The organism is Blautia sp. Sow4_E7, assembly GCF_052116245.1.
GTDB lineage: Bacteria > Bacillota > Clostridia > Lachnospirales > Lachnospiraceae > Blautia_A.
In genome coordinates, this window is sequence record NZ_JBQKLL010000024.1 from 1 (window position 1) to 50,867 (window position 50,867).

A 50,867-nucleotide genomic window follows, 5' to 3' on the forward strand; every position below is an offset into this window, starting at 1 on the left:
CTTTGTGGATTACGCTAACGAATAATGCTCATCTTTTAGTAGTAAAACGTCTTATTTCTCAGCATTCTTTAAAATGATTAACATTTTGGAATGCTGAGTATAAGGCTTCAATTTCTTTTGTCATACGGTCTTTTTCGACATGATTCGACATCATAATGTCTTTATCATGAAGAAGACTGTGGGCACATTCATGAATTGCAGTTTTCATGGTCTGGCTCTCGCTCATGCCTTTATTGATAACAATTTCTTTTGTCGCATTGTTGTAATATCCTTTTGCTCCATTCGTAATCTCATCGAATCGAATCGGTACTGTGGATACTCTGGTGATTGCTTCCATGAATATTTCATAATTCTCAACACTGGCTGTCAGCTCCTCTGGCACAAGAAAGGGCAGTGGTTCTCCCTCTGTTTGCTCATAAGCAAATACGGTAGTTGGTCTGAATCTTGGGATAACAACCTCCACCTCTTCCAGTTCCGGTTGTCCATCTTCACCGATCACCGGTTGCTGATACTGGTCCTTTCGTTCTCTTGTCTGTTTAGTTTTCACGGGTGCCGGAGCAATGATCGTGATTCCTTTTTCCCCTCGTTTTACCTGCCTGCCAAGAGACTGCCATCGTTTATATGAATTACAGAGTGTGGCATCTGGTCTCTGCATAGCAATGAGAAGTGTGTTGTTTACGGAGTAATTGTGGAACTTTGTCATGACCTTCAGAAATTCCTTGTAACGTTCCTGATCACCTTCTAAGAAATTCTGCACACCCATCTCTAATGACTGCATGATGCTATTCATATCTTTTCCCTGAACCGGCAGGGCAGTTGTTTGAACACGGTCATTTTTGACCGGGTTGGATTCTGTTGAATATCCTGTCTGTTCCTCAGCTACTTTTTTTCCAATCTGCAGCTGATCGATATCGCTTGTAAAATGATTCTGGGAAGTAGGAATTGTATCTTTCTCATGAAACGAATAATACTCATTTCCTCTACCGGTTATGATGTGATCCACCATTTGAATTCCCAAAAGTTCTCCAACCTGATGCATGCGATCTGTCACTAGAACATCGTCTTTTGAAGGAACCAGATTCCCTGACGGATGATTATGGATCATCATAAAGGAATGTGCATTGGATAAAATCGCTGACTTCATCATTTCCCTTGGATGAACCAATGACTCACTCAAAGCTCCCATGCTTACGATGTTCATATTGATTGGTTTCATATCGCTTTGCAGATTCACTACACAAACAAGTTCCCGGTCCATTTGACTTAGGAACTCGCTCATGACATGGATCGCTGCTTTTGGAGAATCCATCTTTTCGGTGCTGATCAACGGTCTTTCCTGTATCATTCGGATTGCAACTTGTGGCAGCACATTTTCCCTCTTTTCATCGTGAATCCTTGGTGTATTATTCTCTGCCATCCGTATCACCTCCAAGTGGCACTTCTATGATGAATTCTTCAGATTCCATTTCATTGATCTTTTCTTTTAAATCATCAAAAGTAATTGTATCTTTTCTTTCCTGCATTGTTTTCCTCCAAAAAAAGAACCTCCGTCTGGACAAACCCAAACGGAGGCACAAGTATTAGAGTGACATATCGTTACTCTTATGTTTCTTAGGTGTTTTCACAGCATTTCCAAGATTCTGATCCTTATTGGAAACATCCTTTTCTTGCTGTTTTGCTTTTGCCTTCTGGCGAGCATCAAAGGTGTCTGCTTTTTCGAATACTTTGTCTTTGGAATCATAATGATATACCTCATCCGTAAGACGTTCCGATGGGCGTACCTGTGTCGCATTGATTTCCGTCACCATACTGCGAAGCTCAAGGAATGACATCTTTCCATCATCCGGGACAACCAAAGTTTCATGCACAGATGATGGGAGAATAAAATAATCTCCACCTAATCCTTCTGCAATTTTATCCATTTGATCCGGATAGAAGAGAGCTGCTGCACCATTAATACCCTGCACGTTGGTGATTACAGTCATGACAGAGTCTTCAACCATTGGCATATCCTGTATCAGAGCATCCATTGTCTCCTGATCCATACCAGCTTCTTTCATATCATCCATCATGATACGTTTCATGACCTCGCCCATAGAAGCAACCGTAGCTGGAAAGAGAATCGGAGAGCTTTTCATCGCATCTTCATGAAGCTGTTCCTGTGTAATACCATACATATTCATCAGGTGATTGTTGACTATGGTAGAAGCAATGCCTGCGTCGTCGTCCATGCTGACAGCGATATGATATGTAATCGCTAAATCCTCACGAAGCATATGTGGGACATTCTGCAACATTTCCTGATTTTTCTCTGCATTGCTTACTCGGATGAAAAGCTTATGCTTTGTAGTATCATAATCCGTGATGCGTAAGGAATCCACCTCAAAGCCTTCTGGCTGCATCTGAACCATAGCTGCAGCCTGTGTTACCGCCTCAACCAGGGAAATGTGATCGGAATCGTAAGCCTCATAGAGTGCTTCCAGATTGATGGTAGGCACTGCCACCTGATTTTCTTTCCGTACTGTAAGTCCTGTATACTGCTCATTCAGCTTTTTATGCTGTACGAGCTCCACTGTTGCGTCTTTAAAATCACTAGGAAGAAATTCCTTGATCATATCCTGAATTGATTCTGTAAAAGATTTAAAATCCATAATACTACCTCGTTCTTTCTTTTATTTCTTTGTTTTTGAGTTACTATTCTTTGGGAATTCTAAAGAGAAATTTGCCCTTCCATCCTTGAACTCCACCAACAAATCTGCTTCGAAATACATATCCTTTTTTCTGGAATACAAGTCCTTCATATGGGCTCTTCCATGTGCTAGAAGCGCCACTGCTGTTGCAGTATCTATGGTCTTTTTCATCGTTTCTAGATACCGATTTTCCTTCCAGAGAGAAAATCTGCATTCCCGGTTGGAGCAATAGAAGTTCTTCTTTCCCTCAAACACAGGATTGCCACAGATTGGACAGTTTCCAATGCTCTTGTGATTGGAAAATCGGGTTGTCTCTTCCGGTGGAAGTTCTTCCAGACCATTTAAGATCACGGATAACAAATTGCAGATTCCCCGAAGAAACATCTCTGGATCCATCTGTCCTTTTTCCATTTGCAAAAGCTGGTTTTCCCACTCTGCAGTCATACTGGCAGATTGTAAGCACTCCGGCATCACACTGATCAACGCCTTGCCATCCTCTGTGACAGTGAGCATTTTTCCTTTTCTTACGATGTATTTATCAGAGACAAGTTTTTCGATGATTCCGGCACGGGTCGCAGGAGTACCAAGTCCTTTTTTCTCGGTATCTTCATCGAATTCTCTGTTCCCAGCTGTTTCCATCGCATGAAGCAAAAGATCCTCATTAAATGCTTTTGGTGGAGAAGTAAAATGCTCTGTTTTCTCTGCAGTGACCTTGTAATAGGTTTTACCCTCTGTAACATTCGGAAATTCTTCTTTACCGACAGCATCCATATCCTGTATGGCAAGACGATCTTTGTTTTTAAAACATTCTTCATACAGCTTCCAGCCATGCTGTTTGATTTTTTTACCACCGGCTGAAAAATGCTCGCCTTCACAAATCACATTGGCATGAATCTCCGTAAAGATATGCTCTGCATCCGTAGCTGCTAAAAGCCGGATCGCTACCATGAATAAAATCATTTCCTCAGATTCTTTCAAATCACGAATCACATTGCCATCCAGCTCCATCGTTGGAATAATGGCATGATGATCCGATACTTTGGCATTATTCATGACTTTCTTCATATCTGGTTTTGTTGGTTCCTCAAATGGACCAAGAACCTGATATACTTCATGAATTCTACGAACCACACTTTTTCCTGTGCTTTCCATATCCTCTGTCAAATACTGGCTGTCTGTTCTTGGATAAGTAATCAGCTTTGCTTCATACAGGGATTGTGCTGCATCCAGTGTCTGCTTTGCTGTCATACCATAGATACGGTTTGCATCTCTCTGAAGAGAAGTAAGATCATACAGTCTTGGTGGTTTGACACGTTTTTCTTTCTCCGATAGGGATACGACTGATGCATCTTTCCCGTCACATTTACAAAGCAACTGATCCGATTCTCGTTCATCAAAGATTTTTTCTCTGACTGCTTTCATACCATCACAGTCCAGTTCCACGTTGAAATACTTTTGTTTTTTAAAGTTTTTAATCTGATTGTCTCTCTCAACCAGCATGGCTAAAGTCGGTGTCTGCACACGCCCCACAGTAAGCCTCTTATAATATTTTGAAGTGAAAGCTCTTGTTGCGTTCATACCGATCAGCCAGTCTGCTTGAGATCTGCATACAGCAGCATTCGCCAAATTACGATATTCTTCGCCATCTTTCAGATGTTCAAATCCATCCAGAATAGCAGAATCTTCCAGAGAACTGATCCACAGACGCTTTACCGGCAGTTTGCTTCTGGACAAGTCATAGACATGCTTGAAGATAAGTTCTCCTTCACGACCTGCATCGCAGGCATTTACCACATAGTCCATTCCCGGCTGATTCAATAGCTGTTTTAAAATATAAAACTGGTCCTTTTTGTCTTTAGATACTTCCACCTTCCAGGAAGTTGGAATAATGGGAAGATCCTCAAAGTTCCAGTTTTTGTAGCGTTCATCGTATCGTTCCGGATAAGCATATCCGGCAAGATGACCTAAGCACCAACTCACAATACAGTCATCCCCTTCCAGATAACCCTCTTTTCGTTCATTCGCACCGATCACCTGTGCAATACTTCTCGCCACACTCGGTTTTTCTGCAATTACTAAATACATGTCTTACCTCCAAAAAGACCGGCTACAGAATCTGCAACCGGTCCAAAATATCTATATCAATGCCACTGTCTATCCCCTCAGTGGCACAATTTTAATTATCGAAATCTTCGGATTCCTGATCCTCTTCAAATGAATCGGATTCACCAATCATCTCGATACCTTCGTCATCACCCTCATCCTCATCTTTTTTTGGCTTGATGAATTTTATATATCCATAAGCACCTACACCAAGGATTGCTGCTGCGAAGATTGCTACAAGTGCTCCCAGATTAGAAGCAGTCCCTTCTTTTTCCGGACTCTCTGTCACAGGTTGTTCCGTCTGCTCTGAATGTGTATTCTCATCAATCACAACCTCTGGTGTTACATCCACGATAGTAGATGCAGAAGTATCTTCCTCTAAGAATTCCTTCAGATCATTTTCATCAATCTGAGACAACATATACACGTTATCCACATTTGCAGATCGGTCAATGATCACATAGAAGGTATTATTATTCTTCGTTGTGATAGTAAGAAATTCCTTATTCTTACTGTTTGTGATATCATCCTGAACCTGAGCATTTCCCGGAACGGAGAATGGCTCCTCCGTATTGATCTGGTTTTCTTCCACAACAGTATCTTTATCCGTTTTCTCTGTTTCCACAGTTTCTGTTTTGCTTGCTTCTGCAGATTCATCCACATAAGCAAAAGCAGTAGTACCTGTTGCGAAAATCATGCTTGCCGATAAAAAAAGAACAGCCAGCATTTTATTCATCCTCTTGATCTTCACCATAATTGTTATCCTCTCTTTCTCTCATCTCATCGGATGATTCTTCTACGGGGATGTTTTCCTCAGAATCTCCATCTACCTGAAAACGAACGCTTCCATCCTGAATACCATTGAGCAGGTCAAAGAGTTCCTTGCTGCTTAGTTTCATACCACGAATACTTTTGATCATCTCATTATTTTCTTCCTGCTTTAGTGCAGATTGAACGCCTTTGAGATATTGCTGCAGCTCTGCAATCTTTCGCTCTGTTTTATCAATCTCTTCAAGATATCGCTTGATTCGCCTGTTCAATTTGTTCACCTTCCTTCAAAGCTCCGGAACGCCTTAAGGCAGACGTCCGAAGCATAAAAAATGTTGCTGCCAGTAGGAAGAATTGATGTTGGCATACTGGATAGGATTTCCACAATGGATCATCATTCCATTTCCAACATAAATTCCTACATGACTGGCTCCTGATGTGTTATAAGTTTTCTCAAAGAAGATCAGATCTCCCGGTTTCGCCTGATTTGGCGGTACATAAGTACAGATTCCACGAAGCCCTTCTGCAGTCCTGCGACCATAGTTCCATCCATTGCCGCAGTGATTAATCACCCAGGACACAAATCCAGAGCAATCAAAACTTGTAGATGGGGATGCCCCGCCCCAGACATATGGATAACCAAGATATTTCTCTGCTTCACGGATCATGTTCGCAAATCTTTGATCCGACAATGCCTCCGGTGGAATGTCATAGCTCATGCCGCCACTGCCGCCTGAAATCGTCCGAAGGTCAAATAGATAATCTCTGTTTCCGTAGGTGGTATTTAATGCGTTATAGAGAATCAGTTCTTCTTCATCCAGATTCGCTCTGGCAATGGCATCAAATCCTTTATTAGTCAGAGTCACTGAAAGAATCTTCTTCGTTGTGGTATTTGTAACTGTGACTTCCCGGCTTCCATTATCATCCGCAAGGAATGCTTCCCATGTCTGATGTCCATGGGCAGATGCTGCAGCATGCGAATCATAATAAACATCAAAATCCACTCCATATCTTGCAAAAGCACCGGTATCCTCCACAGTGTATTCCACACCGTTCATGACGATCCGAGTTCCCATTGGTACGGTAGGATTCGTTGCATCTACTGCAATGGTATGATTGGCTCTTGGCATGACTCCACTGGCAGTTGGACCACCAGACCATCTGCCACAGCAGATGGAGCAGTTACAATATCCGCTGGTCACAACTTGTCCCAGAGATTCACCAACCCGTACCGTTCTGGTCTCTGTGACTGTCTCTGTTTTGCCTTCCACATCCATGCCATACTGCGCTTCAAACAATTCCTGAATCACATCCTCTACATCCGCATATTTGAATTCACCATATTTCACGGTAAGAAACGAAATCAGATGATAAGGATTATGGGAGATCTCATCAATGTTGTAGCGATACTCGTCATAGTCAGGATATCTGGATTCGATGTTATTGACTTGCCGGTTCAGTGCATTCTCCAATGCTTTGTAAGCATTTTCGGCAGAGTGGATATCATCATCTGTACTTGGATAAGTTGTCATGCCAATCAATGAGCCAGCTCCTTGAATAGACGCTGAACAGCTGGTAAGGGAAGTAGAGATGAGCATAAATAAAAGAGCAAACACACCTATTCCAATAAAGATCGCCTTGTTCTTACGGAATATTTCTGCGGTTGCTCTTTTCGCTTTTTCTGTGAAAGACTCTGTAACAGCAGTAGCAGCACCACTGACAGTATCCATCCCTTTTTCCCCTTTTTTGGCTGCAATATAAGAATCCTTATATCTTTTTCTTTGCCAGAATCGATTCCACACTTTTTTCTTTGCCGTTTCTTTTGCAGATTCCCTGACTGACTTCTCCATCTCTTCAAACGTTAAACGTCCACTTGTTGGAGATTCTGTTTCACGATACCCTTTCTTTGCCAGTCTGCCAGAGGTTCGATTCATTCTGATCTGTGCACTGCGAAGGCTTCTGGTAGCTTCTTCCACAGCAATTTCACTCGCATGGGCACCTTCTAATCCCACATTGTCATCCTCTGCATGATGCAGTTTTTCATGTACATATGCACCGACTGCAGCACCACCAATTCCAGCAGCTTTCTTTCCGAAACTTGTTCCGGCACCGGCAATCATGCCACCTTCATCGTCAAACGATAACTTCGAAACTTTCTTTTGTTCCTCAGTGAGCCTTTTTCTCTGTCTTTTCTTTTGAATCGCTTCTTTGCTTTCGAGGCTTTCTTCCTTGGGAATACCTTCGTGAGCATGAAGCTTTTTTCGATAAGAAGAATTATTACGGGAAGTCTTTTTTTCTATCACTGATTCTTCTTCCGTGAAAGGTTCTTCTGACGGAGCAGCTCTGGACGGGGGCTCCCGGATCAGATCTTTCGTATTTTGATATTTTTTATTTCGTTTTGACGTACCTTCATGCAGGTTTTCTTCTGTTAGCCCGTCTCTGGACATCTTCTGAACGATTTTATCTTTCCCCGTATATTCCTGTCCTGCCATTTATCCTTTCACCTCCTCTCCAAAACAGGCAAATTAAAAGCAGCTCTCTCCACTGCAGAATGAACTTCTGAGAAGATGCCGCTCCCATACTTCCAATGTTTTCTCATTTTTCTTTGCGATATGTTCCATTTCCGCAAGTTCTTCCTTGCTGATGAGCAACTCTTTTTCCTTCATTCGGTCATACAGCTCATAGATTGAAGCAAGACTGGTATGCAAATCCTCAATCAGCTGCAGATAAGCTCTCTGGCATTCCAGAAGATTTTCTTCTGCCAGCATCGTGCGAATTCCCTTATGAAGGCTTTCTCGATCTACCATCAGTGGTTCATGTTCATAATAATCAAAATACTTTTTCATCACTTAATCGTCCTCTCTGATCAATTTCCCAACTACAACCATCCGCCCGTTTTTATGACTGTACTCACAAGTAGACAGGGTAAGTAACTGATCCCCATATTCAGCCATGACTCCTGTGTTGTAATAGGACTTCTTTATACAAATATCAACAAAGTTTTTATATTCCAGAGGCGTTTCTGCCTTAGTAAATGCGTAATACGCAAAATCGTTCCCTGTATAGACAGGAACAGCAAAGCAAGCCATCACCTCATAAATTTCATCACCATGAAAAGTGCTGTAAATAATCCTTTTATGCTTCTGATAGAAGGATTCGCTCTTATACTTATCAAGATCTGCAAACATTGCACCACTTTTCATGTGATGACCGTAAATAATCAGGTTGTCAAAATCCTTCGGATCACAAATTTCAGAAATAAAAGGAGTTCCACTTATGTCATATTCCTGATTGAAATTCTTTCTTAAGTAGTAATTCTTTTCTTCCGGATGATACATGACGGGATAATCAATGTGTGTATCTTCAATTCGAATCCACCCTTCACAGTCCGGATTCTTTTCATGTAGTTCTAGAAGACCCGGATTGATATTTGGCTCATCCTCTGAGTTATCTTTTGAATTCTCCGGATATTCCTGATCAAATACTTCCCTGATTTCTTCAAATGCTTTATCGCTTTTATGATCTTCTAATTTCGTCCCTGCCAGTATGTAGATACTGACAGAGATACAGAAGAGTGAGAGTAGCAACATGATTCCTGAAAAAAGCTTTCTCATGATTTTTGGGAAGCCTCCCATTCTTTTCGGGCTTCCACTTCCTCCGGCTTAGTTGTCATCAGACTGTATAACTTCAAAGATTTATCAAACTTATCCTTGAATGGAATGATGGTGCTTCCATAGAACAGAAGCCCCTCACCTTCACCGGAATTCGTCACATAAGATAACTGGTACGGAGAAATATTCAGCTGCTTTGCAAGGATCTGTCTGTCACCGGCAGCCTGATTGAGCATCAGGATAAAATCACTGTTTTCAAAGATATTTTCAATCTCACGGCTGGCAAGAAGATCTTTGATATTCTGTGTGATACCGGTTGGGATTCCTCCCCATTTACGGAATCGCTTCCAGATTTCAACCGAATACGCTGCAGTCTGTTCCTCCTTCAGAAGCAGATGGAACTCATCAATGTAATACCGGGTGGATTTATGAGAGCCACGGTTGATGGTTACTCGGTTCCAAACCTGATCCTGAACAATCAGCATTCCAAGTTTTTTGAGCTGTTTTCCAAGATCCTTGATATCAAAACAAACAATTCGGTTATTAAGCTCCACATTGGTCTGATGATTAAATACACGAAGCGAACCGTTGACATAGATTTCCAAAGCTGTCGCAATACGCTGTGCCTGTGGCTCTTCCTGTTTTCTCAAGCATTCATACAGATCTCCAAGAATCGGCATGTTCTCTGGTTTTGGATCTGCAAAGTAGTTTTGATACACCAACGGCAGACATCGGTCAATGACTGATTTTTCTTCTGCCTCGATACCATCTCGACTACCCATGATTAATTCACACAGAGAGAGTACAAAGTCTGACTTCACTCCAAGAGGATTATCATCATCGGAATAATCCATATTGATATCCATCGGGTTGATATAATCCTTACTGGTTGGTGAAATATGGATAACCTGTCCCCCAAGAGCATGTACAAGAGGGTAGTACTCACCTTCCGGATCTCCTATGATGATGTCATCGTTTGTTACGAAGAACGCATTGGTGATTTCTCTTTTTGCTGCAAAAGATTTTCCGGAACCCGGTGTACCAAGAATCAATCCGTTCGGGTTCTTTAATTTCTTTCGGTCTACCATGATCATATTGCTGCTAAGAGCATTCAATCCGTAGTAAAGGGATTCGCCCGGCATGAACAACTCCTGTGTGGTAAATGGCACAAAAATAGCAGTGCTTGTTGTGGTCAGTGCTCGTTTAATCGGCACATGATTGACCCCTAACGGTACACTGCTCATTAACCCCTCTTCCTGTAAATAATCCAGTTTACGGAGTACACAATTATATTTCTGTGCAATACCTGCAGTCTGCAAAATTGCATTATCCAGATTTTGCTTTGTCTTTGCGGTATTTAAAAAGAGAACTGTCACCAAGAACATTCTCTCATTTCTGGATTGCAGATCGTCCAAAAGTCGTTTGGCTTCTCCACCATAAGTATTCAGATCGGAGGGAATGATATCCATGTCATAACCAGCTCTGACTGCTTTTTTCTGTTCCTCAATCTTCATTCGGTTAATATCTGTCACCTTAGATTTTACAAGCTTGATTGCTTTCATCTGATCCACAGACTGTACATGAAGATTGACACTTAAATCCTTATCAATATCCAGAAATTCTACCAGCATTTTATCTGTAAGTTCCGGTGCCAAAATCTGCAGATATGACACACTTCCCAGAGTGTCACCCATACGGAAGGTGCTTCCATCCTTAAACACAAAGCTTGTTGGTGCAATAAAATCTTTGGTTCCAAGACCACTTTTTAACAGCTGACTGTATTCAAAGTTGAATCCCGTCTGATCCGGATTAAAGGTTTCATAGAGGATCTGCAATCGCTCCACACCATTCAATGGATAAGCCGGAACACCCAGAATCTTAAAGTTATTGAGAATATCAGACTCAATACGTTCCAGTTTCGGTTTTGCAAGCTTGATGCTGTCAGCTTCTACAGAAAAAGTAATGTATTTTGTCTTTACCAGACCATTATTTCCTTTTGCCAACTGATTCTTAAGCATCTGTGCATATTCCATTCGCACATCATCAAAAGCATCATTCTGAGGACGGATGCGAATCACACGTTCAAATTCTTTCATATTGCTCTTATGATTGATAAAGCTGAGCTGAAAATGAATGCTGCTGTCAAAGTAATTTAAGAAATCACACCAGTTTTCAAAGATTGCATTCTTGTCTTCGTTCTGTGCCAGCTGATAGTTGATATCATAAAAACGGATTGTCTTTGAATAGGTTTTGCCCTGCACCCGGCAGATACCATCTTTTGCCATTTCCTTATATCGGATCGTCTTATGGGCAGAAATCTTTTTTTCATTCTTCTTATCCGCAGATGACTTCTTTTTCTTCTTGTCCTTCTTGGAATCCTGAATGGCAGGTGCTTTTTTCTTAGACACGCTTTTTGCCTCCTTTCTCATTGCTATTACCATGGTCATCATTTTCTAATTCTGACTCATAGTAGTTTTCAGTTTCATATTTGCGGACAGATGGTCGTAAGAACTTCACCCTGATAATATTCATCAGGATTTCTTCCAGTGGCTGTCCGTCTTTTTCATACATGGCAAACATAAATGCCGGAAGCATTAACAGCACCATAACCGTTGCTGCGTTTGACATGCCAATGACATTTCTGGTCAGAAAATAGAATGGAATTCCTATTGCAGCTCCGATCCCGATACAGATCAGCTGTCTTCTGGTCAGATTAAATGCCAGTTTATTTTTTACTTTTGTCAAATCCTTGGGAACACTGACATAAGCCATAAGCTATCGTCTCCTTTCTAAAGATTAATGGCTTCCAAAGATCTGTTTACTCAAAGATCCAGTCTTAAATAAACTGAAACAGAGTACAACTGTGTAAGCCATAATTCCAAATAATGAGGAACTTAAGTTATCTGAATACTGAATGCCAGCTACCAGTACCGCATAAATAGCCACGCAGATCATCATCAGAAATGCCTGGAATGCCAGAGCCATGAGCCCTCTGAAATAGTTTGTTCCGACCTGTCCCCACTCCCTGTTGGACATCGTGGCGAACGGAATCGGTGCAACCGAAGTGTAGATGTATATTTCAATCATTCTTCCGTACAGGATGACTGTTATCAGTACCGACATGATCTTCATACATAAGCTAACGATCAGGGTTTCCAGTGCCAAGATGACCAGTTCCCCTATCTCCATTGCTTCCAGAGTCGTATCCAGATTCGTAATCGCTGATGTAATATCAATTGCTGTATTTCCGGTAATTACACCAGTAGCTGAATTGACCACATGCTGTCCCACATCAAATACTGCCATAGTAATGGTAAATGTATTGCTCACAAGATAAACTGCGATCCACATTTTTACAAAGTACTTGAAGAACATCCATGTATCGATGTCATGCATATTGTTACGCTCTGTGATCATCGTGATCAGTTCATAACAAAGTACGAAAGTAATGATAATTCCTGCTATAGGCATGATGACCGAATTCGACAGATTTTGTATCATGCTGAAAATGCTGCCATTCCACCCCTGTGGAGTCTGTCCAACCTGGGCAGCGATCTCACTGGTCTTTTGATTGACATCCGTAAACATCCTGTCCAGATTGGAATGAATCATCCCCGTTAGAAGTTCACGCATCCACTCTTCAATTGCATCAAAAATGCCATCGAACATGGATTACTCCCTCCTTTTAACCAAACAATCCGCTAAGCAGTGGAATCAGCTGTGTACCGATAAGGATTACTCCGCCACCGGACATGAGCTGCTTGATTCCCTGTGATTTTGCACCCGATAGCGATAGGTAATCCTTTGAAGTTATCTCCGGATTTTCCCCCGCTCCACACCGTGCATGCGACTTTCACCGCACACGGCGCTCCATCGAATTCAGCCGTCCAGGGCTTTTAAACACAACTTACACACTTCGTTACAGCATTAAATTCAAAGAATAATAGGTGGCATTTCTGCCATAGTACGAAGTTTGTTAAGCTTTTCTATTTGTTTATTGTCAAGATTTAAGGATTTCAGGTACTTCTCAATCGTAGGTTCTGAAGAAGCATGGATAAGGATATGAACCGCTTTGCTGACAAGAATAAGATTTGCGTATTCATCCGAACCGCCATTGCTAACCGGCACTTTATGGTGGCAGTGAATATCGTGGGAATTCATCGGAATTCCTGTCACTGCACATTTACCATACTGTGCCGCATACAAAGAAATACGGTTATCCGCATATTCAATGGTTCTGCCTTTTACAGGATTTCTCATCAGCCATAACATTGTCGCTGTGTCGATTGCAAGATTCTTATGAATCTGTTCCCGACCTTTGACCGTATATTTATTGATGGATTTCCTTTTATGCTGGGCATTCTTTGACTGGACATATCCCAGTGGAACCACCGGCCGTCCATGAAGGAACCTCATCTGTCTGCTTGCTCCATACTTTTCTTTAATGAACCCATTTCTGAGCTGTCCCTTTTTGGATAAGTCGCCTTTCAGTCTGTTTCTGAGCTGTTTGTTGATACTGAAGGCAAGTCTGCTGAAGTCATGGGATACTTCTGTAGAAATATAATAGTATTCATGAAGTCCGGCAACTACAGAGTTATATTTCTGAAGCTGCATGAACTGAGCATTATCATCTGACGAATGAGCCAGTTTCTTTACTTCTTCCGATACTTTTTCATGAGCCTTTTTGTATGCTTTATCGCTCATATGAGACCGAACCACATATTTCTTACCCTTTTTACGGACTTTCAGTTTGAACCCGAGAAAATCAGAATACTGTCTTTTGAGATTAACTACTTTGGATTTGTCAGGGCTGATTTCCAGCCCCAGCCTGTCCTTTAGCCATAACTCTGTTGCCTTGTATGCTCTGACAGCATCCTCATGTGTTGCGCAGAAAATTTTAAAATCATCTGCATACCGAACTGCATGCATCTCTTTTAATCTGCTCCGGCGCAGAGCCCTGTAGGCGTGGCTCTTAATCTCTGTTCCCTGCGCATTGCTCCTTGTTTTGAATTTTGTTTTTGTTGGCATCTGCTCCCACTGGGAAGCAATCCACCAATCCAGTTCATTCAATACGATGTTTGCCAGCAATGGCGACAAAATACCGCCTTGCGGGGTACCCCGTGTGGGATATGTTTTCTCCCCATTTGGCAGAACAACAGGTGCTTTCAGCATCTCTTTTATAATGCATAACAGCTTTTTGTCCCGGATTCCCAATGCCCATATCTGACGAATCAGCTTTGTATGGCTGATATTATCAAAGAAGCCTTTAATATCGAGGTCAACCACATGGTACAGATGCTGTACCTGTATCAGCCTCATGCATTGCGCAATAGCAGTCTCAGCGGAACGGTTCGGGCGGAACCCGTTGGAGTTCTCACTGAATTTTGCTTCACATATCGGCTCCATGACCTGCAAAATACATTGCTGTACGATCCGATCTACGATAGTTGGAATTCCCAGAGGTCTGGTCTTTCCATTGGGCTTTGGTATCTCCACTCGCCTTACGGGTCGTGGATGATAATTACTGAATTGTTTCCGTATGAGACGGACGTATTCTTCCTCGCTTAACTTTGCAAGGTCGGCTATCGTCCTTTTATCCACTCCCGAAGTATCACTTCCTGTATTCTTCTTTATCGTTCTGTATGCAAGCTTGATATTTTCTTCACTCTCGATGATTTCCATCAGATGGTTGAAGGTTTTATCTTTCTTACTTTCTGCATACAGCCTGTCAAAAGTACCTTCCATGTCGTAATACTCTGAGTTGCGGATTTTTCTCTGTTTACTTTTCCTTTCTTGCTGCCCCGAAGTCAACACAGGCATCCTCTCCCTTCGGTTTGGATTTTCTTTGTCATACTCGAAGCTGTGTTTGTTGTGTTTTCATTTTCTTTGCTGAATTCGACTTGTGGCTATCCCTCCACCGCTTACTTATTCACGGCTTCACAGGTACTGTGCCACTACTCTCACTGGAATAAAGAATGGTTATTGCCCTCTCGCGAAGGTATTCCCATCCACCACATCATTGGCTTGCAACCGCCTCCGTATCCCCAGCTTTCCACGTTCCGATATTCCTATCATTGGACATCTTTAGGTTCTTCCTCTAAGCCTGTATCTGGTCATGCATAACCGCACCGCCTGTAACGATGCATGGACTTTCATAACAACCAATTTTACTCGCCCACAGATACCACCATGAAAGGTGTACCGCCTTTCGACAGCATCAACGTTTAGACTCGTACATTCGGAATTTCGTCAGTATTTTCATACATTCTCACCATGGATATCCGACCCCCGGCATATAGGCAACACCATCCACCTCTGGACAGCTTTCGTGTCTGGTCTGAAAACCAGTCTTACGGTTGCTCTCTGCCGACTTCACCGAGCTCTATAAACTTTTGGAGAGAGCCGTTGCATGCTCCCCGCCATTCGGAGTATCAGGGTGGCGCTTCGGGACGTTACCCCCTCATTTCACCCATCGGAATATCAGTTCTCCAAAGTTTCGGGCTACAATTGCCCTTCGACTTTGTGCGCAAGCTTTTCACTTACGAACGTGTCGCACGATTGTCATTGCCATATCCTTCCATCAAATTGATTACACCCCATACACCAAGTCCGGCTCCGATGGCTACAACAAGGGTCTGTAAGATATTGATCGCTGAACTAAAAAACGCCATATGTGATATTGAAACTGTAGATTTTCAGGCTCTATCTACAGAATCTCTCCTTTCCAAATTTAGTGTTTTTGAGCCATATATTGTGTGGTCTCCCCTTAGCAGGGAGCTCGGATCCATCCCTTCATCATTGCACCTCCTGCCAAAGGCATAAAAAATACCGCTTCTCAAAAGCGGATCATTTACTCGTCTATTTCATCTTCTGCAGCAATGGCTGCGACGTCTGCCTCCGAAACATTACATTCATACATTTCAAAGACCATATCTTTTTTCAGAATCAATTTATGTTCCAGATACTTCTGGATGTCAAATTCATTCTTCTTATCGTAATCGGATAATTCCTTATATCGTTTGTGTTTGGTAATATCGAACTTATCACTTAAGAACGGGCGCACACCCCGAAGCTGCAAAATACATTTGTTTCCATCCATGACCGCAAGCTCATCCTTGCTCATCAGCTCCTTGCCTGTCTTTTGATAGTTCAGTCCATAAGAACGATTACTTCCTCTTGTATCAGAAGTGTTATATAGATCAATGGTTTCCTTTCCAAGGATCTCCGAGATTTCTTTTAAAGTAGAACTTTCCTTGCCGCCAAGGAACAGCATGGTATCACAGTTTCCTTCAATTGTTTCTGCAGCATCCTTATAGATGGTCTTTAACTGTGATCTGGACTGCAGAATAATAGAAGCAGAAATTTCTCGGCTTCGGATGGTTGCGATCAATTTGTCGAATTTTGGAATTTGACCAATGTTGGCAAACTCATCAGCCAGAATTCTCACATGATACGGCAACCGACCTCCATGCTCATCATCCGCTTTATCACATAACAGGTTAAATAACTGTGTGTACATGATGGCTACCACAAAGTTGAAAGTATCATCAGTATCTGAGATGATCACAAACATTGCAGTTCTCTGATCTCCCAGCATATCAAGCTCCATTTCATCGTATTCCATCAGATCTCTCAATTCCTGAATGTCAAATGGAGCAAGCCTTGCCCCACAGCTGATCAGGATAGACTTTGCTGTTTTTCCAGCTGCCAGCTTATATTTGCGGTACTGGCGCACTGCAAAGTGTTCCGGATTTTCAGCTTCCAGTTCCTCAAACAATTCATCCACCGCATTTTTAAATTCTTCATCTTCCTCCCTTGTCTCACTGGCATTGATAAATTCAAGCAGAGTAGAGAAGTTCTGTTCTTCTGGTGGGGCTTCATACCAGATATAGCCGATCAGGGCACTGTAAAGGAGTTTTTCTGCTTTCACCCAGAAATCTTCGGTAGATTTTTCTCCTTCTCCTTTGGTATTTGCAATGATCGTATTCACCAGTTTCAGGATATCTTTCTCGCTGCGAATATAATGAAACGGATTATAATGCATGCTTTTTTTGAAATTGATCGTATTTAGTACTTTGATGCGATATCCTTCATTCGCAAGCATCTTGCCACACTCCACCAGAATTGTACCCTTCGGATCTGTGACCACATAAGATACGTTCTTGGGCATCTGCATTAGATTTGGTTTTACATAGAACCTTGTCTTACCAGAACCGGAACCACCAATAATGATGACATTCTTGTTTCTTGCATATTTCGGATGTTTTGGTCTGGAATTCATGGTAAGTCTCTCTGTCTGGGTCAGTAGGACATTATTTTCAAACACCGGGTCTATGAATGGTTCGATGTCTTTTGAGGTGCCCCATCTGGCAGAGCCATATTCTTCTCCCTGACGAAATTTCTTTGCATTCTTTCCTTTGAAATAAACAACTGCCCAGATAAGTGCTGCTCCAATAATACCTGCAAGCAGATCATACAAATGAAAACTTGGCAGAACATTCGTAAAAGCAAGCTTATAATTCATCATCATGACACCAAATCTTTGAACTGCAGTGCCTCCCACACAATGTCTGTACAGCCAGGCACCTTTATCCACAAAATAGAAGAGGATGATGTAGGGTATCCACATAATTATCTTCTTTCTACTCATCGATCCTGACCCCTATCCTTATTTTTCTGTTTCACTTTTTGACGATGCTTTACCTTACGCTGCACTGTCTTTGCAAGTTTTTTCTTCACAGAAGGCTTTTTAACTTTCTGCTTCATGGATACACCGGCATATTCTTTAAAAGCTGCAGTCATTACATCCACATCTTTTGCTTTAAAAAACACCATAAATCTAGGTGGATCTGTACTGACATCTTTTTTCAGGCTGTAATCAATACCGTACTTTCGGGCAATTCTTTCAAATGATTTGATGTTATCATCTGTAATCGGAATATTGGTAAGCTGAACTCCCTGATTCATGAGCTGTTTCATAGTCTGCTTGCCTCTGGGCTTTTTTGCTTCCAGTTTTTTCTCTGCTTTATCTCTAGCCTTTACTTTGATTTCTTCATTTTTCGACACGTTTTTCTTCTGGATCTTTAGATTCTTTCGTTTTTCCATGTCATTCAAATACTTTCGCATAGCTGCCTTTAACGTATTGGCAGTGATGCGCCCAGCTTGAATGCAAAGATTCAATGTTTTATCATTTACTTCATCCTGCACTATGAACTCCCCCTTTCAATCAGAGGCAAGATACCTCTTTTTTCTTTTAGTTCTTCATATAAGAACAATCTGCCTTTTTGTGTCCATTCCGTCTGCATACGCACCAGACAGGTTCCATCCCCTCTCGGAATCGTAATGGTTCTACTGTGCACGTATCCTTGTCCCTGATAGTTAGCATATAATATCCACTGATCATTCACTTTATATTGGATTTTCATATCATGGAGAAGGCGGTTAAATTGAATGGCGCTCATCCCATAATCCTTGGCAATCTGCGTGGTCAGAACCAGAGACGGAGATTGAAGAATCTGTTCCAGATAATTCGCCTTTGGAGTCAGTTCTTCTAACATCATCTGTTGCTCCATTACCTGATTCTGCATTAACAAACATTGATCTCTAAGTTCCTCCACGGACTTATTTGCAATTTGCAATGCTCTTGCCATAACCTGTTCCGGTGAATTCCACGCTTTTTCCACTTCCAAAAAATATTTGCGAATCACTTTTCCTACAGGTGTTCTAGCCAGCATGCAGATTTCTTTCGCCATGTCGATGGACAACTCATGATCTACGATTTCTCTGCAGATTTTTCGATTACCCTCGAATTGAACCCGGTCAATTTTGACCGCCTTGAAATCCATGCCCTCTTCAAAACCATAACTACACATCCTTGGAAACCAATGACGATACTCTGTATGAACACCCAATCTTTCGTGAAGTTGCCTTGCTGATACAGTCATTTCATTTGTTTCCGTATGGACCTGAATCATACTATTCATTGCTGGTTCACCTGCCTTTCTTCTGTCTGATCTCCATCAGTAATTTTGCAATACAATAACCAATACAGGGAGAATGTCTGCCATAAGGACAGTTCTTACAATTACCTGTATCTTCTGAAAGTTCTGTTCTATCCGGCAGAAGATAGTGGCATGCATTTAATTTGCAGCCTTTCTTTCTGCTGATCCAATAGTGACAATATACGCAGGACCATGGTTTTTCTGGGTGATATTTTCTTCCCGTAATAGCAGCCTTTGGATCTACGATATCGTTTCTATCGTTTTTCATGCAATCTCTCTCTTAGAACAACTTCCTCTGTTCTTTCATCTCCGATGCCCCAGAAATCATCGTCATCACTTCCAACCTTAGCGGCACACCATAATGCAAAGCTGCAAACAACAGCAACGATACCACCAGTAATCGCAATTGCTTTCCACATATTGTTTTCTCCTTCCGAAATAGAAAATGGATGCCTGCAATCTCGGTCTTGAAATCACAAACACCCATTACTATATCTATTTATAAATGTTTCTTAGTTGCGTTTTTTCTTTCTTTTCAGTGCGTATACAGCACCAAGTCCACCAAATCCCAGAGCCAGAAGCCCATACCATAAGGCAATGTTTCTGTCATCACCTGTTTTTGGAGTAGAAGGTGTCTCAGATGGTCTGGAAGGTTTCGCCTCATCCACCATTGTTACATGCTGTACTTCGGCAGTATCCTTCATTTCAAACTGTACATCATTTGCTACCAGATATCCTTCCGGAGCAGTTTCCTCACGGAGCGTATATTTACCGATTGGAAGCATCTCGATGTAGTGTGGATTGTTTGTGGATGTCCAGCTTTCCACTACCTTTCCTTCGGAATCAAGGATAGTAAGTTTGGCACCCGGAAGTTCTTTTCCGGCAATGTCCTGCTTAGAGATCTCCACCTTTGTCACATCATCCTTCATTTCCACTTTCTGGACCTCTGCGGTATTCTCTATCGTAAACTCGATACTTTCTGCAGTAACATAGCCATCTGCAGGCTGTGTTTCGATGAGTGTATAGTACTTTCCGACCACAAGCTCTTTGATCACATGGGCGTCTTCTGTGGAAATCCATTCGTCCACAAGTTTTCCGTCTTTATCTACAACCTTTAACTTGCACCCAGGAATCTCTTTCCCTGTTGTAATGTCGGATTTTGTAAGTTCTACTGTGGTAGCTTCATCTTCAAATGTGAAGTTTTCTTCTACAACAGCCTGATCTGCACCGACATACTCGAAAGTGAATTCCTGTACTTCTTCGGCATTGACAAATCCATCCGGAGCATGAAGCTCTTTCACATAATAAGAAGCATCGATTGGAAGATCTGCGATAAAGTTTATCTCTCCATTTGCATCTGTCGCTTTCAGTTCGATGATCTCATCTGCTTCGATCAGCACTTTGCCAGAAGCAGATACGATATCCTCTTTTGCGAACAATCCGAAGATACCACCTTCTAATACACGGTCCGTATTTTTCTCCTTTTTCAAGATATGGATGCTTACCGTCTGTCTGTGGTTCTGCCAGTCTTCATCGTAAATGACAACAGGGGTATTCTGGTCACGGTAAGTCAGGTCCACAACCACCGGCTCTTTGTCCAGCACATAACCGTGGGCAGTCGCAACTTCCTTCACATAGTAGATGCCAAGTGGAAGATTATCTAATGTTGCAACACCGGTCTCATCTGTAGTGATCGTTGCCACCAATTCATCTGCTTTGTAGTAATCATCGCTGACACCATCTGCAGCTTTGATGTCTTCCTTGGCATATACTTCAAAAGTGACATCGGTAAGGCTTCCTGTCACATAATTAAAAATGTGCTCTACAAAACCTTTCATCTTATCAATCAAAGTAACACTATCAAGGAATTCACCCTTTTTATTTACAATGAGTTTTGCCACCGGCACTTCATCAGTCATCTGTACTTTCTGAATTTCTGCAGTATCCTCGATTGTAAACTGAATCTCATTTGCTACCAGATATCCATATGGTGCAAATTCTTCACGGAGAGTATACGTTTCACCTACATGAAGTTTTTTGATCACATGTGGAGCATCTTTATCCGATGTCCAACTGTCTACAACATTGCCTTCACTGTCAGTAACCGTGAGATATGCTCCGGAAAGCTCCACACCTGTAGTAGCATCGGCTTTTGTAATCTCAACAGTAGTAGGCTCATTTTTCTTAATGGATTTCAGTTCCACTGTCTGTACTTCCTGTCCCTGATAAGAAGCATCAAAGGCAAGTACTTCATCAGAAGAAACATATCCAAGTGGAGCTTTTAACTCTTTCACATAATATTGTCCAAGCGGAAGATCTAATGTACAAACTGCCTGTCCATCTTCACCGGTAGTCATTTCCTGAAGGAGAGAGTCTGCAGTTACGAGTATATTGCCGGATCTGTCCTTGATATCCTCAGCATTATAAATTCCAAATACTGCACCTTCGACAACATCACCGGTTTCTGCATCCTGCTTTTCAACAGTAATCGACACTTTCTGACGTTCGTTGGTATAGGTCATTTCATCAAAAATGACTGGGGTATTCTGATCCGCATAAACAAATTCAGAATCCTGAATCGTAGTGTTTAATACAAAACCATCGGTTGCCTTGGTTTCTTTCACATAGTATTTTCCAAGCGGAAGATTCTTAACCACAGCTTTCCCTTCTTCATTGGTAGCTACATTTGCCACCAATGCATCCTTTGCAAAATAGAGTAATCTGTTTCCGTTTTCATCCACTTGGTGATCTGCAGTGTAGATATCCTCAGCTGCATATACTTCAAATTCAGCACCTTCAAGCCCTTTCATCTCATAATGGAACTCTCCATCGTAAGATGTGAGCATTTCTCCCTGTTTGTAAATGGTCAGCTGTCCTTTTACCGGATGGTTCTCATATTCTACTGTGATGATGGCATCACCACTGACAGAATCCATGAGAAATGCTGTATTCGTATCAACTGCAACCGTTACAAAATTGGTGTTTAAAGTATAGCCCTCTGGGGCAGTCACTTCCTCAATTCGATAATTTCCGGGTCTTAAGCTGTTTGGAAGAATAAGATATCCGTCCTTATCCGTAAAGTAAGATTTATGAACCTTTGTTACAGGGTAGGTTGTTACCTGTTCCACATATGCATTCTTTGTCAGATCAAACACTTTGAATTCTGTCTTAGGAAGAAGCACCGTCTTTTTCGTCTCATCATCTTTCTTTACGATCTTAAGCTTTGCTTTGAATTCGTTATCCAAGAGAACTCTCCATACCTGTGGGGTATTTGGTTTGTGCTCAGATACAACCACCTCAAAATCATCCACCGGATCAAAATTGTGAAGAGAAGTCGTTTCTTTTACAATGTATGTTCCGTATGGAAGCGGAATAGAACAAGCATATCCCTTCTCATCCGTAAACATCTCTGTCTTTCCATCTGCAGTGATCACGACTGGTCTGGCAGAAGTAAAATCATAGCTTCCATCAGCATTTACCTTAAGAGAACTCTTTAAGTATGCAGAGAATCCAACTCCCTTTAAGAGATCCGCATCGGTCTTACCGTTGTTGGCAGCTTTGATCAGCTGGAATGGCTGTTTCATCACATCTTCTTTTGAAGTTGTATGACGCTCAATAACCGGAACATTTGCACCTTCATAGCTGCAGTCAATATCATGTTCTGCAGTATCGATCAGATATCCGGTCGGAGGTGTCAGCTCCTTCACATAGTATTTTCCAAGATAAAGATCAGAAACAGAAGCTTCTCCGTTCTTATCTGTTTTCAAGGAAGTAATCAGTGTACCGGCTTTATGAATCACACCGGTAGTTCCATCCGGATGAACAATGTCCTCACGGGCATATAATCCATAGACTGCATTCTCTAATGTGGCATCTCCCTGTGGAACAGCTCCTGTTTCAGAATCCTGTTTTGTCAGTTTGATGGTTGCTCTTACTCGATGATCGGTTACATTCTTTGTGGTTGTCTTTCCGATATTCAGTGCCACATTATAGGATTTTGTATCGATCACATATCCAGCAGGAACTGAGATTTCTTTCAGATAAACCACTTCCTGCGTCTTTTCAATCGTAACTTTAGAAGAACCGTTTTTATCTGTTGCAGGCATCTGTGTGATCAGCTTTGTACAGGCTTCATCACTGTAGATACCATAAACTGCACCGGCAAGAGCATTGGATGTCTCACTGTCTTTCTTTGTAAGTGAAACATAACACTCTTTTGTCCAAGTAACTTTGAAATCCACATATTTCTCATTCCCAACACCTTCTCCAAACACAAGTGCAAGATCCTGTGTACCGGAACCGGTGGAAATCTTATATGCGGAATATTCTTTGTCAATGGAACCTTTCATAGTTGCAGAGAAGGTTGCTTTCACATCCTCTGCCTGTGTAAGAGGTGCCTGCAGATAAAACTGTGTTCCTCCACTAATCTCTACACTGGCACCTGCAGCACTTGTCTTTCCGGTAGATACATTTACCAGCTTCACACCTGCAGGAAGCTTGAATGTAATGGTTTGTAATGTGTCTGCCTTAAAAGTAATGGTCTTTGTTCTCTGAACATTTCCTTCCACGTAGGCTTTGACATTATCATCAGAAAAGCTCATGTCTACATCCGGGATGTCCGGCATGCTTACGCAGTAGTTGTAAAGTTCTTTTGCAAGACTCCTTCCGGTTGCATTTGTTCCGGAATCCCAATCAGAAGAACCATTGGCATATGCTGCCGCAATATGGGTAATGATAAACCTTTTACCAGTCGAGAAATCTGGATGCTTCTCATCGAAGAATCCATTCTCATCGCTTGCCTTTGTTCCGTAGTAACAAACCTTTGCAAGTGTTTTTCCATCACTCAGCTTTGTAATAGAATAGGTTCCATCATCCGGGCCTGTCTTACTTGGCTGCACACAATATGCAGTAGCCTTGATTCCACCCCATGTCACATAGTAAGGAGCAGTAATGTAAGAACCCAATCCATAGTCTGCATAGTGATACCAGCTGCCTCTTGTAATGGATACACTCTGGCTTCCTGTTGCTGCAAAAAGCATTGGCATCTCAAAAGTAACGGTTTCACCTACCTCTAATTCTGCAAGATTTACATCCTGTTCCACAGCTTCCTCTAATACTTCTGAAAGAGAAGTGCCTGTTTCCGGATCTACAGTTTCCTGATTTTCGGTAGATTCGATTTCTGCATCAAAAGCTTCGTCCGTAATCTGTTCTACATCATCAGGGACAACACTACTTTCCGAGTCTGAGTCATCGTCTTCCGTTGTTTCTTCTGTAGTTCCACCACCCGAATCATTTTCCGTAGTTGTCTGAGAAGAAGCTTCAGCTACTGTTTCAGAACTTGCTTTTTTCTCTTCCTTAACAGTGATAGTTCTGCTGATCTGATATGTCGGATGATCTGTCTTCTGAGGTTCTACATAATAGACAGCTTCGTATGAATCCTCATGATCCGTAGTAAAACTTTCGCCCTCATCATTCATCGCTTTCTGGAATTTTACTTTGACTTTATCGTTGCCAGGAATCTCAATGCCTGAGAAGTCCACCTCAATATCAAATGTGCTTCCTACACTGACTTCGTGATCATGAGTGACAACCACTTCATCTGCATCAAGCATGTCTGCAACATCCTTATATAGCGGAACTGTTCCGTCGGACGGTACTTCTGCTGCAAAGCTTGTTACCGGCTGCATCATTGTAGACAGTACCGTAAGAGTTGCCAGAAATCCTGACATAATTCTTTTTGCGTTTCCTTTTCTCATTTCTTAAATCCTCATCTTTCATAAACTTGATTATCAGCTACAAAAGAAAAGTTCCTATGTCTTTTTCATTTCCTTTTTCCTCACTTTCCTAAATTTGTACTGTGGGATAGATTGATAACAGCACATAAATGTGGCGGTATCTGTTCCGAAGAGCAAACACCGCCACATGGCATCTGCTGTCATCCTTCAAAATCGAATTCAGACAACATTTTTATTGATTTAAGTTTTGAGCATTTTCCTGTTTTCTTTCCCAGACCCGTTCCTGTTACAGTCTCTTGACTCCGTAACGTTTTCTCTGAAAAGATACGCAGCTTTTCGCTCTATGCGTATTCAGATCAGGTATCATTCTGGGCAGGCTATGAAGTTGTCAAGGTACGAGAGGTTTTACCCCCTTATACCTATCCAAATTTCATAAGCCGCTTATACAACACGGATTGGAAATTATTTTTTATTTCTTTTTCTTTTTACATCACTTGGATTGATATTCAAATAATTACGGATAACCACCAGAGCCCTCTGGATCAGACCACTGGCTGCCTGTTGGGAAATTTCAAGATTCTCTGCAATTTCAGCCTGTGAGATGCCCTCACAGTAATAGGCAGTTACTGCATACATCTGACGTTCATTTAGAAGCTCTGCAAATTCTCGAAGCATCTCGTGCCAAAGGATCTCATCCGTCATTTCAGGCATACTAAGAGCCTTGTGGCTAAAGAAATCATGATTCTCTGCATCAATGGAAATCACGTTATGATTCGACAAAATTCTTTTTCGACTTGCTTCCACACGATCCATTCCGATCATCAGAGGCAGGATATACCAGTTCTCATTTTCGAAAAATTCTTCTCCGAAAATATTTTCTTTTTCATCCAATAAGCCATAATCATATCCTTTGCAAGAATGTAAACAGAAAATCGTTTTATGTTTATCCTCTTCAAATAAAACATAACCATTATCAAACACACTGATTTCAACACCGGTATCTACCATTTCCTTTACGACAATCTTAGCTCCAGAATTCAATAGTTCTGTCTTCCCTAAAACTGAACCATTCTTATCTGCTACAGGAACTCGTTTCTTTAATTCTTTTAATGTCATCATATGGACCACCTTTCTGCCTTTCGGCTACGGGTGATCCAGTCTGCTTATTTGGAATATAAAAATTGGTAGCAGAAACAGTCCCGAACCAACCCGTTTTTTTTAAACGGGAGTGCGAGACTCCTCAGCTACCTGTAAGAAAGATCATAAATCCCTCTATACCTATCCAAATCCTCAAGGACCCTTATACAACATGCTTTTGGGAAAAAATAAAAAACCCGACAAAACAAATGCTTTTGACACAACAGAATCGAATACGATTCCATAAATCAAATACAAATGTTTTGCCGGGCTCTTAGTGATTCCAGTCAGGTTCAGCTCCTTGACAAACTCTTGATATCCGGTGCAGTCTTGATGGTTCCAGCCAAATTCACCGCCATTCCGGGTATCTCATTTTTATTCATCATTTTTTGTTTTCTTTCCAGAAGTGTTCATCAACTTTCTGGAATATATAGCCATCCTTTCTCTCAGCTTTTCATCCCGGATGACCAAAGGACGAACAGATACAATATCATCTTTCACTAAAACTTCTAATGTGCTTTTACATTTTTTGCAATCCACTTCCGAATCGCTTTGAGCACTCTTTTCTAAAAATGCTCCACAAACAGAGCAGTGAACATGCCACTTAACATTACCTGATCCCATAGGCTTCCTCCTTAAGCAATAACATTGATCTAACATTTATTACTCAACGGATCCAAGGGAAATAAAAATCCGCCTTATGAGCATCATGACTGTTCATTCCGTAAGCGCCAAAGCTGCGCGAACAATCATGATATACATATCCAAACTGGCTTTGACAATCTGGGTTTCCATCTCTGTTTCCTATCGGCTACCACTCACCGCTGGTTTCCCGGAGACTTCCACTTTATTCGTTAACAAGGTTGTTCTAATGCTTCAAAGACATTTCCAGATAACTCTGTAATCTCTGAAACAGGTATTTCTGTATCCCCAATCCTAAGATAGATCTGAGGATCAAAGAATTCCACCATTCCTTCTATGCTACAGTGTTTTCCTTTTCCGGGGAATTCTGAACTCTCTACAAAATAAACTGCCTGAACTTTCATTCCTTTGGAAAGGATCCTCAATTTGCTATCCAGCTCATTTTTCTTTTCCTCAGACAACTCCTTTTTTGGTTCATATAGTATTTCTTTTTTTCTGACCGTTTCTTCAAATCCCCGGAGTGCAGCAAAGGGTGCAAACTGTTTTGCCCTGTGACCAACTTCCATCTTCCTTCGGTTTGAAACTGGTCTTGGCATATAAATTAATTCTGCATACGCACTCGCCAACATGATAGAAACACCTCCTTATGCTCGATGTCCGCCAATCTGATTATTGCGTTCTCGATAAGTAGAACACTCAAGCAGATTCGCTCCCCTCATAATTGCATTTTTGCCATATCTCTTTTTTACGTCTAAGATTGCCCGCTGTAAGCTCTTTTCCTTTTCAATCGCAATCGGATCTGTGAATATATCGTACTGCAGATAGCCTTCCGGTGTGACCCGGTTCGCACATATTTCTATTCTACGGATCCCGGTATGCCGATCTGCAATCTGACGATACAGTTTTTCCACCTCATCCATGATAGAATTAGAGCTATTTGTTGGCGATGTCAACTTCACAGTCCCGTGAGAAGAGGGTTTTTCATATCTGTGATCATATGCGATCCACAGCGTGACAGAACTTGTGATCAGACCTTTTGCTACCAGATCCAACACCAGAACGTCTGTCATTTCCCTCACAACAACCGCTGCTTCCTCATAAGAATAATTCCTCATAAGCACCTGACCGTTTGATAAACTGTGTTCTTCTGTATGATAATTCTTAATATCATGCATACCACAGGCTTCAAATCCCCAGGCATGGTCGATCAGCAGTTCAGCATCAATCCCAAACATCTTATAGAGCCAGTCCTCTGATGTAACAGATGCATAAGCAATATCGCCCATCGTATGGATTCCATATCCAGCAAGTTTTCTCTCGGTTCTGGAACCGATTCTCCAGAAATCTCTGAGTGGACGATGATCCCAAAGTTTTTGTCTGTAAGATATCTCGTCCAAAATACCAATGTGGTCATCCACATGCTTCGCCACAATATCCATTGCGACCTTTGCCAGATAAAGATTGGTACCGATTCCTGCAGTCGCAGTAATTCCGGTTTCTTTCATAACAGCATCCATAAGTTCCACAGCCATTTCCTTTGCAGACATATCATAAAGAGAAAGATAGTCCGTCACATCCATGAAACACTCATCAATGCTATATACATGAATATCTTCTTTTGACAGATACCGAAGATAAATACTGTAGATTTTAGCAGAATAATCAATGTATAACTGCATCCTTGGCATGGCAGTGATATATTCAATCCCTGCAGGAATCTCATGAATACGGCATCTGTTCTTTACTCCAAGCTTTTTCATAGCGGGTGTTATTGCTAAGCAGATTGTAGACTGTGATCTGGTTGGATCGGCAACAACAAGATTCGTTGTAAAAGGATCCAGATCTCTTTCTACACACTCCACCGAGGCATAGAAGGATTTCAGATCGATACAGATATATGACTTCTGACGTTCCATTCTTTTCACCTCTTCCATATGGAAAAATCCATACACATTTTAAATTGCCTATATGTACAATATCTTTTCGTGTCATACGAGACATTTTTCTACTGATTCATATCTCAAATCCAGTAAACATCAGTCCTTATATGCAATTTACATGCATTTTCCATTGACATTATAGGAAAGATTCGATATATTATAGGCAAGTAGTTGCACATCTGTTGTGATTCACATTATATGCAACAACTTGCTTGTTGTCAATAGTTAAGTTGCGTGTTTTAGGAAATAACTTTCCTGCTTTTGCTCCGGGATAAGTAAGAGACACCTAAAAACGCTTAGAAATGAGGTATTGTTATGACATTCGGTGAAAAGGTAAAATCCTTAAGAACAACGAAAAATATGAGTCAAGCCCAACTGGCTCAGGAACTAGGTGTAGCATTAAGAACGGTAAGCGGATGGGAAAATCAGAATCGTTATCCTAAGAAACATGATTTATATCAGAAACTCTCAGACATACTTGGCTGTGATATTTCTTATCTCATGTCAGAAGAAGAATCCTTTATCACAGAAGCGGCAGAGCAGTTCGGATCCAGAGGTGCAAAACAGGCACAGCAGATCTTAGAGCAGGCTGCAGCTATGTTTGCCGGTGGAGAATTATCCGATGAAGATAAAACTGCATTTATGGACGAAATTCAAATGCTTTATCTGGATTCTAAAATGCGGGCAAAGAAATATACACCGAAGAAATATCTCAAGGACGAATAACAGGTGTCCTAATTATGGTACATCCTTTCGAGTATATTATAAATGCGGGATACTATCCGCTACTTGAGATAACTAATCTTTTGGGGTGATTTATTTGGGAAATAATTATATTTATACGGAAGTGGGAAAACTGATCAAACGATTTAAGACCAGAGACCCTTTTGAACTTCTCGACTGCATGAACATTGTAGTCGGGGAAACATCGAATTTTAAGAAATTAAAAGGTTACTGCTTTATGAGTTGCCAGACCATTTATGTCATGATCAACAGCTTCCTTCCCGATGAAGAAAAGCGAATCGTGGCAGCACATGAACTTGGACATATCATCTTGCACCGGAAACAACTAAAACTGGCTCCCATGAAAGATGATGTGCTCTATACCATGACCAACTCAACAGAGTACGAAGCCAATTTGTTTGCTGCAGATCTTCTCGTAGAAGATGAGGATGTGGCAGAAATGTCGAAAAATGAAGATTTGGATTACTTTGGATTCTGCAGCAATCTAAATGTCAGTCCGGATCTCATGAGTTTCAAGCTGTATAGCCTTATGAAACGCGGACATGCGTATCATATGCCAATGGATATACAGAGCAATTTCTTGGCGAAATAACACAATAGTTCAAAGAAACGAGGATATAAAAAATCAATTGGAGGGTTAATTGATGAAAATAAAAAATCCTATGCTGATAGTAACAGATATTGATAAGTCAGTGGAATTTTATAAAAAAGTTCTGGGACTCCGTGTAATTATGGATTTTGGGGCAAATAAGACTTTAACAGGTGGTTTGGCACTACAATCACTTGAAAGTTGGCAGGAATTTATTGAGACTGGCGATGTTGTATTTGGCAGCAATAGCTCAGAAGTATATTTTGAAGAAGATAATTTTGATAAATTTGCCGACAAACTGAAAAAGTGTGCGGTGGAATATGTCCACCCTGTCAAGGAACATTCATGGGGGCAGCGAGTGGTTAGATTTTACGACCCAGACAAGCATATCATTGAAGTTGGAGAAAACATAAAAACAGTTTGTAAGCGTTTCTTGGACAACGGTATGACACCGGAGCAAGTAGCAGAACGAATGGATGTTCCAATGAAATTTGTAAATGCTTGTATGCGATAAACCACGTAATTTGTGAAGCAGATGTGCCGAAAAAGTGGGGTGGCTGAACTTATTTACTGATTATGCTATTTTAGAGAAATAAAATGGGGAAGAGAGTATTGAATTGGAGCATGAAAAAAATGCAATAGGCAGTATTGAAGATAAAGAAGATATTTGAAAAGAACGCCATTTTGAAGGGAATGAACCTTCAGGAATTTGCAACCGCTAAAAACCTTAATGCACAGATTGGCGAGCATAAAGCATAGAGAAAAGAGGGATAAGATGTACGATATTGAAAAGGCAAAACAATACGCTTGGGAACAGTCTGATTGGATTGCTCACAGCAATGGATACTATCTGATAAAAGATTGTGTTTTCTTCTATCACAAGGGAACCGTGATTTTTGACCCTTGGAATGATGTGGACGGAAACGCTATTGACGATCCTTTCTCCTTCTATGGCAAGGACAAGATGGACGAGTTTTGCAGACGGATTCTTGCGAAAAAAGAATGTTCCACTCCGTCCAGTATGGTTTCTGTCGATGGCAAGATTCTGGACTTTTTGAAGATGCTCTACTTTGGCGTAACGGATAACCCCTTTGAAGCTGCCAGCAGGAGCGCATATACGGATATGTGCAGAACGATTCGATTTAATGGCAAGAATGGGGACATGTTGAGAAAAGCGGTAGATTCACTTTTGGAAGAAAGAATCCCTGAGCTTGTTGCCGTGAATGATGCTGAGGATTTTACAAAATGGCACCAATCCATTTGCGAAGAAATTGCTTCGATGTATGAGTCAGAAGGAATCGAGTTTTATATTGGACAAGCGCAAAAATGGGTTAATATGACTTTGAAATACTTGTATGTGTTGGTTCCTGATGTTGTAGAACCGTTTTACCGTTTTTTACATATTCCGCTGGACAACTACATCATCGACATTGCGAAGAAACAATATGGCATCCCTTCTCTCCACTGCGCATGGAGCAGAATATCAGATTATCAGGATTATCTTGATTATGAGGAAATGCTGATGGAAGTGATTGATGAGGTACCTTTGGATTGGGAGTTTGCAAAATGGGTTGAATCGGCTCGCAAGCAGAAAGTCGAGAAAGGCAGATAGTTTTCAGGAGGTGTACTATGCAGATACATTACTTTCAGCGATACCATTCAAAAGAGAATGTGGATACATCCAACACCATGTTGATGCTTTCCCGTTTATATAATTACAATGCGGATAAATTCTTCTCTATGTTGAATAGCCTTATTCTCGGAGAGGATGAAAGTCCTGAAATTACATTTGACTTGCAGGTTGCCGGTGACGAAAGCGTTCCGGATGCTGTAATTAGCCAAAAGAGCTTTAAGATCGTTGTCGAGACAAAGCTCTATAATCAGTTCGATAAGCAGCAGCTTGTAAATCATCTGGATCAGTTTGGTGCAGAGGACATCAAAGTTCTGCTGACTATCGATCCCAGACCAATGAAGCAACAGTTATTTGATGAAATGACCGTTGAACTGAAAAAGTATAACACCAAAAACATGGAGCGCCTGATCCACCCGATTAAGCACGTTAATTTGACTTTTGAACAGCTTGTGGAAGCAATGGAAGATATTATTGATGACAGAGACACGGAGATTATTTCTGTGCTGGATGATTTCAAAAAATATTGTTTTGATGAAAAGCTGATACCAGATGGTCATAAGTGGATGCGAGCGATTGTGGCAGGAACAACGTTCCAGGACAACATGGATTTGAATTTATATTACGATCAGGAATCCCGAAAATTTTCAGAGCATGGATATATTGGACTCTACAAAGATAAGAGCATCCGTGCGGTCGGCAAGCTGAAAAAGACCATTATTGCGGTTGAAGTTGAGGGAAAGATGACATACCGGGCGGAAACCGGCGAAGCGCCAACGCCGGATGAGATTTGCCGCATTAACGAAGCAATACACCGTGCAGAGGACTACGGCTATAACCTACGCATGATCAGTCACAGGTACTTTATGGTTGAAAAGTTCTATCCGATTGACTTTAGAAAAAGCAGTAAAAATCCCATTCAGAAAAGCAAGTTCTTTAACCTTGCGGATATGTTTGGGTACAAAACGATGCCGGATACCGAAAAGATTGCAGCTGATCTAAACGGCAGAACTTGGGAGGAGTTTTAAAAAGGAGGTGACTGCAATGGAATATTTGAAGCAAGTCCATGATTTCGCCACAAAATGGATTGATAAATTCAGAGATCAAAAAATCAACTATATAGAGCTTGTAGATCACTACATGGCTGATGATTGTGAAGCTCTTGGGTTTCAAATGGATTGTTGTCACGCTTTTTCAGAGAAGTACGGGAATGCTGCGAGCAAATACGATGAATTGAATCGAGTGATTGACGAGATAACAGACATCCGTTTGCTTGGATCTGCAATTTACTCACAATGGCGATACTTCAACCACTGGGTGTATGATGCCGCTTCTATTTTGGCGTTCGAAAATCGCTCTTGGTTTATTTTGGCATTGAGTCGCCTTGCGGTGCTTTCCGGTGAGAATCCTTTTATTTTCACCGGTGAGTTGAAGAAAATTCGTATTGTTTCGAATCGTCTTGGCTATGGTCCATGCCCGGAACCGGATGAAGAAGTCGAGCAACACATTTCTATCAATTCGGAAGGACGGGTATGGTTTTCGGCGTATGTGTTTGGACAGCGACGTGATGGGCATTATGAAAAGTCCAGAACAAAAAATCTGAAAGTTGATAAAGCTGTTGCGGAAAGAATTATGTCCGCATTTTCAGCATATTTCAGCAACGAATATACAGAGGTATTTGCAACAGATATCGGTGACTGGAATATGGAGCTTACAAATACGGAGGGCAAGACCTATAAATTTCGTGGTTCCTTGTGCTCCGAGTTTGTAGTTCAAGGTGTTGACCTTTCAGATTTACTCCGTCAAAGTTTGGATATGCCTGATTTGTATGTTTTTGATGGGAATAACAAGCCAGACATTGTGAATCGGATTGAAGTGTCCTATCACCGCATCACAAAGATAAAACCGAAGGAACCGATCTCGGAGCATACGGAATATGCCGTTTGGGATTATACAGAATCCTTGATTATAGACAGAAACAGCGAAAGTATTGAACACATCCAGAATATCGGCACAGGTTGTTCTGTCACTCGCAGGTACAAAGTAGAAGGCGGTATTGAGAGCCTGCTCGATGATTTGGACATAGACACTCTGTTTGAACATATTGAAGGAAATCCACCTGATGTAGTTGAAAATCCACTTGAAAGCAAAGACTACACCATCAAGGTGGTCACAAAAAAGGGTGTTGAAAAAGTCATCCGGGGAACCTACGATAAGAAAGGTTTACCGGATGACTGGGCTGAGTTCATGGAGTCGGTGTTTGATTTCATGACCTTCTACGGTTGGGGCGAAATTATGAACCCATCCGTCTACGGAAAGGTGCGGCGGTGTGGCAACGACATCATCTATTGCAGCGTAACCTTTGACGAAGGATACAAAAGCTATTATTACATAGCAGATGATGACTCAATCGAAATAGGTGATTTCGTAATTGTTCCTGCCGGTAAAGACAACCACGAAGCTGTTGTTGAAGTGGTGAAGAAAGAATATTTTGCGGCGGACGAAGTGCCACTGCCGATGAAAAAGACAAAGCATATTATCCGGAAATGTACGGAAGATGACTTTGATTTACCAAAAGAATGATGCGAATTTGAATTTGTCGGATTGGTAAATTCTAATTTATCGATTTCTTTTTACTTACTAATCATACCATACAACAGCATAAGAAACACTAAAATATTGCAGACCATACCGCCCCAAAACAGGTACAACTTCAAGCCCTCATATCTAAAAAAACTGTTCTTACTTTCCTCAAGCTCCCGGATCTTCTGCTTCATCACGCTCGTAAGTGTATCAGACTGCTTCTCAAGAAGCTTTGTAGCCCTCTGTATAGCCTCTATATTCGCCTGTAACGCCTTTCTAACCTCTTGGACGGTGTTTTCCTTAACCTCATCTTTCAGGCTCCCAATCTCGCCCGATATAGCGTCTTGAAGCAATTCGTTGCTGTTCTTCAGCAGCTCTACGCTCTGCTTCAGCTCGCTGATGAGCTTCCTGTTCTGCTCTGCGTCTCTCTGCCTGTTCTGCTCTGCCCTCACTTGTTCTTGATTTGACTGCTTCATCAATTCCTCGCAGTTCTCGCTCGACATCGCCAACGCTTCTTTGAGCAGACTGTTTTCCAGCTCTGTCCGGCTCTGTCGGTTTAACTCTTGAAGCTGCTCTCTTGGACTGCTCTGCTTCTGCTGTTCGTGCATTTCTCTCAAACTCATGCTCCATACTCTCCTTTCCAAAATCCATATTGTAGTATTTTTCCAGCTTGTTATCCCTGATTTTACAAGCCTTTTCTCCTGCCTGTTCCCTGGCTAAGTCGGTATATGTGATGTACTTGTGGCTGTCCTGCCAGTCCACCCCGTACCCTCTTTCATTCATCAGCCGGATAAAGGTTTCCCGGCTGGTCGCTGTTTCCTTACAATCCAGCACCGCAAGGGCAATATCCTGCACATAGCTTTTGACCTTTCCCTGCTCTGCCTGTTTCAAAAGCTGGTAGGTGTCTTTGCTCCATGCCACCGTTTCTTCCCGGACTTCTCCAGCAAATGTCTTTCCTTTCTCCGGCACATGCAAGCCCTGTTCCCAGCTCTGCTCGTTGCACCGTTCCTTTAAGTCTTTAAGGTCGTGCTTACTCAGAGGGTAATTTAGGGTATAACAAAATAACCCACCCGAATATCGTTTTTTTTATTTGGTGAGTTTGTTCTTTCAAATACGAAACAAATGCTCATGTACGGTAAAGTATCACAAGAAAATTATGTCGAATTGACAGCCGCCTCCGCTATACCGAATAAGGAAATAAAGAGTCCTCAAATTTTGCGCTACTAAATGAAGACGAGCGGAAGTAATCTCCCGCTCGTCAGTAAACTTAACTATGCCATATCAATCCCGCTTCTTTCCCGCCACCGGCACTAAGAACAGCGCGGGCAACAGCAGGAAAGCGGTACAGACCAGCCCCCAGGGTATGGACACCTGCTGGGCTACCAGCCCCACAATAGGCCCGCCGATGATCTGCCCGAAAGAGTCCAGCTGTCCGCTGGTGGAAAAGACTGTGGCGCGCATTTTCTCATCCACATGGTCGTTCATCCAGGCGGCCAGCACAGGCTCCTTGATGGTGCGCATAAGCCCCGCCAGCAGGAACACCAACAACATGAACCAAAAGCTCCGCCCCACCGCGAAGAGAACCAGGCACAGGATATACCCGGCGCTGGTGGACATGACCACACTGGTTCGGCTGACAGTCCCTTTTTTCTCCATGCGGGCGATGAGCAACTGAGAAGCCAGAATACCTAAGCCGCTGCCGATAAGACTGATAACACCGAACCAAGTGACGCTGTTCAGCGGCCCGATAACGGGTATTACCGTGTCATCCAGAAAATGAGCGGTGGAGAGCCGGTCAAAGCCTTCACTGGCAAGTCCCCCGCATAGTGTGATTGCTAAGAGCGCCAGCAACACAGGTGCGCCTTTCACAAAGCCCAGGTTGAGCTTGAACAGGCAGACAAAGTCTTTAAGCAAGCCCTGCCGTTCCTCAATAGCAGGGGAGAAGTTGGTTTCTGGCATGATGCGAACCAACACCAGCCCCAACAACAAGCACAAACTGCCCCCCAAGATGGCAGGCATTTGCAGGTTTATGTTTCCCAGCAGTGTGCCCAGCACCACGCCCAGAACGCCGCCGATTTGCCCCATTTGACTGCCCCGCAGGAACACCTTGTCTATGGGTTTGTCCTCTTCCTCCGAGGCAATCCACGCCTCCAGAGCGCCGGTGATGAAGGTATCACCGCAACCCCAGACAACCTGGGCCAGCAGAACCGGCGCGAACCACGGTAGCGCACCCTCCATCAGAAAGCCCAGGCCGTAGAGGAACATTCCAATCAGCACCGAGCGCCGACGGCTATACAAATCCGCCACCACACCGGTGGGTATCTCGAACAGAAAGCAGGAGGTCTCCAGAACCGTCCCTACCAGGACAAGCTGGAAAGCATCCAGCTGCACCACCTCCAGGTGGTACACGATGGAAAGCACTGTGGACATAGAAACCGCCAGGGAACAGACAAATCGGAACAGCAGGTAGACAGAATATGCCTTTGAATTTTTAGCAAACATGAAGTTACATTCTCCTTTCAAATCTCATTTTATATGACTTTTGCAAGCTGTTAAGCTAACTTGTGGAACATATGCCGAACCTTATCTATACGGCTATTCGGGCGGCGGGGTTGGCAAATAAATTTACCAATAGCTGGCTGGTATCCTTTTAACTCTGTCAAGCAGACTCCCTGCCCATTTGTGAAATAAGTTAAATCGTTCCTGTATTCTTGAATACATCTAGCAGGGATTTCTCCTTTCAGAATGACCTCGTCATTCTTTATCTGAGTACTTACAATATCTGCACAATACCTTGGAGCATCATGATACGCCCGTGAGAGATATTCCTGCGGTGCATAAATTTCAAAGTGGAGATATGGCTCTAATAGTTCTGTCCCTGCTTTTTTTAAAGCCTGCTCCAATACGATAGGGGAAAGCAGCCGAAAGTCTGCGGGGGTACTTACAGGACTATAATACAATCCATATTCAAAACAGATTTTACAGTCTGTCACTTTCCATCCATACAGCCCCTGCTCGCAGCCATAAAGAACCCCCTCCATAACCGCATTTTGGAACGATTGATTTAAATATCCAAGTGAAACTCTGCTTTCATACTGCACTCCGCTTCCAATAGGGAGCGGCTCTATGGACAACCCGACAGAAGCCCAGAAAGGATTTGGCGGGACTTCTATGTGGATGGTATATTCTGCTTTTCTAAGCGGTCTTTCCATATATATAACAGTAGGCTCTTTTATTTCTGCCTCCACATGATATTTTTCCTCAAGAATGGCACAAATGACTTCCATCTGCACATTCCCCAAAAAAGAAAGTATAATCTCATGCGTTGTAGTATCCACATAATATTTTAAAAGAGGGTCGCCATCTGAAATTTCTGTAAGTGCCCCAAGCAATATTTCCCGCTGTTCAGGTTTCTTTACTGCAATCGTTGTTTGGAGCATAGGGAGAGGATTTTCAATAAATTTTCTCTGCGGCAACAGCATTTCGTTCCCCAAAATACTGTTTAGCTGCAAAACATCATTTGGTAAAATTACAATATCACCAGAGCAGGCTGTATCGGATGGATATAATTCACCGTTTGTCGGAACACACATCTCTGTGATTTTTATTTTCTCTTTTTCAGATATTCTAATAACATCCCTCAAATGCAATGTTCCGCTATATATACGCACATAAACAAAACGCCGCCTTTTCTCTGAATATTCAATCTTAAAAACCTGCCCGCATAATTCAGATTGACCTTCAGGCGTTGATGAATAAAATTTACTGGCAATCACTTCTATAAGCTGCCGAATCCCCAGATTGTTTTTAGCGCTTCCGTGATAAACGGGAAATAACGTTCCGTTTTGGAATCTCCTGTTTTCTTCCTGTTCCAGTTCTGACATTTTAAACGGTTTCCCTGACATATATTTCTCTAATAGTTCATCGTTTCCCATAATTACCGCATCCCACTGTTCCATATCGTCATTGTCCGTTACATTTATATGGGGATGCTGCCCAACCTTTTGCTTCACTATAATTTCCGAAGAAAGCTTTGCTTTCATTTCCCGATATACCATTGGCAAATCAATCCCCTCTTGGTCAATTTTATTGATGAAAAAGATTGTCGGAATCTTCATTGTCTGTAGTGCATGAAACAGTATACGGGTCTGTGCCTGTATGCCATCCTTTGCAGAAACTAATAATACTGCTCCGTCTAAAACGGATAAAGAACGGTATACTTCCGCCAAAAAATCCATATGGCCTGGCGTATCTATAATGTTGACTTTTACATCCTCCCACTGAAAAGATGTCACTGCTGTCTGGATAGTGATTCCCCTTTGACGCTCCAAATTCATTGTATCTGTCCTTGTTGTGCCTTCATCTACGCTCCCTAGTTCTGCAATTGCACCACTGGTATACAATAAACTTTCCGTTAATGTTGTCTTTCCTGCGTCAACGTGAGCCAGAATGCCTAAGTTAATTATTTTCATGTGATTTTCCTCCTATCAACACCCAAAAAAGGGCATAAAAATACCCAGTGATAAATACTCCTATCACTGGGTAAATAACTCCAATAGCCCCAAAACACTTATATGTTTTCGGGCATATAAAATTACATGATAAAAGTATTCTTAAACTGGGTACAAAAAACTAAGCCCCATATTAAAAGTGAAACGGGACTGCTACTTTTTGTTCCCACTATCAAATTGACAGTTTATTTAAGAATACCTTGCCGCATATTTATTAACTCCTTGTATAATACTGAATCTAATTATATTCCTTAACCCTTTATTTGTCAAGCTGACAAACTAAAGCAGAAAAAGCGGCAGGATTTCCCCCTGCCACTAATCATCTGTTTATGCAAAAATAATTTCCTTTTCCACAATCTCCCTCGCACAAGCCCTTATGTTATTGAGGCATCCTGTCCATTCTAAGGCGTTTTCTGCCTTTAGCTGTTCCGTTATGCCCTGTGCCTGTTTCATACCCTCTATGAGCCTTTCAAAGCGTTCCTGTGCCTGTCTGTTGATGTCGGCAAGGTAGGCGTTTAGCCTGCCGCTTGTAAGAAGATTGGTGTATGTAACTTTACGGTACTGTTTTAGATAATCTAAATGCCGTTGCCCCCAGATGCCTATTGCCTGTTCTTCTTCGGCGGGTACAGTTAAGCACGGTATCAAATAATCCCCTTGCCTTTCGTATTTGCCGCCCAGTTCCTCAAATAATGATTTAATGAAGTTGACAAATTTCGGTCTTGCGGAGAGATTGAAAGCAACAGAAGATTTGAATTTGTGGAGATTTTTATCATGAAAAAAATATTTTTGATAATTTATGGAACTGCCTTATTCATGCTGACCATGGCGTTCTTGTTGACGAGCAATTATAAAGATTATCGTTTCTATATAACGCTAATTATATTGCTTGCAATTGGAAAAATTGTTGAAGGACGGATAAACAAATAACAATATTTGAACTGACAGAGACCGTAAACTTTCAGTCTTGTGGATAGATTGAAAGCACGCAAGAATTTGAATTTGCACTTCCATAAGGTGAAATGTATTGACACAAAAAATACAGTATGATAGTATTGCCATTAGAAGAAAGAAAGGCACATTTTGTGTAAGGTGAGGAAATGATTAATAGATAATTTGATTTAAGTAAGACACATATAGTTATTGAGCCTGTAGAGAATAGGTTTGTTTTGTGTACGCTTAAGTTGGATTATCGCAAGAGGCATTTCCTTTGTTTTCCTTTTGGAAAAGAAATAAGGGTCTATTTAGCGAGTCTATTTTTGCGTATGCAAAAAAGACTCGTTTTTGTGTGTTCAAAATAATAATTGGCTCAGACTTCGAAAAGGAGAAACTTTAATGTTGCAGATAAAAAAATTAAATTTAACACATAAAAAAGACCTGAGAATAATTCTTAATGATTTCAACCTTGTGCTAAATGATGGAGATAAGGCAGTTATTATTGGAGAAGAGGGAAATGGGAAATCGACATTAATGAAGTGGATATACAATCCGTCGCTTGTAGAAAACTATATAGAAGCAGATGGGGAAAGGATAATGGGACACGAACGTCTTGGTTATCTTCCGCAGGAGATGCTCGATGAAGATAAGGAAAAAACAATATACGAATATTTTTCTGAAGAGGAAATATTCTGGGAGAAAACGCCTAAAGAATTGTCTGTTATTGCGGGAAAATTTGGAATGAAAAATGATTTTTTCTACAGTAACCAGACAATGGGTAGTCTTTCAGGAGGCGAAAAAGTCAAGACACAACTTATGAGGCTTTTCATTCGCGATGTTTCTGTGCTGTTGTTGGACGAACCTTCCAATGACATCGACATTGCGACGCTTACATTACTGGAAAAAATCATAAATGACTGGAAGCACATTGTGCTTTTTATTTCACACGATGAAACGCTGATAGAGCGTACTGCCAACATGGTGATACATATCGAGCAGATTATACGAAAAACAAAGGCGAGATATACCGTGGCAAAGCTTCCCTATAGACGCTATGTGGAAGAACGGCTTCATAAATTTGAAATCCAAAAACAGCGGGCACTGAGTGACCGTGGGGAGAAAAAGATTCGCGATGAAAAATATCAAAGAGTTATGCAGAGTGTACAAGGTGCATTAAGAAGTTGTACCAGACAAGCACCGTCTGTTGCCAAAAACTTAAAGGACAAAATGCATACGGTTAAGGCAATGGAACGAAGATTTGAAAAAGAAGATGAAAATATGACTCAGATGCCGGAACAGGAAGAAGCAATCTTTGTCAAATTAGGGGATGAAAACTCACACATTCCCGCAGGAAAAACGGTCATAGAATATGAACTTTCAAAGCTTGTGACTCCGGATGGCAAAAGAATTTTAGCAGAAGGAATTCATTTAAAAATAAAAGGTTCAGAAAAAATCTGTATGATAGGAGCCAACGGGGCAGGAAAAACGACTCTTCTAAAAAAGATAGCGGAAGAACTCCTAAATCGGAATGACATTAAAGCAGAATATATGCCTCAAACTTATGAAGACCTGCTGGATTTGGATGTTACACCGGTTGATTACCTTGATAAAACAGGAGATAAAGAAGAGCGTACAAGAATTAGAACATACCTTGGTTCACTTAAATACACACCAGATGAAATGGAGCATCCGATTCGGGAGTTATCAGGCGGACAAAAGGCGAAAGTGCTTCTCTTGAGGATGAGCTTAAGTGGTGCAAATGTTCTTATTCTGGATGAACCGACAAGAAATTTTTCACCATTGTCCGGTCCGGTAATAAGAAAAATGCTCCGAGAATTTCCGGGGGCTGTCATTAGCATTTCTCACGATAGAAAGTATATTGAAGAGGTGTGCGATAAAATATATCAGCTAAATCCTAATGGATTACAGCTAATTGGTGATTGATAACAAAAAGGATGAAAGACTGACAAATTTCAGGCTTTTAGTGAGTTGGAAAGCATACAAAGATTTGAATTTGGAGGATAGATTATGGTACGTACAGAAGATGCATGTGAAATTATAAAATATGCTTTGCAAAACGAAATTAAAGTATATTTAGATGGCGGATGGGGTGTTGATGCACTTCTTAAAAGAGAATCAAGAATACACAATGATATTGATTTGTTTGTTGAACTGAAACATTATCATGATTATATTTATGTGATTAAGCAGCATGGATTTGAGGAAGTAAATACTGATTATACAACGGATGGTCATACTGTCTGGAAAGATGATAAACAAAGAATCATTGATTTACATTGTTTTGAATTTACAGATGACGGAATTGTTTATGAGGGAGATATATTTCCATCAAAAACTTTTTCCGGTATTGGAAAAGTTGGAGATATAACTGTTTCTTGTATTGAACCATTGAGTCAGGTAATGCTTCATTTGGGATATGAACACGATAAAAATGATGTGCATGATGTGATGCTGTTGTGTGAAACATTTCAAATAGCAATACCAGATGAATATAAGGAAAAGTAAAATTTCAGTTTTAGAGCCGGAAATCGGCATTTGTGGAGGATTTGACGATGGGAAAGGAACTGTCGGAAATGACGCTGGCCGAACTGTGGGAATTGTTTCCCATTTTTATTGTTCAGCACGATGATAAGTGGAAAAACTACTACAAGGAGATAGAAGCCTTAATAATGGACCTGTTGCCAGACTATCCTGTTGAAAGGATCAGTCACATTGGAAGTACAGCGATACAGGGCATATGGGCGAAGAACATTGTTGATGTGATGGTTGAGATTTCTGAAAAAGCCGACATGGAAGAACTGGCACATGTTATGGAGCGGAATGGTTTTATCGGAATGTCCGCTGAAACAAACCGGATTTCACTCAATAAAGGGTATACCAAAGAAGGCTTTGCGGATAAGGTTTATCACATTCATCTCAGATACACCGGAGATAATGATGAACTGTATTTCCGCGACTATCTGAACGAGCATCCGCAGGTCGCAAAGGATTATGAATCTTTGAAGCTGGAATTATGGAAGAAATATGAGCATGACAGAGACGCCTATACAGATGCAAAGACTGAATTCATTCACAAGTGGACAACAGAAGCCCGCAGGATATATGGCGACAGATACTGACAAATTCCAGTAGAATTGATGTAAATGGACGTAATGGTAAACAACATCCAATACGTCCATTTTTTATCTTACACCTATCTTTTTTTGCCACAGACAGGAGCATAGAAAATCAATAGATCAATATACTTTTCTCCGTCTCCCTGCTCTCTATAGTCATACCGTACTATATAATCTCGGATACTATATCCACGGTAAGGATTGGACAGAGTATACAATTCTTTTGTCTTGAAATCAATCAGACAATATCCTGTGCTTTCCAGATATTCATCATTATCACTGTTTATCTGATCTTCATAAAACTCACATACCTTATTCAGACAATCTTGGCACAACTGATCAATAAGCGATTCACAATCTATTGTATCTTTCTCACCAAGGTGTATATTCGATTCCGCAATGCATCTATCCGGTTGAGAGTGTGTCATAATAGAACCATACTCCTCTCCAAAAGAATGTACCATTGTACTCATATGCCCAGAATCAATCTTTTCATTTCCAACATCATCATATTCCCGAATCCGGGTGTCGGTAACTGACCTATCCGCCCAATGAATAATCCCAATAGAATCGAATTTATAATAGTAATCAAGAAGTCCCCCTGCAGGATTTCCGCATATAAAGCATTGCTCCTTTCCAATGGAGGATTGTAGTGATAGTTTTAAATCTTTCTCGTCTTTTTCTTTCTGTTCTAATTGTTGATTTTTGTTTGAACTTTCAACCGTCTGTGTCTGGCAGCTACAAAGGATAATCCCTAAAAGAAATACACAGAATAAAAAATGATATCGTTTCATAACAACCCCCGAAACAAAAATAAGGACATGCTATGCCATTTCTTAAGCACAGCTGTCCTTATTTTCTAATGACACCCTGTATATATGCTTTAACCAACTCTTTTTGATGATCATCCATTGCATTCCAGTCAGAAAGCAGCTGTTTTTGATCAGATGTTAAATCAGGATATTCTTCATCCTCTGTAAAAAATTGAGCGAGAGTAATATCTAATCCATCACATATTTTTTCAAGAGTTTGAATCGTTGGAACGCTCTTTCTGTTTAACAATGTAGAAATAGATGACTGTGCGATTCCAGATTTCTGAGCTAGTCTGTATCTGCTGATATTTTTCTTTTCACACAACTGCTCAATCTTAGCAATAATATAGTTCTCAGCTTGCAAGTATTCTACACCTCTTTTCCGATATGATACCTTTATTTTACTGAGAAACAAGGTAACTTATCAGATTATATGTATCGATGTATAATACTTAGGCATTGCGATATATACAGTCAAAAAAAATAAGGAACAATATCAGTATATCATATTTATATCTTAACTTACACCGGTTTTATTATGATGGTTTGATATTATTATCATCAGGCTTATCGATATATTTCTCAAATAGATAATAAAGGGCGACAACAAACTGTTCTGCGTCTCTTTTTTCATCTACCATCTGTTCCAGAGTCCATCCTTCGATAAATTTACATCTATACATCCAACATGCCAGATCACATGCCTCCACAATAATATCATTAATAATCTTTCCCATGACCTTATCAAAATCATTTATTTCTTCCTGTGGCAGATTTTGAAGTGATTCAAATGGTGGAAGTATTCTGCTTGCTTTATCTTTTTTTATCTCATTCATAATAGTTAAAACATGTTCTCTCTCTTCATCTGACAGCCTTACATATTCCCACAGTGCCATGATCACTCTTAAATCGGTGTCTCTTTTTAATGGTGGCAACTGAATATATTCATTTTCCATTTTGTTCATTAGTTTCCCTCCCGAAAATCTTTTTTATGAAAAAACTCTTCTGACATATTTTCGTACGAAAGCATCATTTTTATATTTTACCATTCATCGCTTTTTCGATAAAGTAAATGCCTCCTTATTTGAACCCGGTCATTTTAGACCGCCTTCAATTATGATAGTACAAACTTACTTAATCTGCTAATTCCCGATTCTAGTATCATTTCCAAGAATATTCCGGCCGCTAAGATAGATATCCCAATACATGAAATGATTACCAGTAAACCGATCTGTAACCAATCCTGATAGAAAATGACAGTAAGAATCACCAGGGCACCGACCAAAAGACCGAACAGTGCCCTTGCAAAGCTATAAATTCCAACACATACTTTAACGATTCCCAGAAGAACCGCTAATACTATGATCACTGGTAATACGCATACTTTCCCGATTAATTTTAAAACGAACATAATCATCCCTCCCGTTTATTTTGCTGCTGCATATTGTGGAAAATCATGATTAACTTCTGCTCTGTAATAACTGTCTATCGTGGTTGTAGCATTAAAGAGTGAAGCCAACATGTATTTCTTTATATTTCGTACCTTGGTCGTGTTTGATCGAAGCATATCCAAAACGTATTGAATATGATGATAATTAAGCTTCATGAACTTACTCTTCACTAATGATGTCGGATACCAGTTACTTGCGATAAGGATCTTTTCACTACTGGTCATCACTGTCTCCACAATCAACTCATAGATCCCCTCAATGGTTTCTTTCTCTGTTGGATAAGCTATGAGCAGATATTCATATTCAATATTCTCTTTAATCAAAGATTGATACGCCTTAAACTCTGATTCCGCATCATATCGCTGATCAGATCGATTATCATCACCAGATATGATTCGATTAGAATCATCAGTCTGATTATTATTGGTTTTATTATTATAAGTATTATTATGGTCCATATTTTGGACTCCTAGAAGTTGATATTTTGGACTTTTAGAAGTCCTTATTTTGGACTTCTTGAAGTTTAAATTTTGGACTTTTGAAATTGCATCAGCATTCGATTGCTGCGAGATCATTTCTTGAGGAATAAGAAAATTCTTTACATACATAATAGTATTATTTCCTTGCCCCAGACGACGTTTTTCTATCAGCCCGATTCCTTTATCTGTATCCAGTTCTTGAAGTGATTTTATTGCTTTGTTTCGACTACAATTCAATAATTCTGTGATTTCTTCAATACTGCAAACGATATAAGCTCTGTTTTCTTCGTCATACCACTTATTTTTCTGAGAAAGACTCATTCGATCTAATAATAATCCATATAGGATCTTGGCATCATTTGATAGTCCCCGGAAAATTTCATGCGTAATCAGAAGCTTCGGTATTTTGAAGAAACTGAATTGCTCAGATTCATCACCATAATAATAACGAAACTGTGGCTTCTGTTGTTCCATGCGAAGTTCCTCCCTTCCTGAATTGCACCCCTAGAGGTGTCGATTTTTATACTTCTGAAATACTTATGCCAGTTGTGAAACAACGAAGTTTTTCACATACAAATGATTCGGTAATCCAAAACCTTTTACCTTTTTCTTTACCAATCCGACTGTTTCAAGTTCTTTCAGGTATTCGATTGCCTTTTTCTTTGAAACATTCAGGTCCTCCTGCATTTCGGAAATCGGATAAACTACATACACTCTGTTTTCGTTATCGATCCATTGATTCTTTGCAGACATTGCCATCCGGTCTAAGAGTAACCCGTAAAGAAGCTTTGCTTGCAGGGATAAATCTCGAAATTCATCCCCGAACATCAAACTCTTTGGAATCCTGTAGAAGCTATATTGATCAGCTGATAAGCCATAAATATAATCAAAAGCCATTCTCTGCACCTCCTTGTTCTTTCCAGTTGGTAAGAAGTTCCACGATTACTTTTTCCATTTCTGCAGATGTGTAATGTGGTGGAAAGTATTGAGATAATTTCTTTTCTGAAAGAGTTACCTTCTTTTTCGGAATTCTTCCGATTGCATTCTCATTCAAAATATCGATTAGCTGGCTTTGTGTAATTGCTCCATTTAACAGTTCTTGACGAAGAATGACTATCTGGTTCTGCTTTACATTTCCATTCTCATGGATGTATTCACATATCCATTGTTGGATTTCTTTGTCAATATAGGAGATTTCAACACCGGCAGTAAACTGTAATCTCTTTGAATCAACCATATCCAATAATTCTGGTATCAGCTCTGTGAGACGGATATATCTTTTTACCTGACGACCACTAAAACCACTATCGGAACCTATTATTTCATGACTCCACTTTGGGACATCATGTCCTAAAGTGGTATCACATCTTTTTCCCTGTCGGTTCATTGCATCCATTTTCATTTTGAATGCAAATGCCTTCTCACTAGGAAGTAATTCTTCTCTCTGAATATTCGAATCTACCATATATACAATGGCTTCATCATCTGACATTTCCCTTACAATGGCAGGTATCATAGTTAATCCAACAATCTTTGCAGCATGCATCCTCCTATGACCGGAGATCATTTCATAACTGTCTTCGCCATCTGGACGTACCAAAACAGGAGATAAGATACCATTAACTCGAATACTTTCAACCAAATCCGACATTTTCTCATCATCCAATACTTTAAATGGATGATTTTTAAACACATGGACCCTATCAATATCTATCTCTGTCGATGACTCCGTAGCAGGAACTCCCAATAATTCTTCTACAGTTGTTAATTTCAATTTCTGTCCAGTTCTAGTTTTCATGAGATAAAACCTCCTCTGTCAATTTCTTATATGCTTCGGCTACCTTTCCCTTTGGCTCATGAATGTAAATACTTACTCCTTCTAAACTGCATTCTGCAGCTTTGACTGAAAATGGAATATACGTGTTAAATACACCTATTGTTGATTCATAACCCTCACGTAATTTTTGTGTGATATCCTTTGCATAATTTGTCCTGTAGTCCACCATCGTTAGAACAATACCCTCAATCTTTAATTTCTTATTGAGACGCTTCTTTACCATGGAAATGGTTTTGATTAGCTGACACAATCCTTTTACAGGAAGATAAGCGGCAGGAACCGGAATCAATACAGAAGTAGCTGCTACTAAAGCATTGATTGTTGTCATTCCCAAAGATGGCATACAGTCAATGATGATGTATCCATACTGATCTTTGATTTGATCAATATATTCTTTCAGGATGTTTTCCCGGCTCATTACATTCGCAAGAAGCACTTCCAAACCGGATAACTCGATATTGCCTGGTATCAGATCAATTCCTTCCTGATGATGAAGGATTCCATATCCCGGTTCGATTGGTTCCTCGTTAATGATCTTCATCATTACAGATGCAAGAGTATCACTCATATCATCAGGTTCTTCATATCCTAAACTGGCTGTAAGGTTTCCCTGCGGATCATTATCAATTAACAGGACTTTCTTACCTGCTCTGGCAAGTCCTATTCCCAGATTTAACGATACGCTTGTTTTTGCACATCCACCTTTTTGCATTGCAACTGCGATTACTTTACACATAAAATACAATCCTCCTTATAAATCCCAATATTTATCCATCCATATTTTTAAGATATCGATGATCTCACGCTTCATTTTTTCCACTGTATAATCTTTTGGAAAATACTTCTTTAACTGTTCGGTCTTAAATGTCACCCTTGAAACATCTTCCCTTTTTATTTCACAAAGAATGTCTTTTAGATCATCCTCTGTCAGCTCATTGCTTTGACTTAACTTTTTAATTCTCTGTGCCTGAGATAGTGATGGTGTTGCCTGTGCATAGTCCATTGCTTCCAGAAACCATTTCTGTTCTTCTTCTTTTAGAAAGGCAATCTCAACTGCAGCACTAATTGATAATTGATCATCATCCAGCTTGGTAAGCAATTCCGGAATAAGCTCCGTAAGTTTTAGATATCTTTGTATCTGCTTTATGCTTTCTCCAAATTCCTCAGCCAGTATTTCAACAGTTCTTTTTCCTTTTGTTTTGTGGACGACTCGTCCACGAATATTGGTATTTCCTTTCTTCTTCATCACATCGTATCTCATCTTATAAGCATGAGCCTTTTCACTGGGGCTGATATATTCTCTTTGAAGATTCGAATCAACCATTGCTACAATTGCTTCATCATTTTTCATGACTTTGATGATGACCGGAACCTTGGTATATCCAAGCTGTTTTGCTGCAAACTTTCTTCTGTGACCAGAGATTATTTCGTAATAGCCTTCCGGGACAGGTCTTACAATCAAAGGATTGAGTATTCCATATTTCTCAATACTGTCTTTCAATTCCACCATGCTCATGTCAGCAGTCACTTTAAATGGATGGTTCTTGAAAGTTCTTAACCGATTGATATCCAGTTCCAATACCTGATCTCCCTCTTCAGATCCAATGTTCATTATTTCTTCTGACATCTGTAACTCCTTTCTTTTGTGAACGACAAAAAAGCCCGTTCAGTCCAAATCATTCTTGATAAAGATTGATTCGAACCAAACGAGCTTGTCGATCGTTGGTGGTGGCAGTGCCATCAAAATGAAATTGTTTCTTGCTAATAGTTGGTGGCAGATATTTTGCTTTCTCTTTCTTGATTTCTACAAAAGCTAATATTTACTCCGATTGACAGACCTGATAATCACTTTCCACATGGCTCTTCCCATTTGGTGGCAATTACCCTTTCAAAACGTTGGTGGCATTTCGATAAATTTGGTGGCATTTGCCTTGATTTCTGCCATCAATTGGTGGCAATTATCATGAGACATTTGCCTTTCTGCTAACAAAAGGCGGACGCACGTGAGTCAATCAAAACCACTGCATTTCCGCCTTTGCCTAGCGTCTCCGGGAGGATTTGAACCTCTGACCCCTCGCTTAGGAGGCGAGTGCTCTATCCAGCTGAGCTACGAAGACATGTCCGATTTTTGGCTTAAAATAGGGATTTCTGCCACTTTTCAAGCTTCCGGATCGGTAACCGGTTATTCAATTACTTATGCTTTCTGGATGAATTGCTCCATCCAACTTTCCTCGATACATTCGCCTTTGGTGGCAAGCTATATAACACTTACTTTGACAGATTCGAACTATCGAGTTCTTTTTCCTATAGTTCAAAGGCGTCAGGCAAGCCCCTTCCTTAGGAGGCACTTGTTCTATCCATTAAACTAACAGGACAAATCTGTAGCTTTAATTGTACTATAATTACACACAAATTACAAGACTTTTCTTCTGTTCCGCCCTTACAATGGTTACTGTTCGTTAGAGCATGTTTGAAAAAAGCTTTCTACAAGATGTGCATCATGAAGCAGTTACCACTTCTGAAATATAAATTGATACACTATACGATTGGCATCTGTATACTTGTAAGAGCTTTGGCACAGTGCTAGAATAGTAAAAGTTGTATTTTTCAAATAGATTTTTAATTACCAGAAGGAGACCTCAGCCATGCAGCAGGAATTCATTACAGTAACCTTCAATCGCACGAAGATCGCGATCCGATGTGCAGACATTCTCTATGTGATCATGTCAGATGATCATTGCAGGATTCATATGTTTGATGGAAACGTGTATCGTTGCCGAATGACACTGAAAGAATTAAAGAAACAATTGAATGAAGAATTTATTGAGGTAAAACGTGGCTGTATGGTAGCTGTATCTGCAATCAGTGATATTGGAGACAGGATTTTGCTGTCTAATGGTGAGAAAATTTGCTATACAAAACGCAAAAAAAGGGTGCTCAGAGAAGAACTACAGAAAAATCAGGAGCTTATAATTGCAAAAATCAGTAAAAAAAAGCTGCCGCTGACAGCAGAAGAATATCGCAAATATTATAAAATATGTGATGCTCTCCCTTTTGCATTCACGGATATAGAAATGGTATTCAATGAAGAAAAAAAGGCAGTGGACTGGATCTTCCGCTATGGGAATGAAGCGTTGGCTGCCCTGGAAAAGCAGCCCTTAGACAAGATGATCGGAAGTTCCTTTTCCAGTCTTTTTTCCAATATGGACGCAAAATGGCTTCATGTTTATGAACGTGCCACCTTGTATGGTGAAACACTGGAAATCATGGATTATAGTCCTGAAATAGATACGAATCTGAAAATTATATGTTTTCCTACATTTCCGGGACACTGTGGATGCATTTTGTTTAATGCAGACAAAATGAAATCTATAAGTGAAGAAAATCATCTGGTCAGATTGGTTGAAGTTTCCATGAAAAGTAATCCTGAATTATTCACGGAACAGTATCTAAACTGATAACTGTACCATGAATCCGAAAATTGACCCATGTAGCCTAAACATCGCTCAATCAGTTTCCAAAAAGGGTATAAAA

At 40.8% G+C, this 50,867-nt stretch carries 44 protein-coding genes, 1 tRNA gene and 2 pseudogenes; 10 read left to right on the plus strand and 37 right to left on the minus strand.

Annotated elements, in window-relative coordinates; genetic code table 11:
* Window positions 1–58 precede the first annotated feature (58 nt).
* The 24 genes and pseudogenes from ACTQ50_RS12995 to ACTQ50_RS13110 form a co-directional block, all read right to left on the minus strand.
* A complete protein-coding gene (locus tag ACTQ50_RS12995) occupies window positions 59–1,417 on the minus strand; it encodes a JAB domain-containing protein (RefSeq protein ID WP_441484571.1) in 1,359 nt (452 codons plus the stop codon).
* A 163-nt stretch (window positions 1,418–1,580) separates the two neighbouring features.
* Window positions 1,581–2,651: a DUF5688 family protein gene (locus tag ACTQ50_RS13000; protein ID WP_441484572.1), complete on the minus strand. Its 1,071-nt coding sequence runs from the start codon at window positions 2,649–2,651 to the stop codon at window positions 1,581–1,583.
* A gap of 21 nt (window positions 2,652–2,672) precedes the next feature.
* Window positions 2,673–4,775: a DNA topoisomerase 3 gene (locus tag ACTQ50_RS13005; RefSeq protein ID WP_441484573.1), complete on the minus strand. Its 2,103-nt coding sequence runs from the start codon at window positions 4,773–4,775 to the stop codon at window positions 2,673–2,675.
* Between the two features lie 91 nt (window positions 4,776–4,866).
* On the minus strand, window positions 4,867–5,547 hold the full coding sequence (locus ACTQ50_RS13010; RefSeq protein ID WP_441484574.1) for a CD1107 family mobile element protein: 681 nt from the start codon (window positions 5,545–5,547) through the stop codon (window positions 4,867–4,869).
* Window positions 5,522–5,833: a DUF4315 family protein gene (locus ACTQ50_RS13015; RefSeq protein WP_441049959.1), complete on the minus strand. Its 312-nt coding sequence runs from the start codon at window positions 5,831–5,833 to the stop codon at window positions 5,522–5,524. Before ACTQ50_RS13015 ends, ACTQ50_RS13010 begins: the two co-directional genes overlap by 26 nt.
* Before the next feature lie 33 nt (window positions 5,834–5,866).
* Window positions 5,867–8,008 carry a CD1108 family mobile element protein gene (locus tag ACTQ50_RS13020; RefSeq protein ID WP_441484582.1) on the minus strand — a complete coding sequence of 714 codons (2,142 nt, stop codon included), beginning with the start codon at window positions 8,006–8,008 and terminating at the stop codon, window positions 5,867–5,869.
* A gap of 78 nt (window positions 8,009–8,086) precedes the next feature.
* Window positions 8,087–8,407: a hypothetical protein gene (locus tag ACTQ50_RS13025; protein WP_347375477.1), complete on the minus strand. Its 321-nt coding sequence runs from the start codon at window positions 8,405–8,407 to the stop codon at window positions 8,087–8,089.
* Between the two features lie 3 nt (window positions 8,408–8,410).
* On the minus strand, window positions 8,411–9,175 hold the full coding sequence (gene srtB / locus ACTQ50_RS13030) for a class B sortase (protein ID WP_441484575.1): 765 nt from the start codon (window positions 9,173–9,175) through the stop codon (window positions 8,411–8,413).
* Window positions 9,172–11,601 carry a VirB4-like conjugal transfer ATPase, CD1110 family gene (locus ACTQ50_RS13035; protein WP_441484583.1) on the minus strand — a complete coding sequence of 810 codons (2,430 nt, stop codon included), beginning with the start codon at window positions 11,599–11,601 and terminating at the stop codon, window positions 9,172–9,174. Before ACTQ50_RS13035 ends, srtB begins: the two co-directional genes overlap by 4 nt.
* Window positions 11,573–11,944: a PrgI family protein gene (locus tag ACTQ50_RS13040; RefSeq protein ID WP_347375474.1), complete on the minus strand. Its 372-nt coding sequence runs from the start codon at window positions 11,942–11,944 to the stop codon at window positions 11,573–11,575. The genes ACTQ50_RS13035 and ACTQ50_RS13040 overlap by 29 nt, the downstream gene beginning before the upstream one ends.
* Before the next feature lie 24 nt (window positions 11,945–11,968).
* Entirely contained in the window at window positions 11,969–12,841 is an 873-nt protein-coding gene (locus ACTQ50_RS13045) for a VirB6/TrbL-like conjugal transfer protein, CD1112 family (RefSeq protein WP_347375473.1), read from the minus strand.
* A 16-nt stretch (window positions 12,842–12,857) separates the two neighbouring features.
* Window positions 12,858–12,956, minus strand: a pseudogene (locus ACTQ50_RS13050) (Maff2 family mobile element protein); the annotation flags it as partial.
* A gap of 149 nt (window positions 12,957–13,105) precedes the next feature.
* On the minus strand, window positions 13,106–14,992 hold the full coding sequence (gene ltrA / locus ACTQ50_RS13055) for a group II intron reverse transcriptase/maturase (RefSeq protein ID WP_441484576.1): 1,887 nt from the start codon (window positions 14,990–14,992) through the stop codon (window positions 13,106–13,108).
* 722 nt (window positions 14,993–15,714) lie between these two features.
* Window positions 15,715–15,843 (minus strand): annotated as a pseudogene (locus tag ACTQ50_RS13060) (Maff2 family mobile element protein); the annotation flags it as partial.
* Window positions 15,844–16,022: 179 nt separating this feature from the next.
* The gene (locus ACTQ50_RS13065) at window positions 16,023–17,822 is read right to left on the minus strand and encodes a VirD4-like conjugal transfer protein, CD1115 family (protein ID WP_441484577.1); all 1,800 of its coding nucleotides are present in this window, start codon (window positions 17,820–17,822) and stop codon (window positions 16,023–16,025) included.
* Entirely contained in the window at window positions 17,819–18,379 is a 561-nt protein-coding gene (locus ACTQ50_RS13070; RefSeq protein ID WP_287777790.1) for a PcfB family protein, read from the minus strand. Before ACTQ50_RS13070 ends, ACTQ50_RS13065 begins: the two co-directional genes overlap by 4 nt.
* Window positions 18,379–19,155, minus strand: a complete 777-nt coding sequence (locus ACTQ50_RS13075; protein WP_287777793.1) for a phage antirepressor KilAC domain-containing protein — start codon at window positions 19,153–19,155, stop codon at window positions 18,379–18,381. The genes ACTQ50_RS13070 and ACTQ50_RS13075 overlap by 1 nt, the downstream gene beginning before the upstream one ends.
* A 7-nt stretch (window positions 19,156–19,162) precedes the next feature.
* Window positions 19,163–19,441, minus strand: a complete 279-nt coding sequence (locus tag ACTQ50_RS13080) for a hypothetical protein (RefSeq protein ID WP_287777796.1) — start codon at window positions 19,439–19,441, stop codon at window positions 19,163–19,165.
* Window positions 19,428–19,592: a hypothetical protein gene (locus ACTQ50_RS13085; protein ID WP_287777798.1), complete on the minus strand. Its 165-nt coding sequence runs from the start codon at window positions 19,590–19,592 to the stop codon at window positions 19,428–19,430. Before ACTQ50_RS13085 ends, ACTQ50_RS13080 begins: the two co-directional genes overlap by 14 nt.
* A 93-nt stretch (window positions 19,593–19,685) precedes the next feature.
* A complete protein-coding gene (locus tag ACTQ50_RS13090) occupies window positions 19,686–24,929 on the minus strand; it encodes a SpaA isopeptide-forming pilin-related protein (RefSeq protein WP_441484578.1) in 5,244 nt (1,747 codons plus the stop codon).
* 441 nt (window positions 24,930–25,370) lie between these two features.
* Window positions 25,371–26,027, minus strand: coding sequence for a sigma factor-like helix-turn-helix DNA-binding protein (locus ACTQ50_RS13095; RefSeq protein WP_441052785.1), 657 nt, complete (start codon window positions 26,025–26,027; stop codon window positions 25,371–25,373).
* Window positions 26,028–26,420: 393 nt separating this feature from the next.
* Window positions 26,421–26,669, minus strand: coding sequence for a hypothetical protein (locus ACTQ50_RS13100; RefSeq protein WP_347376725.1), 249 nt, complete (start codon window positions 26,667–26,669; stop codon window positions 26,421–26,423).
* Between the two features lie 230 nt (window positions 26,670–26,899).
* Window positions 26,900–27,316 (minus strand): hypothetical protein, encoded by a 417-nt coding sequence (locus ACTQ50_RS13105; protein ID WP_441049939.1) that lies wholly within the window; start codon window positions 27,314–27,316, stop codon window positions 26,900–26,902.
* Window positions 27,317–27,331: 15 nt separating this feature from the next.
* Window positions 27,332–28,603, minus strand: coding sequence for a Y-family DNA polymerase (locus ACTQ50_RS13110; protein WP_441052783.1), 1,272 nt, complete (start codon window positions 28,601–28,603; stop codon window positions 27,332–27,334).
* A gap of 339 nt (window positions 28,604–28,942) precedes the next feature.
* On the opposite strand from ACTQ50_RS13110, the gene ACTQ50_RS13115 reads away from it, so the two are divergent.
* From ACTQ50_RS13115 to ACTQ50_RS13140, 6 genes are all read left to right on the plus strand, one after another.
* The gene (locus tag ACTQ50_RS13115; protein WP_297872897.1) at window positions 28,943–29,353 is read left to right on the plus strand and encodes a helix-turn-helix domain-containing protein; all 411 of its coding nucleotides are present in this window, start codon (window positions 28,943–28,945) and stop codon (window positions 29,351–29,353) included.
* An 85-nt stretch (window positions 29,354–29,438) separates the two neighbouring features.
* Window positions 29,439–29,963, plus strand: a complete 525-nt coding sequence (locus ACTQ50_RS13120) for an ImmA/IrrE family metallo-endopeptidase (RefSeq protein ID WP_347376728.1) — start codon at window positions 29,439–29,441, stop codon at window positions 29,961–29,963.
* Window positions 29,964–30,015: 52 nt separating this feature from the next.
* A complete protein-coding gene (locus ACTQ50_RS13125) occupies window positions 30,016–30,474 on the plus strand; it encodes a VOC family protein (RefSeq protein WP_441052781.1) in 459 nt (152 codons plus the stop codon).
* Window positions 30,475–30,735: 261 nt separating this feature from the next.
* Window positions 30,736–31,572, plus strand: a complete 837-nt coding sequence (locus ACTQ50_RS13130) for a hypothetical protein (RefSeq protein WP_441052779.1) — start codon at window positions 30,736–30,738, stop codon at window positions 31,570–31,572.
* Between the two features lie 17 nt (window positions 31,573–31,589).
* The gene (locus tag ACTQ50_RS13135; RefSeq protein ID WP_441052777.1) at window positions 31,590–32,618 is read left to right on the plus strand and encodes a hypothetical protein; all 1,029 of its coding nucleotides are present in this window, start codon (window positions 31,590–31,592) and stop codon (window positions 32,616–32,618) included.
* A 16-nt stretch (window positions 32,619–32,634) separates the two neighbouring features.
* Window positions 32,635–34,173: a hypothetical protein gene (locus ACTQ50_RS13140; protein ID WP_441052775.1), complete on the plus strand. Its 1,539-nt coding sequence runs from the start codon at window positions 32,635–32,637 to the stop codon at window positions 34,171–34,173.
* A gap of 306 nt (window positions 34,174–34,479) precedes the next feature.
* Here the strand turns inward: ACTQ50_RS13140 and ACTQ50_RS13145 are convergent, their stop codons facing one another.
* From ACTQ50_RS13145 to ACTQ50_RS13160, 4 genes are all read right to left on the minus strand, one after another.
* A complete protein-coding gene (locus tag ACTQ50_RS13145; protein WP_002909884.1) occupies window positions 34,480–35,142 on the minus strand; it encodes a hypothetical protein in 663 nt (220 codons plus the stop codon).
* A 312-nt stretch (window positions 35,143–35,454) separates the two neighbouring features.
* Window positions 35,455–36,675: a tetracycline efflux MFS transporter Tet(40) gene (tet(40), locus tag ACTQ50_RS13150; protein ID WP_073324046.1), complete on the minus strand. Its 1,221-nt coding sequence runs from the start codon at window positions 36,673–36,675 to the stop codon at window positions 35,455–35,457.
* 50 nt (window positions 36,676–36,725) lie between these two features.
* Window positions 36,726–38,645, minus strand: a complete 1,920-nt coding sequence (gene tet(O) / locus ACTQ50_RS13155) for a tetracycline resistance ribosomal protection protein Tet(O) (RefSeq protein ID WP_117477955.1) — start codon at window positions 38,643–38,645, stop codon at window positions 36,726–36,728.
* A 366-nt stretch (window positions 38,646–39,011) separates the two neighbouring features.
* Window positions 39,012–39,383, minus strand: coding sequence for a TnpV protein (locus ACTQ50_RS13160; RefSeq protein ID WP_441484584.1), 372 nt, complete (start codon window positions 39,381–39,383; stop codon window positions 39,012–39,014).
* Window positions 39,384–40,016: 633 nt separating this feature from the next.
* On the opposite strand from ACTQ50_RS13160, the gene ACTQ50_RS13165 reads away from it, so the two are divergent.
* The 3 genes from ACTQ50_RS13165 (at window position 40,017) to ACTQ50_RS13175 (ending at window position 42,757) form a co-directional block, all read left to right on the plus strand.
* Window positions 40,017–41,561: an ATP-binding cassette domain-containing protein gene (locus tag ACTQ50_RS13165; RefSeq protein ID WP_441484579.1), complete on the plus strand. Its 1,545-nt coding sequence runs from the start codon at window positions 40,017–40,019 to the stop codon at window positions 41,559–41,561.
* 84 nt (window positions 41,562–41,645) lie between these two features.
* Complete coding sequence (locus tag ACTQ50_RS13170) at window positions 41,646–42,143, plus strand: nucleotidyltransferase domain-containing protein (protein ID WP_009247521.1); 498 nt, start codon at window positions 41,646–41,648, stop codon at window positions 42,141–42,143.
* A 47-nt stretch (window positions 42,144–42,190) separates the two neighbouring features.
* Entirely contained in the window at window positions 42,191–42,757 is a 567-nt protein-coding gene (locus ACTQ50_RS13175) for a GrpB family protein (RefSeq protein ID WP_441484580.1), read from the plus strand.
* Window positions 42,758–42,831: 74 nt separating this feature from the next.
* Here the strand turns inward: ACTQ50_RS13175 and ACTQ50_RS13180 are convergent, their stop codons facing one another.
* The 9 genes from ACTQ50_RS13180 to ACTQ50_RS13220 all read right to left on the minus strand — a co-directional run bounded on the left by ACTQ50_RS13180 (window position 42,832) and on the right by ACTQ50_RS13220 (window position 49,450).
* Entirely contained in the window at window positions 42,832–43,548 is a 717-nt protein-coding gene (locus tag ACTQ50_RS13180; protein ID WP_441053168.1) for a hypothetical protein, read from the minus strand.
* A 58-nt stretch (window positions 43,549–43,606) separates the two neighbouring features.
* Window positions 43,607–43,930 carry a helix-turn-helix domain-containing protein gene (locus ACTQ50_RS13185; protein WP_216697628.1) on the minus strand — a complete coding sequence of 108 codons (324 nt, stop codon included), beginning with the start codon at window positions 43,928–43,930 and terminating at the stop codon, window positions 43,607–43,609.
* A gap of 172 nt (window positions 43,931–44,102) precedes the next feature.
* A complete protein-coding gene (locus ACTQ50_RS13190) occupies window positions 44,103–44,531 on the minus strand; it encodes a hypothetical protein (RefSeq protein ID WP_441053170.1) in 429 nt (142 codons plus the stop codon).
* Window positions 44,532–44,992: 461 nt separating this feature from the next.
* Window positions 44,993–45,970 carry a DUF6017 domain-containing protein gene (locus ACTQ50_RS13195; protein WP_441053174.1) on the minus strand — a complete coding sequence of 326 codons (978 nt, stop codon included), beginning with the start codon at window positions 45,968–45,970 and terminating at the stop codon, window positions 44,993–44,995.
* Window positions 45,971–46,033: 63 nt separating this feature from the next.
* Window positions 46,034–46,393 carry a replication initiator protein A gene (locus ACTQ50_RS13200; protein WP_172495173.1) on the minus strand — a complete coding sequence of 120 codons (360 nt, stop codon included), beginning with the start codon at window positions 46,391–46,393 and terminating at the stop codon, window positions 46,034–46,036.
* Window positions 46,383–47,294, minus strand: a complete 912-nt coding sequence (locus tag ACTQ50_RS13205) for a ParB/RepB/Spo0J family partition protein (protein WP_441053177.1) — start codon at window positions 47,292–47,294, stop codon at window positions 46,383–46,385. Before ACTQ50_RS13205 ends, ACTQ50_RS13200 begins: the two co-directional genes overlap by 11 nt.
* Window positions 47,284–48,069, minus strand: a complete 786-nt coding sequence (locus ACTQ50_RS13210) for a ParA family protein (protein ID WP_297872866.1) — start codon at window positions 48,067–48,069, stop codon at window positions 47,284–47,286. The genes ACTQ50_RS13205 and ACTQ50_RS13210 overlap by 11 nt, the downstream gene beginning before the upstream one ends.
* 15 nt (window positions 48,070–48,084) lie before the next feature.
* Window positions 48,085–48,960 (minus strand): ParB/RepB/Spo0J family partition protein, encoded by an 876-nt coding sequence (locus ACTQ50_RS13215; RefSeq protein ID WP_441053178.1) that lies wholly within the window; start codon window positions 48,958–48,960, stop codon window positions 48,085–48,087.
* Between the two features lie 416 nt (window positions 48,961–49,376).
* A tRNA-Arg gene (locus ACTQ50_RS13220) sits at window positions 49,377–49,450 on the minus strand.
* 528 nt (window positions 49,451–49,978) lie between these two features.
* On the opposite strand from ACTQ50_RS13220, the gene ACTQ50_RS13225 reads away from it, so the two are divergent.
* The gene (locus ACTQ50_RS13225) at window positions 49,979–50,791 is read left to right on the plus strand and encodes a LytTR family transcriptional regulator DNA-binding domain-containing protein (RefSeq protein WP_441484581.1); all 813 of its coding nucleotides are present in this window, start codon (window positions 49,979–49,981) and stop codon (window positions 50,789–50,791) included.
* The last annotated feature ends 76 nt before the right edge of the window (window positions 50,792–50,867 follow it).

Coding starts and splice junctions, on each gene's coding strand:
- ACTQ50_RS13215 (WP_441053178.1), bottom strand. CDS start 48,960: ATGTCAGAAGAAATAATGAACATTGGATCTGAAGAGGGAGATCAGGTA.
- ACTQ50_RS13085 (WP_287777798.1), bottom strand. CDS start 19,592: ATGTGGAAAGCAATTGCGATTACTGGTGGTATCGTTGCTGTTGTTTGC.
- ACTQ50_RS13200 (WP_172495173.1), bottom strand. CDS start 46,393: ATGGCTTTTGATTATATTTATGGCTTATCAGCTGATCAATATAGCTTC.
- ACTQ50_RS13140 (WP_441052775.1), top strand. CDS start 32,635: ATGGAATATTTGAAGCAAGTCCATGATTTCGCCACAAAATGGATTGAT.
- ACTQ50_RS13210 (WP_297872866.1), bottom strand. CDS start 48,069: ATGTGTAAAGTAATCGCAGTTGCAATGCAAAAAGGTGGATGTGCAAAA.
- ACTQ50_RS13080 (WP_287777796.1), bottom strand. CDS start 19,441: ATGAAAAACGATAGAAACGATATCGTAGATCCAAAGGCTGCTATTACG.
- ACTQ50_RS13005 (WP_441484573.1), bottom strand. CDS start 4,775: ATGTATTTAGTAATTGCAGAAAAACCGAGTGTGGCGAGAAGTATTGCA.
- ACTQ50_RS13025 (WP_347375477.1), bottom strand. CDS start 8,407: ATGAAAAAGTATTTTGATTATTATGAACATGAACCACTGATGGTAGAT.
- ltrA (WP_441484576.1), bottom strand. CDS start 14,992: ATGCCTGTGTTGACTTCGGGGCAGCAAGAAAGGAAAAGTAAACAGAGA.
- ACTQ50_RS13035 (WP_441484583.1), bottom strand. CDS start 11,601: ATGAGAAAGGAGGCAAAAAGCGTGTCTAAGAAAAAAGCACCTGCCATT.
- ACTQ50_RS13000 (WP_441484572.1), bottom strand. CDS start 2,651: ATGGATTTTAAATCTTTTACAGAATCAATTCAGGATATGATCAAGGAA.
- srtB (WP_441484575.1), bottom strand. CDS start 9,175: ATGAGAAAGCTTTTTTCAGGAATCATGTTGCTACTCTCACTCTTCTGT.
- ACTQ50_RS13175 (WP_441484580.1), top strand. CDS start 42,191: ATGGGAAAGGAACTGTCGGAAATGACGCTGGCCGAACTGTGGGAATTG.
- ACTQ50_RS13110 (WP_441052783.1), bottom strand. CDS start 28,603: ATGGAACGTCAGAAGTCATATATCTGTATCGATCTGAAATCCTTCTAT.
- ACTQ50_RS13045 (WP_347375473.1), bottom strand. CDS start 12,841: ATGTTCGATGGCATTTTTGATGCAATTGAAGAGTGGATGCGTGAACTT.
- ACTQ50_RS13135 (WP_441052777.1), top strand. CDS start 31,590: ATGCAGATACATTACTTTCAGCGATACCATTCAAAAGAGAATGTGGAT.
- ACTQ50_RS13125 (WP_441052781.1), top strand. CDS start 30,016: ATGAAAATAAAAAATCCTATGCTGATAGTAACAGATATTGATAAGTCA.
- ACTQ50_RS13170 (WP_009247521.1), top strand. CDS start 41,646: ATGGTACGTACAGAAGATGCATGTGAAATTATAAAATATGCTTTGCAA.
- ACTQ50_RS13020 (WP_441484582.1), bottom strand. CDS start 8,008: ATGTCCAGAGACGGGCTAACAGAAGAAAACCTGCATGAAGGTACGTCA.
- ACTQ50_RS13105 (WP_441049939.1), bottom strand. CDS start 27,316: ATGTTGGCGAGTGCGTATGCAGAATTAATTTATATGCCAAGACCAGTT.
- ACTQ50_RS13010 (WP_441484574.1), bottom strand. CDS start 5,547: ATGGTGAAGATCAAGAGGATGAATAAAATGCTGGCTGTTCTTTTTTTA.
- ACTQ50_RS13195 (WP_441053174.1), bottom strand. CDS start 45,970: ATGGAACAACAGAAGCCACAGTTTCGTTATTATTATGGTGATGAATCT.
- ACTQ50_RS13065 (WP_441484577.1), bottom strand. CDS start 17,822: ATGAGTAGAAAGAAGATAATTATGTGGATACCCTACATCATCCTCTTC.
- ACTQ50_RS13130 (WP_441052779.1), top strand. CDS start 30,736: ATGTACGATATTGAAAAGGCAAAACAATACGCTTGGGAACAGTCTGAT.
- ACTQ50_RS13180 (WP_441053168.1), bottom strand. CDS start 43,548: ATGAAACGATATCATTTTTTATTCTGTGTATTTCTTTTAGGGATTATC.
- ACTQ50_RS13075 (WP_287777793.1), bottom strand. CDS start 19,155: ATGAATAGTATGATTCAGGTCCATACGGAAACAAATGAAATGACTGTA.
- ACTQ50_RS13040 (WP_347375474.1), bottom strand. CDS start 11,944: ATGGCTTATGTCAGTGTTCCCAAGGATTTGACAAAAGTAAAAAATAAA.
- ACTQ50_RS12995 (WP_441484571.1), bottom strand. CDS start 1,417: ATGGCAGAGAATAATACACCAAGGATTCACGATGAAAAGAGGGAAAAT.
- ACTQ50_RS13095 (WP_441052785.1), bottom strand. CDS start 26,027: ATGATGACATTAAAAGAATTAAAGAAACGAGTTCCTGTAGCAGATAAG.
- ACTQ50_RS13090 (WP_441484578.1), bottom strand. CDS start 24,929: ATGAGAAAAGGAAACGCAAAAAGAATTATGTCAGGATTTCTGGCAACT.
- ACTQ50_RS13100 (WP_347376725.1), bottom strand. CDS start 26,669: ATGGGATCAGGTAATGTTAAGTGGCATGTTCACTGCTCTGTTTGTGGA.
- ACTQ50_RS13190 (WP_441053170.1), bottom strand. CDS start 44,531: ATGAACAAAATGGAAAATGAATATATTCAGTTGCCACCATTAAAAAGA.
- ACTQ50_RS13225 (WP_441484581.1), top strand. CDS start 49,979: ATGCAGCAGGAATTCATTACAGTAACCTTCAATCGCACGAAGATCGCG.
- ACTQ50_RS13205 (WP_441053177.1), bottom strand. CDS start 47,294: ATGAAAACTAGAACTGGACAGAAATTGAAATTAACAACTGTAGAAGAA.
- ACTQ50_RS13115 (WP_297872897.1), top strand. CDS start 28,943: ATGACATTCGGTGAAAAGGTAAAATCCTTAAGAACAACGAAAAATATG.
- ACTQ50_RS13165 (WP_441484579.1), top strand. CDS start 40,017: ATGTTGCAGATAAAAAAATTAAATTTAACACATAAAAAAGACCTGAGA.